54 protein-coding genes, 2 tRNA genes and 2 pseudogenes (1 of these 58 running past the window's edge) are annotated in these 54,857 nt (G+C 68.4%); 30 read left to right on the forward strand and 28 right to left on the reverse strand.

Annotated elements, in window-relative coordinates:
* Positions 1 to 98: pseudogene (locus tag B9G49_RS16095) on the forward strand (IS5/IS1182 family transposase); the annotation flags it as partial.
* A gap of 12 nt (positions 99 to 110) precedes the next feature.
* Positions 111 to 1,103: a restriction endonuclease gene (locus B9G49_RS01710; RefSeq protein ID WP_086215210.1), complete on the forward strand. Its 993-nt coding sequence runs from the start codon at positions 111 to 113 to the stop codon at positions 1,101 to 1,103.
* A gap of 15 nt (positions 1,104 to 1,118) precedes the next feature.
* Here B9G49_RS01710 and B9G49_RS01715 read toward each other — a convergent pair whose 3' ends face one another.
* A complete protein-coding gene (locus B9G49_RS01715; protein ID WP_086215211.1) occupies positions 1,119 to 1,988 on the reverse strand; it encodes a DNA adenine methylase in 870 nt (289 codons plus the stop codon).
* A gap of 362 nt (positions 1,989 to 2,350) precedes the next feature.
* Here B9G49_RS01715 and B9G49_RS01720 point away from each other — a divergent pair, with 362 nt between their 5' ends.
* Positions 2,351 to 3,319, forward strand: coding sequence for a DUF4268 domain-containing protein (locus tag B9G49_RS01720; protein WP_086215212.1), 969 nt, complete (start codon positions 2,351 to 2,353; stop codon positions 3,317 to 3,319).
* Positions 3,320 to 3,449: 130 nt separating this feature from the next.
* On the opposite strand, the gene B9G49_RS16615 is transcribed toward B9G49_RS01720, so the two are convergent.
* On the reverse strand, positions 3,450 to 3,590 hold the full coding sequence (locus B9G49_RS16615) for a hypothetical protein (protein ID WP_167373083.1): 141 nt from the start codon (positions 3,588 to 3,590) through the stop codon (positions 3,450 to 3,452).
* Between the two features lie 25 nt (positions 3,591 to 3,615).
* Entirely contained in the window at positions 3,616 to 4,104 is a 489-nt protein-coding gene (locus tag B9G49_RS01725) for a type II toxin-antitoxin system death-on-curing family toxin (protein ID WP_086215213.1), read from the reverse strand.
* Positions 4,105 to 4,460: 356 nt separating this feature from the next.
* On the opposite strand from B9G49_RS01725, the gene B9G49_RS01730 reads away from it, so the two are divergent.
* Positions 4,461 to 4,670, forward strand: a complete 210-nt coding sequence (locus B9G49_RS01730; RefSeq protein WP_086215214.1) for a hypothetical protein — start codon at positions 4,461 to 4,463, stop codon at positions 4,668 to 4,670.
* A 239-nt stretch (positions 4,671 to 4,909) separates the two neighbouring features.
* Complete coding sequence (locus tag B9G49_RS01735) at positions 4,910 to 5,167, forward strand: hypothetical protein (RefSeq protein ID WP_086215215.1); 258 nt, start codon at positions 4,910 to 4,912, stop codon at positions 5,165 to 5,167.
* 12 nt (positions 5,168 to 5,179) lie between these two features.
* Here B9G49_RS01735 and B9G49_RS01740 read toward each other — a convergent pair whose 3' ends face one another.
* Positions 5,180 to 5,629, reverse strand: coding sequence for a type IV pilin (locus B9G49_RS01740; RefSeq protein WP_086215216.1), 450 nt, complete (start codon positions 5,627 to 5,629; stop codon positions 5,180 to 5,182).
* Between the two features lie 201 nt (positions 5,630 to 5,830).
* On the opposite strand from B9G49_RS01740, the gene B9G49_RS01745 reads away from it, so the two are divergent.
* The gene (locus tag B9G49_RS01745) at positions 5,831 to 6,607 is read left to right on the forward strand and encodes a hypothetical protein (RefSeq protein WP_086215217.1); all 777 of its coding nucleotides are present in this window, start codon (positions 5,831 to 5,833) and stop codon (positions 6,605 to 6,607) included.
* Between the two features lie 13 nt (positions 6,608 to 6,620).
* Here B9G49_RS01745 and B9G49_RS01750 read toward each other — a convergent pair whose 3' ends face one another.
* Positions 6,621 to 6,887, reverse strand: a complete 267-nt coding sequence (locus B9G49_RS01750) for a winged helix-turn-helix domain-containing protein (RefSeq protein ID WP_086215218.1) — start codon at positions 6,885 to 6,887, stop codon at positions 6,621 to 6,623.
* A 381-nt stretch (positions 6,888 to 7,268) separates the two neighbouring features.
* On the opposite strand from B9G49_RS01750, the gene B9G49_RS01755 reads away from it, so the two are divergent.
* Positions 7,269 to 7,526, forward strand: coding sequence for a hypothetical protein (locus B9G49_RS01755; protein WP_086215219.1), 258 nt, complete (start codon positions 7,269 to 7,271; stop codon positions 7,524 to 7,526).
* A complete protein-coding gene (locus B9G49_RS01760) occupies positions 7,523 to 7,804 on the forward strand; it encodes a hypothetical protein (RefSeq protein ID WP_086215220.1) in 282 nt (93 codons plus the stop codon). The genes B9G49_RS01755 and B9G49_RS01760 overlap by 4 nt, the downstream gene beginning before the upstream one ends.
* Positions 7,805 to 8,032: 228 nt before the next feature.
* Here the strand turns inward: B9G49_RS01760 and B9G49_RS16460 are convergent, their stop codons facing one another.
* From B9G49_RS16460 to B9G49_RS01770, 3 genes are all read right to left on the reverse strand, one after another.
* The gene (locus B9G49_RS16460; protein ID WP_155120046.1) at positions 8,033 to 8,188 is read right to left on the reverse strand and encodes a hypothetical protein; all 156 of its coding nucleotides are present in this window, start codon (positions 8,186 to 8,188) and stop codon (positions 8,033 to 8,035) included.
* 118 nt (positions 8,189 to 8,306) lie between these two features.
* Positions 8,307 to 10,070, reverse strand: a complete 1,764-nt coding sequence (gene pheT / locus B9G49_RS01765; RefSeq protein ID WP_086215221.1) for a phenylalanine--tRNA ligase subunit beta — start codon at positions 10,068 to 10,070, stop codon at positions 8,307 to 8,309.
* Positions 10,070 to 11,602 carry a phenylalanine--tRNA ligase subunit alpha gene (locus B9G49_RS01770; protein ID WP_086215222.1) on the reverse strand — a complete coding sequence of 511 codons (1,533 nt, stop codon included), beginning with the start codon at positions 11,600 to 11,602 and terminating at the stop codon, positions 10,070 to 10,072. Before B9G49_RS01770 ends, pheT begins: the two co-directional genes overlap by 1 nt.
* A gap of 151 nt (positions 11,603 to 11,753) precedes the next feature.
* Here B9G49_RS01770 and B9G49_RS01775 point away from each other — a divergent pair, with 151 nt between their 5' ends.
* Positions 11,754 to 12,053, forward strand: coding sequence for a HalOD1 output domain-containing protein (locus tag B9G49_RS01775; protein ID WP_049932767.1), 300 nt, complete (start codon positions 11,754 to 11,756; stop codon positions 12,051 to 12,053).
* 27 nt (positions 12,054 to 12,080) lie between these two features.
* Here B9G49_RS01775 and B9G49_RS01780 read toward each other — a convergent pair whose 3' ends face one another.
* From B9G49_RS01780 to B9G49_RS01815, 8 genes are all read right to left on the reverse strand, one after another.
* Positions 12,081 to 12,764, reverse strand: a complete 684-nt coding sequence (locus B9G49_RS01780) for a peptidase (protein WP_086215223.1) — start codon at positions 12,762 to 12,764, stop codon at positions 12,081 to 12,083.
* 82 nt (positions 12,765 to 12,846) lie between these two features.
* A complete protein-coding gene (locus tag B9G49_RS01785; protein WP_086215224.1) occupies positions 12,847 to 13,497 on the reverse strand; it encodes a chromosome partitioning protein ParA in 651 nt (216 codons plus the stop codon).
* Positions 13,494 to 14,339: a hypothetical protein gene (locus B9G49_RS01790; RefSeq protein ID WP_086215225.1), complete on the reverse strand. Its 846-nt coding sequence runs from the start codon at positions 14,337 to 14,339 to the stop codon at positions 13,494 to 13,496. Before B9G49_RS01790 ends, B9G49_RS01785 begins: the two co-directional genes overlap by 4 nt.
* A 56-nt stretch (positions 14,340 to 14,395) precedes the next feature.
* Complete coding sequence (locus tag B9G49_RS01795; protein ID WP_086215226.1) at positions 14,396 to 15,199, reverse strand: hypothetical protein; 804 nt, start codon at positions 15,197 to 15,199, stop codon at positions 14,396 to 14,398.
* Positions 15,196 to 15,534 (reverse strand): hypothetical protein, encoded by a 339-nt coding sequence (locus tag B9G49_RS01800; protein WP_086215227.1) that lies wholly within the window; start codon positions 15,532 to 15,534, stop codon positions 15,196 to 15,198. The genes B9G49_RS01795 and B9G49_RS01800 overlap by 4 nt, the downstream gene beginning before the upstream one ends.
* Before the next feature lie 106 nt (positions 15,535 to 15,640).
* Complete coding sequence (locus B9G49_RS01805) at positions 15,641 to 15,934, reverse strand: hypothetical protein (RefSeq protein WP_086215228.1); 294 nt, start codon at positions 15,932 to 15,934, stop codon at positions 15,641 to 15,643.
* Entirely contained in the window at positions 15,935 to 20,500 is a 4,566-nt protein-coding gene (locus tag B9G49_RS01810) for an LAGLIDADG family homing endonuclease (protein ID WP_086215229.1), read from the reverse strand.
* A 126-nt stretch (positions 20,501 to 20,626) separates the two neighbouring features.
* Positions 20,627 to 20,989, reverse strand: a complete 363-nt coding sequence (locus B9G49_RS01815) for a TRAM domain-containing protein (protein ID WP_049932746.1) — start codon at positions 20,987 to 20,989, stop codon at positions 20,627 to 20,629.
* 203 nt (positions 20,990 to 21,192) lie between these two features.
* On the opposite strand from B9G49_RS01815, the gene B9G49_RS01820 reads away from it, so the two are divergent.
* On the forward strand, positions 21,193 to 23,535 hold the full coding sequence (locus tag B9G49_RS01820) for a DEAD/DEAH box helicase (protein WP_086215230.1): 2,343 nt from the start codon (positions 21,193 to 21,195) through the stop codon (positions 23,533 to 23,535).
* A gap of 179 nt (positions 23,536 to 23,714) precedes the next feature.
* A complete protein-coding gene (locus tag B9G49_RS01825; protein ID WP_179235164.1) occupies positions 23,715 to 24,497 on the forward strand; it encodes a topoisomerase DNA-binding C4 zinc finger domain-containing protein in 783 nt (260 codons plus the stop codon).
* Between the two features lie 24 nt (positions 24,498 to 24,521).
* On the opposite strand, the gene B9G49_RS01830 is transcribed toward B9G49_RS01825, so the two are convergent.
* From B9G49_RS01830 to B9G49_RS01840, 3 genes are all read right to left on the reverse strand, one after another.
* Complete coding sequence (locus tag B9G49_RS01830; RefSeq protein ID WP_086215231.1) at positions 24,522 to 25,508, reverse strand: tyrosine--tRNA ligase; 987 nt, start codon at positions 25,506 to 25,508, stop codon at positions 24,522 to 24,524.
* A 120-nt stretch (positions 25,509 to 25,628) separates the two neighbouring features.
* Positions 25,629 to 27,677 carry a DUF460 domain-containing protein gene (locus B9G49_RS01835; protein WP_086215232.1) on the reverse strand — a complete coding sequence of 683 codons (2,049 nt, stop codon included), beginning with the start codon at positions 27,675 to 27,677 and terminating at the stop codon, positions 25,629 to 25,631.
* Between the two features lie 75 nt (positions 27,678 to 27,752).
* The gene (locus B9G49_RS01840) at positions 27,753 to 28,937 is read right to left on the reverse strand and encodes a CBS domain-containing protein (protein ID WP_049932738.1); all 1,185 of its coding nucleotides are present in this window, start codon (positions 28,935 to 28,937) and stop codon (positions 27,753 to 27,755) included.
* A gap of 109 nt (positions 28,938 to 29,046) precedes the next feature.
* Here B9G49_RS01840 and B9G49_RS01845 point away from each other — a divergent pair, with 109 nt between their 5' ends.
* Positions 29,047 to 29,427 (forward strand): cupin domain-containing protein, encoded by a 381-nt coding sequence (locus tag B9G49_RS01845; protein WP_049932736.1) that lies wholly within the window; start codon positions 29,047 to 29,049, stop codon positions 29,425 to 29,427.
* A 41-nt stretch (positions 29,428 to 29,468) separates the two neighbouring features.
* On the opposite strand, the gene B9G49_RS01850 is transcribed toward B9G49_RS01845, so the two are convergent.
* Together B9G49_RS01850 and B9G49_RS01855 are read right to left on the reverse strand one after the other, a co-directional pair.
* Positions 29,469 to 30,272 (reverse strand): succinylglutamate desuccinylase/aspartoacylase family protein, encoded by an 804-nt coding sequence (locus B9G49_RS01850; protein ID WP_086215233.1) that lies wholly within the window; start codon positions 30,270 to 30,272, stop codon positions 29,469 to 29,471.
* An 84-nt stretch (positions 30,273 to 30,356) separates the two neighbouring features.
* Positions 30,357 to 30,926, reverse strand: coding sequence for a DUF309 domain-containing protein (locus B9G49_RS01855; RefSeq protein ID WP_086215234.1), 570 nt, complete (start codon positions 30,924 to 30,926; stop codon positions 30,357 to 30,359).
* A 111-nt stretch (positions 30,927 to 31,037) separates the two neighbouring features.
* Between B9G49_RS01855 and B9G49_RS01860 the strand changes: the two genes are divergently transcribed.
* The 7 genes and pseudogenes from B9G49_RS01860 to B9G49_RS01890 all read left to right on the forward strand — a co-directional run bounded on the left by B9G49_RS01860 (position 31,038) and on the right by B9G49_RS01890 (position 36,626).
* Positions 31,038 to 31,919, forward strand: a complete 882-nt coding sequence (locus B9G49_RS01860) for an EamA family transporter (protein WP_049932727.1) — start codon at positions 31,038 to 31,040, stop codon at positions 31,917 to 31,919.
* Positions 31,920 to 31,991: 72 nt separating this feature from the next.
* Positions 31,992 to 32,760, forward strand: a pseudogene (locus B9G49_RS01865) (ATP-binding protein).
* Positions 32,761 to 32,790: 30 nt separating this feature from the next.
* Positions 32,791 to 32,874 (forward strand) — tRNA-Leu (locus B9G49_RS01870).
* Positions 32,875 to 33,379: 505 nt separating this feature from the next.
* On the forward strand, positions 33,380 to 35,035 hold the full coding sequence (locus tag B9G49_RS01875) for a CTP synthase (protein ID WP_049932723.1): 1,656 nt from the start codon (positions 33,380 to 33,382) through the stop codon (positions 35,033 to 35,035).
* Positions 35,036 to 35,953, forward strand: a complete 918-nt coding sequence (guaA, locus tag B9G49_RS01880; protein ID WP_086215235.1) for a glutamine-hydrolyzing GMP synthase — start codon at positions 35,036 to 35,038, stop codon at positions 35,951 to 35,953.
* Positions 35,953 to 36,339: a CTP synthetase gene (locus B9G49_RS01885; protein ID WP_049932720.1), complete on the forward strand. Its 387-nt coding sequence runs from the start codon at positions 35,953 to 35,955 to the stop codon at positions 36,337 to 36,339. Before guaA ends, B9G49_RS01885 begins: the two co-directional genes overlap by 1 nt.
* Positions 36,336 to 36,626 (forward strand): glutaredoxin family protein, encoded by a 291-nt coding sequence (locus B9G49_RS01890; protein WP_049932718.1) that lies wholly within the window; start codon positions 36,336 to 36,338, stop codon positions 36,624 to 36,626. The genes B9G49_RS01885 and B9G49_RS01890 overlap by 4 nt, the downstream gene beginning before the upstream one ends.
* 45 nt (positions 36,627 to 36,671) lie before the next feature.
* Here B9G49_RS01890 and B9G49_RS01895 read toward each other — a convergent pair whose 3' ends face one another.
* Entirely contained in the window at positions 36,672 to 38,354 is a 1,683-nt protein-coding gene (locus B9G49_RS01895; protein ID WP_086215236.1) for an HVO_2922 family protein, read from the reverse strand.
* 117 nt (positions 38,355 to 38,471) lie between these two features.
* Here B9G49_RS01895 and B9G49_RS01900 point away from each other — a divergent pair, with 117 nt between their 5' ends.
* The 4 genes from B9G49_RS01900 (at position 38,472) to B9G49_RS01915 (ending at position 43,798) form a co-directional block, all read left to right on the forward strand.
* Complete coding sequence (locus tag B9G49_RS01900; RefSeq protein ID WP_198943796.1) at positions 38,472 to 39,656, forward strand: amidohydrolase family protein; 1,185 nt, start codon at positions 38,472 to 38,474, stop codon at positions 39,654 to 39,656.
* 75 nt (positions 39,657 to 39,731) lie between these two features.
* The gene (gene ligA / locus B9G49_RS01905) at positions 39,732 to 41,897 is read left to right on the forward strand and encodes an NAD-dependent DNA ligase LigA (RefSeq protein WP_086215237.1); all 2,166 of its coding nucleotides are present in this window, start codon (positions 39,732 to 39,734) and stop codon (positions 41,895 to 41,897) included.
* A gap of 81 nt (positions 41,898 to 41,978) precedes the next feature.
* A complete protein-coding gene (locus B9G49_RS01910; protein ID WP_086215238.1) occupies positions 41,979 to 42,986 on the forward strand; it encodes an ABC transporter ATP-binding protein in 1,008 nt (335 codons plus the stop codon).
* Positions 42,983 to 43,798: an ABC transporter permease subunit gene (locus tag B9G49_RS01915; protein WP_086215239.1), complete on the forward strand. Its 816-nt coding sequence runs from the start codon at positions 42,983 to 42,985 to the stop codon at positions 43,796 to 43,798. Before B9G49_RS01910 ends, B9G49_RS01915 begins: the two co-directional genes overlap by 4 nt.
* A 501-nt stretch (positions 43,799 to 44,299) precedes the next feature.
* On the opposite strand, the gene B9G49_RS01920 is transcribed toward B9G49_RS01915, so the two are convergent.
* Positions 44,300 to 44,373, reverse strand: a tRNA-Val gene (locus tag B9G49_RS01920).
* Positions 44,374 to 44,434: 61 nt separating this feature from the next.
* On the opposite strand from B9G49_RS01920, the gene B9G49_RS01925 reads away from it, so the two are divergent.
* A complete protein-coding gene (locus B9G49_RS01925) occupies positions 44,435 to 44,911 on the forward strand; it encodes a DUF192 domain-containing protein (protein WP_086215240.1) in 477 nt (158 codons plus the stop codon).
* Positions 44,912 to 44,977: 66 nt separating this feature from the next.
* On the forward strand, positions 44,978 to 45,391 hold the full coding sequence (locus tag B9G49_RS01930) for an SHOCT domain-containing protein (RefSeq protein ID WP_086215241.1): 414 nt from the start codon (positions 44,978 to 44,980) through the stop codon (positions 45,389 to 45,391).
* Between the two features lie 35 nt (positions 45,392 to 45,426).
* Here B9G49_RS01930 and B9G49_RS01935 read toward each other — a convergent pair whose 3' ends face one another.
* The 4 genes from B9G49_RS01935 to B9G49_RS01950 all read right to left on the reverse strand — a co-directional run bounded on the left by B9G49_RS01935 (position 45,427) and on the right by B9G49_RS01950 (position 49,972).
* Complete coding sequence (locus B9G49_RS01935; protein WP_086215242.1) at positions 45,427 to 46,545, reverse strand: ABC transporter ATP-binding protein; 1,119 nt, start codon at positions 46,543 to 46,545, stop codon at positions 45,427 to 45,429.
* 102 nt (positions 46,546 to 46,647) lie between these two features.
* The gene (locus B9G49_RS01940) at positions 46,648 to 47,592 is read right to left on the reverse strand and encodes a carbohydrate ABC transporter permease (RefSeq protein ID WP_086215243.1); all 945 of its coding nucleotides are present in this window, start codon (positions 47,590 to 47,592) and stop codon (positions 46,648 to 46,650) included.
* The gene (locus B9G49_RS01945; protein WP_049932706.1) at positions 47,589 to 48,575 is read right to left on the reverse strand and encodes a carbohydrate ABC transporter permease; all 987 of its coding nucleotides are present in this window, start codon (positions 48,573 to 48,575) and stop codon (positions 47,589 to 47,591) included. The genes B9G49_RS01940 and B9G49_RS01945 overlap by 4 nt, the downstream gene beginning before the upstream one ends.
* A gap of 53 nt (positions 48,576 to 48,628) precedes the next feature.
* Complete coding sequence (locus B9G49_RS01950) at positions 48,629 to 49,972, reverse strand: ABC transporter substrate-binding protein (RefSeq protein WP_086215244.1); 1,344 nt, start codon at positions 49,970 to 49,972, stop codon at positions 48,629 to 48,631.
* A gap of 147 nt (positions 49,973 to 50,119) precedes the next feature.
* Between B9G49_RS01950 and B9G49_RS01955 the strand changes: the two genes are divergently transcribed.
* The 5 genes from B9G49_RS01955 to B9G49_RS01975 all read left to right on the forward strand — a co-directional run bounded on the left by B9G49_RS01955 (position 50,120) and on the right by B9G49_RS01975 (position 54,644).
* Positions 50,120 to 50,776 carry a DUF4013 domain-containing protein gene (locus B9G49_RS01955; RefSeq protein ID WP_049932702.1) on the forward strand — a complete coding sequence of 219 codons (657 nt, stop codon included), beginning with the start codon at positions 50,120 to 50,122 and terminating at the stop codon, positions 50,774 to 50,776.
* Positions 50,777 to 50,860: 84 nt separating this feature from the next.
* Positions 50,861 to 51,910, forward strand: coding sequence for an AAA family ATPase (locus tag B9G49_RS01960; RefSeq protein WP_086215245.1), 1,050 nt, complete (start codon positions 50,861 to 50,863; stop codon positions 51,908 to 51,910).
* A complete protein-coding gene (locus B9G49_RS01965; RefSeq protein WP_049932700.1) occupies positions 51,907 to 52,548 on the forward strand; it encodes a protein sorting system archaetidylserine decarboxylase in 642 nt (213 codons plus the stop codon). Before B9G49_RS01960 ends, B9G49_RS01965 begins: the two co-directional genes overlap by 4 nt.
* Positions 52,549 to 52,696: 148 nt before the next feature.
* A complete protein-coding gene (locus B9G49_RS01970; RefSeq protein ID WP_086215246.1) occupies positions 52,697 to 53,365 on the forward strand; it encodes an HVO_2922 family protein in 669 nt (222 codons plus the stop codon).
* A 103-nt stretch (positions 53,366 to 53,468) separates the two neighbouring features.
* Positions 53,469 to 54,644 carry a DNA primase gene (locus B9G49_RS01975; RefSeq protein WP_086215247.1) on the forward strand — a complete coding sequence of 392 codons (1,176 nt, stop codon included), beginning with the start codon at positions 53,469 to 53,471 and terminating at the stop codon, positions 54,642 to 54,644.
* Positions 54,645 to 54,690: 46 nt separating this feature from the next.
* Here the strand turns inward: B9G49_RS01975 and B9G49_RS01980 are convergent, their stop codons facing one another.
* On the reverse strand, positions 54,691 to 54,857 hold the 3' portion of the coding sequence (locus tag B9G49_RS01980) for a hypothetical protein (protein ID WP_086215248.1). 49 nt of this gene lie beyond the right edge of the window; 167 of the gene's 216 nt are visible here — the last part of the coding sequence; its start codon lies off the right edge, out of view — the gene reads right to left on this strand; the stop codon is at positions 54,691 to 54,693.

Consider the following 54,857-nt stretch of genomic DNA (forward strand, 5'->3'; position numbering starts at 1 on the left):
GCGATGCCGTGCGAGCGCTTGGCTGGTATCGGCAGTTCCGTGAAATCGTCTTGATGTTCGCCATTACCAACATAGAACCACTATGTGAGCCGCTGTAACCGTGACTCAGCATCTATTCAACACAGCAGTTTGAACAGCTCTGTAAGATGGTGATCGAGCGTGCGGAGCCAACTCGTAAACTTGAGCTAACGCCCTTCCGTGGCGATGGCGGGATCGATATTCACGCTGTCATCGATCGAGAACTGTTCCACGCTCGGCTCGGCGTACAAGCGAAACAATATGCTACCGGGAACAGCGTCGGCGCCCGCACCCTCCGCGGATTTAAAGGCGCTCTTTCGGAGCAACAGTATCACATCGGAACGGTGATCACGACCTCCTCGTTCACCTCTGGAGCCGAGACAAGCGCAGACCAAGATTTCATCCGATTGATCGACGGTGACCGTCTCACAGACATCATGGTTGAGAGCGGTATTGGTGTTGTTACAGACGACGAATCCTACGAACTTGACCCCACGTTCTGGAGTGCGTTCGAGAAACCGGAGCGCACCGATACCATCCCATCTCTAGAGGTACCACAGGCGGACAACTTTGAGGTGATTCGCACTGTCATCCAAGCGGTCGGAATGGGTTCTGATACTAAACCCGATATCGCAGAATACGTTCGAAGACAGACGGATTCAGACAGCTTCGATCCGCGGCAAGCGGATTACTACGGTATCGCCGCGTGGCTTCTCCAGTTCCTCCACAAAGAACAGGAAGTCGAGATCGACAACCACACCATCCGTCGCTGGGGACTCACCCGCCTCGGCGAGGAATATCTCACGTATCTCGATCGCGGCAATCGAGAATCTGCGGACGCCCTCCTTACACAGCAGATCCGTGGTGTCGAGATCATCTCCCGTGTATACGCTCAACTCGAAGAAGACGGTACTCTCTCTCGACGCGACATTACGGAGATCCTCGCAGACGAGACCACTCTCTCGGATTCAACCACGCGTCGACGCGCCCGAACCGTTGGCGAGTGGCTCGTTTGTCTCCCTGAAATCACGACGAGCGGCCGGGGATCTGAGCAACAATACGTGCTGGACTCAACGCCACGTTGAGCGGTCTTCGACAGCTCATTCAGTAAAGTCGGAGAGAGTCTTTCTCCGCTGCGCCTCTGCTGGAACGTTTGTAATGAGAACTTCTGAGACCTCCCCGCGACTACTGGCATCGCTGTTTATCGCACGAGTAGCATCTACATATCTGATCGAGAACACGCCGTGGTCCTCGTATAACTCCGTGACTGGCGGGGAGTTAGAGAGGATCACGGAAACATCCATCTCCGTGAGTTCCACCACGACATCGCGAAGTCGGCGTTGATCCTCTGGGTCGAATCCCTCTGCTTGGTACGAATTGAAATCCGCGGTTTTCGACACCGGTTCGTACGGCGGATCAAAATACACAAGATCGCCGCTGGAAGCCTCATCGACGACGTAGCTGAAATCCGTATTGAATACGGCCGTGCCTTGGAGGACGCGCGATGCCTTTCGGATCCGCTGTTCTTGTACCCAGTCTGGGTTTGAATACCGGCCGAAAGAGACGTTAAATTCGCCGTCACTGTTCTCTCGGTACAATCCGTTGAAACAGGTCCGATTCAAATATAAAAGCAAACTTGCCTCTCGGACTCGCTCGTCCCGCGTTATATTCGACCGTGAGAAGAGAGCATTAAACTCCGAGCGAGCGTTGTAGTAGTATTCTTCCGTGTGCTCGTGCGTCTTGTTTTCGTGTATAAGTGCGTCTGGTTGATCTCGAACGATCTCATAAAAGGTAGTTAACCGCGTGTTCAGATCGTTGATCGTTCCATCGTCAGGATCTTGATCAAAAAAGACAGCGCCACCTCCCACGAACGGTTCGTGATACGCCTCATATGTGGTTGGAAACAGCGCCGTGATTTCTGAGAGAAGCTGGCGCTTTCCACCTGCCCATTTTAAGATCGGCTCTACCATTCAGTGTAGATCTCCTCGGTATTCGCAAAAAACTGTCCCGTTGGGGTAGTATGGACACTTGAGATGTGGTTTAGAGACCCGTCAGCCGCAGCACGACTGTATCGTACTCTATCGGGCTTTGAGTGGAAGAGACGGACGGAGGGGGGGTACGTCCAGCAAACTACAGCGGTACTCGACTGCGATTCCAGTGTCGTAACACGAGACACGATCCCAGAGTCGCCTCTGTATCGAATTCGACACTCGTATTCATCTCTTCAGGGTCATCTTCGCCGGGAGGGGGGTGCGTCCGGCAACGAATCGCAGCGCACGACGCTCCGGGACGGCCCACAAGCATTTATCAAAACACCCGGCGACGCCTGTCTATGGACCACAACGTCTCGCGAATCTACGAGCACGACCTCCGCTCGGTGTGGGAGAACGAAGAGCGGGATTTCACGAGATGGTTGACAGAGAACATCGACCTGCTCGCGTCCGAGTTGGGGATAGAAATCGAGGACGCACGAGCCGAGGAAGCCGTCGGCGACTTCTCGGCCGACATCGTCGCACGGGAGATGAACACGGGTGAGACCGTCGTCATCGAGAACCAATACAATCGAACAGACCACAATCACTTGGGGAAACTCCTGACGTACTCGTCGGAAAAGAACGCCGGGTTCACGATGTGGCTCGCCGAGGAGTTCCGGCCGGAGCACCGGAGCGTCCTCGAATGGTTGAACGAAACCGGGCCGAAAGGTGCGAAGTTCTTCGCGATCAGACCCCGCGTCGTGAGTATCGAGGGATCCGAGGAGCGTGGGTTCGAGTTCGAAGTCGTCGTTGAGCCGAATGAATGGGAACGCGAGGTGAGTACTGAGTCTCTTTCCGACTCCGAGCATAGCTACCGTCAGTTCTTCGCTGAGACGGTTGAGGCGTACTCGCAGCGACGTCCAAACTGGTACAAACTCAAACCTGGGCCTCGGAACTACCTAATCTTCAGTGCCGGCATCTCTGGCGTCCGATTCGGCTGGGTGTTCCACCAAGGGCCGAATTTCTCCGTCGAGCTCTACATCTCCACGTCGGATAAGGAACGCAACGAGGAGATATTCGAGGCGCTGAAACGCGACCGAACGGATATTGAGAGCAATTTAGGTGTTGAGTTAGCGTGTGAACGGTTGCCTGAGAAACAAGCCTCCCGGATCAAGTTGCCTGAAGATATTGATAGGACGATCACCGATCTAACCGCAGACCAGCAAAATCACTTGGTCGAATGGGGTGTGGATGCGATGGACGAATTCCAAGAGGAGTTCGAACCGCGCGTTGACCTCTTGAACTCATTCCGACAGCAAGGTCAGTAGCCAAGCTCTTCAAGAAACAGTGAACAGTCGAAATCATCCGAGTATAGAGTCCACGTCATCTTGAACTTCCCACAAGCAAGGGCCCGCATGTAGGTCATTCTCAGTCGTATAACAGTACCGTACAGTTCGGTTATTCGTCTTCGAGGGCGTCGTAGACGTCCCGATTCGAATCTCGGTCGTCCGCCGCGACCCGTCGAACCAGCTCCCGCCGGATGTCCGCCATCACGTCGTCGAGCGGTGACGTCGCTTCTGCTCCCTCTTCGGTGGCCATACCTACAGGAACGGGTCGAACGCCGTTAATCGTTCGGGTCCGACGAATCGCCTGTCAACTCCGATAGCCCGTACCGGACGAGTTCGTCTCGCCACTCTTCGATCTCACCGGCCAGATCGAGTGCTTCGGTGTGAGATCGGAGATAGTCGGTGGTTCTCTCCTCATCGACGGCCGCTTCGTCGGTGCCGAACGCTTTCAGAATCGCCCTCACTTCGCTGTCGTACTCGAACCGATACCCGTTGAGGAAGTAAAAGACGACCGTCACGTTGAGCGCGGTACGTTTGTTCGCATCGACGAAGGGGTGATTGGCAACGAGAAGTCGGAGGAGGTGATAGGCCTTCTCGTGGACGGTTTCCGGCGCTGAGCCGAAGCTCCCCTCTTCGATGTAGTTCAGTGCGAACTCGATGTCACCGCGGTTCCGAACACCGGCGGGAGTGTCGGGGTACTCCGCGACGACATCGTCGTGGATGGTGACGACGTCTTCGACGGACGGGTACCACAACGAGTCGGCCATTCGCTCTGGCGTCGGTGCTACACCGGTGTAGATTTTGTCATCGCCGGCTGAACGATGCCAGAGATCACCGTTTCAACGACGTCGAATTCGGCCGTCTCACGTCCCAAAGGTCGAGTCGTTCGACAGTCGAAGTAGCGCCTGTCGCGCCCGTGTCGCTACATTACGTTTCTGAAACACAAGACGGCGTGGACTTTTTTATAAAGAACCCTACCACCCCATGGATCAAGTCCGTAATGTAACACCACGGGGGTCGCTCCTGTCTGGTGATTTCGGGTGAACTACCGGATGGTAGCTAAATAATCTATTGGTGTCATCTTGAGCTATCCTTAATTGAACCACCGTGCCCGCGAGGGTCAATGGGATTCAGAAGTCTCGTCGACCGCGACGGTAGCGGAACCGTGACGATCGACAAACAGCACCTCGAACTGGACGGATTAGTCGCCGAGGACGGCTCGATCAAGGAAGCCGACGCTCACACGCAGCGGGTCGGCGAGCGCGCGTACCTGGTGCGCTTCCCCGAGAACGGTGAAGTGCCGACGCTGTTGGAACTCGTGGGGCGAGCGTGAAACCTCGTGGAAGAGGGTTCTCGGTGCGACTTCGTGGGGTCCGACGCAGATGTATTCATGATCCGCGATCTATGTACTCCGCTCGGCGCGATCAGCGCGTGAGGTACATAGAAATCGGTCAGGTTGCGAGTGGTGGTCGTCAGGATTGTGGTCGATTCGTGGGTACCACTTCAACACGGACCAGTTCAGTCACTCCAGAATGACGGGATCGCGACCCCTGTACATACGATGCGGTATAAATGACCCGTCGAACCAGCCTCAAGATCACCGACGAACGCGAACGACAGGTCGAAAAGGCGAGCGAGATTGTTGCGAACAGCTCTGACGACGACCCGCCGATGAGCGTGGTGATCGACGCGGCGCTCGCACACCTGATTCAGTCAGAAGAGAATATTTGTGACGCTTGCAGCGACCTCGACCCGGCGACGATTCAGCCGTTTAATACAGATGTACTCGGGTTACGTTACCGGACCGAAATAGAAAGCCGATGGAGGTAAATTCAGCGAGAGTTACTCGGCTGTGAGCGTCGTCGAGTAAATTGCGTTTCCGGACGGGTCGTGAATCAACCTGACCGTTACACGGTCACCAGAGGAGTACGAAGCGCTACCCTCGTCAGTGAAGCGCACTGACTGGCCAGTCTGCCACGTATTTGACCCCAGCCCAGACTCAACGCTAGTGTTTGTCCGTGATCCGTCAACACTCAAGACTAAGTCTCTTGCATCTAGATCCTGTCCACCGGTTTTGGCGAGTGTGAGACTAACGCCATTAGTTGCGTCAGCAGTAGCATCATCAACATCGAAACTCGCCTGCGGCGCAGTATCGCCTATCTGGTCACCCAGACCAAGGACGAACGTCCCGATGACGGCCGCCAGGATGACGGTAATCGCGACCATGAGGATGACGCCGATGACGGGACTTACTGCCCTGTCTTCCGCGTTGGATTGGTTGCTTGGTTTCATAGTTTGAACCCAGCGGCCACCGATGAACGAGATCCGGAGACACAAGCGCCGTCGTCGGCGCATACTCGGTCTCGTACCCGTTCAGATCGGTTGCTGGTTACTGAAGAAAAGACGGACCTAGCTTATGTACTTACTGGCACGAATATCAGCGGAGAAAATTAGATGAGCAGAGTCAAATCAGTTGACTTGGACGCACTACTCATGGAACCCACGGCCACATCTATCTCCCGGACTTACAGCGATCGCGTGTATCCGGACCCGTGGGAGAAGGTGCTCGATTACCGTCGCGTCCGAGAGTACGCCGCCGAGAATCCGAACGCCGGCCGGGTCCGCGTCGGCCGTGCGCTTGACCTCCCTGACGAGCGCGTCCGCGGCTGGCTCAAGCATGTCGTTCCCGACCCGGTTCGGGGGATCAACACCGCGATCGACCGCGGTTGGCTCGATCCAGACCCCGATAGTGAGACGGCGGCCGCGCTCGTCGGCCTGCTCGCGCACGTCCTCGCCGGGGGGAGCATCCCGGCGGGGAACTACGTCCCGGCGGTGACGCCAGGGAGCCGGGTGGGCGCAAAGGAGATCCGCGACGCTTTCGAGCGCCTCGGCGTCGAGACACGCACCCGCAACGCCGATGAGCCGGGCCGCGCGAGCGAGATCGTCCCAACCTGTGACGGCACGGTTCTCGGTCGGTGCCTCGTCGCGATGGGCGCGCCGACCGGCGGGAAAACGTCCCTTGACCACCTGCCGGCGGTTGTGTGGGACGTGCCTCGATCGGTCCGACGATCATTCGCACGGACGTACGTTCGACACCGCGGATTGAATTACGCCGACAAGTCGACGACGCGCGTCCAAGTGGAACGCCCGAGCTCGTTCATCACGGAACTCCGCGAGGTTCTGGACGATGTCCTCGACGAATCTGTGACTACGGCAGACGCCGGGCTCACAATTTCGGCGGACGCAGCTCGGGAGCTCGGCGTCGAGTAACTGACCGGTCGGCTCACTTCTCTTCGAGATCGTCGGCGTCGAGACCGCCGGAGAGGTACGCACAACCGCGTTCGGTGATCCGATAGTACCCTCGCTTCTCGGAGACCCTCTCGACGAGTCCATGCTCGTCGAGAATCGGAAGCCTCCGTTTCACCGTCGGATGAGACACTCCAGCGACGTTGTGAGAAATAACCGCGGGTGGCAGATCTAGGTCGGACTCGTGTAGCAACTCCAAGATCGCCGGGTCCGACTTGGTCATCCACGACACCAGCGGCCGCATACACCTACGAATCGGTTCCGGTGTGATAACATCACCTACGATGCGTCTGGTTGCTTCTAATCAGTTTGTATGTAATGCTATATAGTATCAAAATACAATTACCCGCTACGTTAGATCCGAATCAACGGAAGCACTCTCGCGGACCCGTCGCTCTCCGATGGGTCCCGGCTCGAAGCAAAGCGGACCCCACTGCTGGAGACAGCCGGCCCGCGCGGGCTTCCGTGATAGGGCACGAAAGCCACGTTTGACCACTACGCGCCGGGGTTTGAAATCCCCGATCGACCGAGGAACCGCAACACAATCGCCGGACATGACTTCTTTCAGTTTCACCGTGCGCGTCAGGATATTTTCTTTTTAACACCGGTACTTCGTTCGGAACTGATGCCTCCGAAAGAAGTGGTGTGGATCGAAGGCCGGCAGGACAGGTGGCGGTACGTCTGTCCCCGCGGCCACCGCTTGTGGGAACCGACGAATCACCACTTCTGGTGTCAGAAATGCGTCGCGAGCGACGAGACTGACGGTGTGTTTCAGCATCTGCGTGACCGCAAGACCGGTGCTAAATTTGACCGCGAGTTCGTTCAACTGGTGACGCCGATCGGCCCCTACGACCGAGATCTCGACGGTGGGGCGGGCGAATGAGCGACGACTCGGGACACGCCAGCCGGATCGCCGGACAGCTCGCGATGTACGACGACGGAGAAAACGAGGAAGCGATCCGACGGTGTAACTCCGAGAGCTTCTCCGGGCACGACTTCGAGGTGTTCGGCTACACGGTCGATGACAATGTAACAGTCGAATTCTTTGGGGATTTCGAGGAGGATGTCCCGCCGAGAGAGCTTGCGAAGCACTGTGAGGAGAACGGCATTACGTGCTACAGGTACGGGTATTCAGAGCTAGATTTCGCAACACAGAATTGATCCCGTCATCGACCGCGTCGAGGGATCATTCCCCCGCGTCGGCGTGCTCCCTGCCGAGAAGCGGTGGGAGGGGGGGGCGCCCCGATCACCGCCTTCCGTTTCGATCCTACTGACCACTCTGCGCGCGTCGCTCTCGCGGGCACGCATCTTGTCGGGGGCACTGCGCGTCGCTCTCGCTGGCGAGCGTCCCCCCGGCGTCACCGCGCGCCGCCGACCCGGTGCTCGGGCCTACTGCGCGGCCGAGCGACTCTCGTCCGAAGCCTCGGGCGATCGCGTCCGAACCGCGTCCCACCCGCCGATACAGGCCTCACACAGGTAGTACGCGAACCCGTCGACGTCCCGGTGCGTGAGCGTGGCGTCGACGCCGCATCTCTCGCAGTCCATGCTCGAGAACTGCGCTAAGGGGAATATATGTCTTCTGCTCCAGCCACTCTCCGTGATAATCCGTGATAGAACCGACCGAACGGAAAGTCCGGCGTCGGTACGTGATCCGGTCGAGAGTCTACCGCAGCGCGTCGAGGTCGAACTCGAAGGCGGCGACCGGCACCTCCAAATCGTGCTCGACGAGTACCGCGGGATGGATCTCACCGATCACGCCGACGCGTTCACCGTCGATCACGACCGCGGCGGCGCGGCCATCGATGAACGTCGGATGCTCGACTCGGGGTGTCGCTAGGTCGGCGTCGAAGTCGTCGCACAGCGCCTGAAGCCGGCCTTTCGCGGCCTCATAGGAGGCGTCGCGCCGGGCGACCGCGCCGGCGACGTGCCGCGACTCGGCGACGTTCGTGTCCGCGTCGTCGTCGCGCTCGGCGACGAAGCCGACCTCGGCGACGTCCTGCGGGTAGGCGTTGTGGGTGTTCCGCTCCAACAGCATGACGAGCGACGGGAGGGCCCACGTTCGGAGCTGGGTGTACTCCTCGCTGTACGGCTCGGTGATCTCGACGGGGGAGCCGCCGCCGAATACCCCGTCGCCGTCTCCGACCGCGGCGCCGCCCGTGCCCGGTTCGATCCGCATCCGGTCGTAGTTCTCGGTCCCGCTCGTCATGTGGAAGTTCAGCAGATCCTCGAAGCCCAGCCCGACAAGACTCGTACGGACCGCGTCCTCCAGCCGGGAGCGCTCGTGGCGCCCGCCGACGGTGCCCACGTCGGGGTAGCGCGGCGTCAGGTTGTCGAAGCCGTACGCGCGCCCCACGTCGTCGACGAGGTCGAGGGGGTGGAGCACGTCGACGCGGTACGGCGGGATCTCCACCTCGTAGCGGACGTCCTCGCCGAGCGTGTACGAGGCGTCCAGTCCGGCGCGCTCGAAGCAGTCGACGACCTCCTCGGGCTCGAAGTCGACGCCGAGCAGCGTCTCGATCCGCTCGTGCGACACCGTCTTCTCATCGACGTCGAGGTTCGGCCGGACGAGCTCCGCGCCGTACTCGCTCGGGTGCGTCGCGCCGTCGGCGTAGTTCACCTCGACCTCCTCGATCGTCGCGCCGCGGGCCGACAGGGCGTAACAGATGATGTTACACATCCGGTCGATAGTCCACTGGTCGGTGCCCGTGAGCTCGACGAGCAGCTCGCGGGACCCCGTCGTCACCTCGGTGCGCTTCCCGTTGATCACCGGCGGGAACGAGAACAGGCCGAGCTCGTCGTAGATCGCCGGGTAGCGATCGAGGTCCGTGACGAGTTCGGCGTACGTCTCGCCCGTGGCGTGCTCCTCCAGCACCGCGGCCGGGCTCAGCTCGTCGTTCGCGTCGAGGGGGACGAACGTGTCGCCCTCGGGGTCGACGCCGCGGTAGGTGATCGACGGTTCTGCGCCCTCCTGGAGCGGCGCGCCCTTCACCATCGCGAGGTCGTGGATGCCGATGGCGCCCTTCGCGCGCCCCCGTCCCATCGTCGCGTGGAGCTTCTCTTGGAGCTGGATCAGCGACTCCAGCGCCGCCTCGTCGAGGTCGAGGCCGCGGACCACCGCGCCGGTGACGTACGGGCGCTCGTCGGGCACCGACTCGTCGACCTCGATCCTCCACTCGGGGTCGTTCGTGTTCGGCACGTAGACGCCTCGCGCGTCGCCGTAGTGGTAGCGCAGCGAGCGGGCGACCCCCTCGACGGAGAGGCGGTCGAGCCGGTCGGGCGCGAACTCGAACTGGTACATGCCGTCGTCGGTCTCGCCTTCGAACTCCAGGCCGAGCCCGAACAGGTCCGCCTTCAGCTCCTCGTCATCTTTCTCCTCGTGACCGGTGAGCTCGCGGAGCTCGTCCGGGTCGACGTCGACGACGGGCATCAGTAGCTCACCTCCGCGTCCCGCAGGAACTCGATGTCCGCGAGCGTCCCGTGGAGGTCGCGGATGTCCTCCGCGCCGGTGGTGAGCATCGCGAGCCGCTCTAAGGCGAGCCCCCACGCCATCACGTCGCAGTCGACGCCGAGGGGGCCGGTGACCTCTTCCCGGAACACGCCGGAGTTGCCGATCTCGATCTCCTCGCCCGTCTCCGGGTGTTCCCCGAACAGCTCGAAGGAGGGTTCGGTGTACGGGTTGTAGTGCGGCTTGAACCGGATGTCCGTGATCCCGAACTGCCGGTAGAACTCCTCGAAGGTGCCCATCAGGTCGCGCACCGAGAGGTCCTCGGCCATCACCCACCCCTCGATCTGGAAGAACTCCAGGAGGTGCGTCGGGTCGAGGGTGTCGTTGCGGTACACCTTCTCGACCGAGAAGTAGCGCTGCGGCGGCTCCAGCTCCGCGCCGGCAACCCCGGAGAGGTATCGCATCGACAGCGACGTGGTGTGTCCGCGGAGGGCGACCTCGCGGGCGAACTCCTCCGACCACGGCGAGTGGTAGCCGTCGCCGTCGTTGCCCCACCCGTCGCGGTGGGCCGACTCGACGCGGGCCATCAGTTCGTCCGAAATCGACTCCATGCGGTCCACGTCGAGCGCGAACCGGTCCCAGTGGGTCCGGGCAGGGTGGTCCTGCGGCATGAACAGGCAGTCGTTGATCCAGAAGTCGGCGTCGGCGTGCGGGCCCTCCATCTCTTGGAACCCCATGCCGACGAGGACGTCCTTCACGCGGTCGGCGGTCCGACGGAGGACGTGCTTGCGACCGCCGCGGGCCGTCTCCGCCTCCGCCTCGACGTTGTACGCGGCGAACTCGGCGTCCCGCCACTCGCCGCTGGCGAGGAGCTCAGGCGTGAGCGCCCCGACCGTCTCGGTCGCCTCCACGCCGGTCATCAGCGCGTCGACGCCCTCGTCTGTGAGCCGGACCGTCCGCGTGACGGACTCGCCGACCGCGATCAGCCCGCGCGAGTCGAGCCGATCGATCACGGCCTCGTCAACGTCGAGGGCGTCCCCGTCGAGACTCCCCCCGTCGGCGTCGGCCTCCGCGAGCGCCGCGAGCGCCGTCGCCTCGGCGTCGTCGGGATCGGCGTCGGGGTCGACCGAGAGTTCGCCGCCGTCGACGCTCCCGTACCCCTTCCGCGCGAAGTTCGCGAGCGCGATGTCGACCTCCGGACCGTCCAACGCCGCCTCACCGATGACTGCGCCCATCGAGACCGAGTCGGCGTCGGCCCCCGCGTCGCGGCCGGCGCGGTAGAGCCGCGTCTCGGGTAGCCCCTCGTCGACGTAGCGCCGCCCCTCGTCGGTGAGCGCGAGCGTCCGGTCGGTCACCGAACCGACCTCAACGAGCCCCTCGTCGGCGAGGTCGAAGGCCGCGCCGGCCACCGTCTCCGGCTTCAGGTCGGTCTCCGCGGCTATCTCTGCCACCGTTCGTTCGTCCGTCGCGCTCGCGGCCTCGAGGACCGCGAGCTGTCGTTCCGGGAGTCGCATTCGAGTTGTCTCTACACGCGTGCGGCTGGTTGGTAACGGTTCCGGGACCGAGACGCGCCCGGCTCCCGGTTCAGAGACTCTGTCGCGGGCAAGGCATCATATATGATAAATTGAACGACTGATTTATGTGTGATATCCGCCTCTAAGGGGTATGAGCAGCGTAACGGCCGAATCGAGCGGTTCCGGTTCGGTTCCGGAGCGGGCCCGCGTCCGTCACGGGGGCAGCGGTCCCAGTCCCAGTCTCGCCGTCGTCGAAGCGATAGCTGATCTCGCCGGCGTCGATCCGGCGGACCTCCCCGAGGAGGGCGTGGTACTGTACGAACACGTCGACCCCGACGCGCTGAACTCGCTCGTCGCCGGGCGGTCCGACGCCGACGTCTCCCTCACCGTCGCGGGTTACGACGTCCGCGTCGGCCCCGACTCCGCCGTCGCTCAGCGCTCGGGGAACTGACCCCGGCCGCCTCGGTCCCTTCACTCGTTACTCCGCGTCGGCAGCCCGCTCGCGGAGCCGCGCGACCCGATCCCCGAGCGGGGGCTGTACCTCGAACCACGTCGACCAGTCGCCGGTCTCCGGCTCGACGCCGCGGCGCTCCGCGACGCGCTCGAACGCGTCGGCGACGCGGTCGGCGCCGACCGCGTCCGCGGCGCGGGCGTCCGCCGCGTACTGGACCCGCCGACCGGCCCAGAAAGAAACGAGCCCCACGGCGACGAGCGCGGCGAACCCGGACTCGAAGGGGACGAGGGTCGTGACGACCGCGGCCAGCGCCCCGAGCACGGCGCCGACGGCGACGGCGCGGAACTCGGCGTAGTACGTCGTCACGCGGCCGGCCTCCGCCGCGAACAGCCCGACCGCGGCGTCCTCGTCGAGGTCGGTCAACACGTCTTCGGTGAGGAACAGCACCCGTCTACGGGGCGGTCCCCGGACCGACACCTCGGCGGGACCGTCGGCTGCGGCGCCGTCCCCGCCCGCGCCGTCGACGGCTTCGATCGCGACGCGCTCGACGGCGAGTCCGCCCGGTTCCGCCAGCGCCACGATCTGCGCTCGCTCCGCGTCCGTCGGTTCCCGCAGGTCGCGGAACCGGTCGGCCGCGTACAGCGGCCCCACGGCGACCGCGAGCGCGGCGACGACCGCGACGCCGACGACGAACGCGACTTCGAGCATCGTCCTCGCTGAGGGCACGCCCGAGGTAAAAAGGCCCGATGTCGCGCCGCGCCCGTCGCGACGGCGGCGCCCCCTCCGGCGTTCACTCCGGAACGCGTCGCGCGAGCGCCCGGACCGCCGCGGCGGCCTCGCTCTCGGGCGCGGCGGTCGTGACCGGCCGCTCCGTCGCCACCGAGCGGCCGACGCGGGGGTCGGCCGGGACGACCTCCGCGGGCGCCCCGAGCGCGTCACCGATCGGGTCGACCGGCGGCGGCTCGGTCACGCGGTTGACCGCGCAGCCGACCAACCCGGCGTCGAGTTCTCGGGCCAGCTCTCGCGTCCGGATCGCGTCGGCGAGCGCGAACGCGCGCGGCGAGACGACGAGGAGGCAGGCGTCCGCGACCGCGAGCGGCCCGCCGGCGTCGGCGCGGCGTCCGGCGGGACAGTCGACGACGACCGTCCCGAACTCGCGCTCGACCGCGGCGACCGCCTCCGCCAACCGCGTCAGGTCGGCCGCCCGAGCGCCCGCCAGCGTCCGCCCGCACGGGACGATGTCGACCGGGCCGGGACGGAGCGCCTCCGTCGGGGCCGCCGCGCCGGCGAGCACGTCGTGGAGGTCGGGGCCGCGGCCGTCGGGCAGGTCCGCCATCCCGAGGTCCGCGTCGACGACGACGGCGTCGAGCGCGGCGGCGACGTTGTACGCGAGCGTCGTCTTCCCCACGCCGCCTTTCCCGCCCGCAACCGCGAGGATCACGCCAGCGCCTCCAGCGCCTCGACCGGGATCTCGCTCTCCTCGGCGCGGTCCGCCAGCGCCGCGGCACGGTCGCGGACCGCCCGCAGCCGCTCGGCGTCGGCCGCGACGCGCTCGTCGAGCGCTCCGACCCCGTCGAGGCCGTCGACCTCCTCGACGACCGTCGTCGCCGCCGCGAGGTCGGCGTCGGTCAGGCGCTCCGCCCGCTCGATCCGCGCCTCGACGGCCGCGAACCACGCGTCGACGCCGCCACCGGCCGCACTTCCCCGCGGTGACTCGGGCGTAGCCGACTGGTCCGGGTCGCGCTCGACTCGCGCCGCGACTCTCTCCGCGTCGCCGTCGACCTCGGCTCTCTCCGCGTCGCCGTCACCCTCGGCATCCTCCCGGCCCGGCAAGTGCCCGTCCGAACCGGAGGCCCCCGCGTCGCCGCCCGCGTCCGGGGTCCCGTGGCGCCCTTCCGCTCCGTCCACGGCGGCGCGCGGCGGCCGATACGATTCGAGGTCCCGGACCGCCGCCCGTGCGAGGTCGGTCCCGCCTGCGGCCGTCTCGTGCGCCTCGTCGGCGTCCGACGACACGGGCTCGACGTTCGCGATCTCGACCGGCGGGTCGACGGGGTCGGCGAGCGCGGCGAACCCGAACGCCGCGCGCTCGCCCGGGTCGAGTACCGCGGTCACACCCGCTGCGTCCCACCCGGCTTCGGGGACGCCGCCGCGCCGCGGCGGGAGCAGCGGACCGTTCAGCCGGCTCTCCATCCGAACACGCCGCGGGACCGCCCCGTCGTTGCGCACCCGAAAACCGACGAGCGACGTGTCCCCCTCGCGGTCGACGGACCAGTCGAGTTCCATGCGCCGGGTCCCGCGGAATCGTATTTAACGCTCAGGCGAACCCGACCCCGTCGGGTTCAGCGCCCGTCGCGCGCGCCTCGAAAGCGAACATCGGCCGTCCGAAGGAGCGACCGCGGGCTCCGCTCCGACTCCTCGATCCGCCGCGCCGCGCTGCCGCGCAGCTCGACCGGTCCGTCGAGCGCCGCGGTCCTGACGGCCGCGAGCGACGCCGCGACCGGGTCTCCGTCGTACGCGCCCGGTCCCGTCCCGGCCGCGCTCGGATCGCCGCTCGGAACGACCGCGAGCGCGCGTCGGAACTCGGGATACATCGCCTCGGCGAGTTCGCGGCGCGCGACGCCGCGCCGGTTTCGGAGCCGGTCGCGGAGCCGCAGTCGACGCCGACGCTCGTCCCGGGCGCGGGCGGCTTCGGCTCTCGCGCGTTCGAGCGCCTGCTCGGCGGCGATCGCCTCCGTCTGCGCGGCCGACAGCTCCGCGGCCGCCGCCTCCAAGTCGTCGAGCGTCTCGTCCGTCTCGGCGTCGACCGCGCGGCGCGCTCGCGCGTCGCCCCGCAGCGCCGCGACCCGCTCTTTCAGCCGCTCGATCTCTCCGGTCGCCTCGGCGACCCGCCGCCGCGCCGCCGTCAGGTCGACCGGTTCGACCTCGATCCCCGCGAGCTCCGCCTCGATGTCCGCGATCTCTCCCGCGACGGACGCGGTCCGCCCCCGCGAGCGCGCGGCCGCCGCGAGCTGTCGCCGGAGCCCGGCGTCGGTGGGGAGTCGTCCGAGAACCTCGCCCGGAGCGGGACACCCCCTGACGGCGTTCGACCCGTCCTCGCTGTCCTCTCGGTTCGACCCCGACTGCGTCGACCTCGCCCCGGTCACAGCTCTCTGCCGCGCATCGCGTCCGGGTCCGGGTGGTCCGTCCCCGCCGCGAAGGCGGCGTACGGCGTCGACTTCGCGGACCGGTCGGCGTAGGCCGCGGCCGCCTCTCGGACCGCGTCGTCGACGGCGACGAACTCGTTGAACGGCTCGGTGCGCTCTATCTGTACGTCCCCGCCGTGCGACTCCCGCAGCCGCAGCGCGAGGAACGCCGCGTACTCCGTCTCGTCGAGCAGCGCGGCGCGACCGAACCGCCGCGCGACGACCGACTCGTGGCGACGACAGAGGTTTCGGAGGCCGGTCCTGGCGGCCGCCGAGTACGTCACGACCAGCAGCACGCCCGCCGGTGGTCGATTTTGAAATATATCCGTTCCGGACCGGAACGTTTCAGTCGGCGTCAGTGACGCCGGATCGATTCAGCGTCCGCGGGGCCGGGGTCAGTAACTAGAACCGCTCGACGTCGAACGCGGGCTCCTCCCCGCCGTCCGGTGCGTCGTCGACCCCGCTGGCCGCGAGGACGCGCTCGCGCGCGGCCGGTTCAGAGGGCGCGACGACCACGGTGCCGTCGACCGGGTCGTCCCCGACCGCGCGGAACACGTCGCCCTCGCCGTCGAACTCGGTCGCGTACGTCCGGAGCACGGCCGCGACGCGACGCTCGGTGGCCGCGAGGTCGGCGTCGCCGTCCTCGAACTCGCGGAGCGCGTCCTCGACGTTCCGTATCGCGGAGATCCGGTCCATCTACGTCGTCCGGAGGTGGCCCTGCTTGGGCTCGTACACTTCGCCCTTCGTGCGGAGCTTCTCGATCTCTCCCTCCGCCTTTCCTTGGTCCATCCCGATCTCGCCCGCGCGGTCGAGCACCTCCTCGACGGGCGCGCCCTCCTGATACTCCTCTTCGATGTCGGCGATGAGCCCCTTGATGTTCTTGATGCGGTCGCGCTGGCTCTTCGACGTGCCCGTCTCGACCACGTCGGCGTCGAACTGGCCCGTCTCCGGGTCGACGCCGATGTCCTTGAGACAGGACTCGACGATGTCCGTCGCGCGGTCCGCGTCCTCGCGCTCGACGGTGTCTGAGAGCCGTACCCGCGCGCTCGCCTCGGAGAGCCGCACCATCGCCTCCAGCTTCCGGGCGGTGACCGGCACGGGCGCGTCCTCGTCGGCGCCCTTCGAGCGCAGGTCGACGTAGAACTCCTCGATCAGCTCCTTCGCCTCCTCCGTCATCGTCGGGAAGCAGGACCGCTTCGCGTGGGCGATGTACTTGCGGAGGAGTTCGGAGTCGATCTCCGGCGCGACCTCCTCGGTCACCTCCGCCACCTGTTCGGAGGTGAACTCCGAGCTCGCCAGCTCCTCGCGCTGGGTGTTGAGCTCGCCGGCGTAGTTCGTCTTGATGATGTGTTTCGCCAGCCGGGAGTCGTGCTCCGGGTCCGGGCTGTCCGTCACGGTGAAGATGAGGTCGAACCGCGAGATCAGCGCCGGCTCCAAGTCGATCTGCTCGCCGATCGGCTCGTACTGGTCGAACCGGCCGTACTTGGGGTTCGCGGCGCCGAGCAGGGAACACCGCGCCTTCAGCGTCGCGTTGATCCCCGCCTTCGAGACGGAGATCTTCTGCTGTTCGAGCCCCTCGTGCATCGCGGAGCGGTCCGAGGAGTTGTGGACGACGAGCCCGTTCGCGACGAAGTTGTGCGTCTCCTCGACGGTCAGGTCGTACACCCGGGGTCGCTCGCCGTCCTCGATCCGCGCCAGTATCGACCGCAGTTCCGCCTTCACGGCGTTTACCTCCTCCACGACCGCCTCACGCACGTCGTCGAGCCGGTCGGTCTCGACGGCGCCGGACAGCCAGCGGGAGACGGTCGCCTGCGTCACGTCGAGCCTCGACGCCACGTCCGACTGACCGACGCCGTACGCGTCCAGCGCCGCCGACAGCTCCGATCGCGTCTCGCCGACCGGACCGCGGTCGAGCAGGTCGCGAGCGCGCTCTTCGGCCGTCTCGACCGGTCCCTCGATGACGTCTGCGAGCCGCTGTCGGAGCACCTCGCCGCGGTGTTCGGTCGACTCCGGCGGGACGGTTTCGACCGACTCGACCCGACGCCACTTCACGTCGCCGCGGACGAACTCGCGGAGGTCGTCGAGGTCGGTCTCCCCGACTCCGGTGAGAATCTCTCGGAGCCGCTCGGTCACCGTCCGGCGGACCTCGTCGCGTTCGCCCCATTCGCGGGAAATCTGCTGTTGGGACAGCGCCGTCCCTTCGGCAAGCTCGGACTGCGAGACGTGGTATCGGTGCCGAAGCTCCGAGAGCGTCTCCCACGCCGCCGTCGCGTCGAGCGCGTCCACGTCTTCGGTCGCGCGTTCACGCCGATCCTCGAACGCCGAGAGTATCCGGTCGGCGCGGTGGAGCGAGACGTTCGCAGTCCCGCTCTCGAAGTCGTGGTATGTGACCGCGTCGAGCCCGCACTCGCGCTGGTGAAGCCGGAGCGACTCGCGAGACCGCGCGAGCGCGTCGCCGACGTCCGGGACCACGTCGAGGATCGTTCGGCCGCCGTCGGCCGAATCGACGACGCGGTCGAGGGCTTCGGCCTTCCGGGTGGCCGTGAATCCGACGAAGCGCCGGAACGCCGCGAGCGAATCCGCGTCGGTCACCGTGAGGTAGTACACGTCGCGACCGCCGTCTCGCTCGCGGTACTGGAGCTGGCTCGACACGCCGAACCCTAAGAGGAGGTTCCGCGTGCCGCGGAGCAGGTCCCGACTCGCCGACGCTATCCGAACGTTTCCGGCCGACTCGTCGACGTGGCCTTCGCTGTCGGCGAGCGCCCGGACGAACGCGGCCTTCGCCGCGCGGCCTCCGGTCGAAACGGGAGTCGGGAAGCACTTCTCGTCGTACCGGCCGAGGTTCATCCCCGCGTTGAGGACGGCGTCGGCGTGTTCCTTCCCGGTGACGCGGACCGTCTCGACGCCGCCGTCGCGCCGTTCGCTCGGCGGGCGGACCGGCTCCGCGTCGAACGCCTCGCGCGCCGCGCGTTCAAAGTCGTCTAAGAGGTCGTCGTCCGTGTTGGTGAACCGAATGCCGTAGACGCCCTCGTCGCGGTCGTAGTAGACGTTCCCGTCGCCGGAGAGGTATCCGAGGACGCTCGCCATCGCGGCGTCGACGCTCTCCCCGTCGCCGGGCTCGGCCGCTGGCCCATTTCCACCGCTCGCAGCCACCGCTCCGCCGTCCGCCGCCTTCGTCGGAATCTCGCGAGGGACGTACACCCAGTCGCCCCCGTCGAGGGCGGCCGCCTCGCGCTCGACACGCTCCCCGTCGTCGAGGACGAAGAACGGGTGGTCGGCGGTCGCAGTCAGCGACTCGCCGGTCTCCGTCGTCACTCGGGTCAGCTCCGACGGCGCGTCGTACTCGTGGACCGCGGAGACGGACCGTTCGACGAGGTTCCCGTCCTCGTCCATCGACCAGACGTCGAGGTCGACGTCGCGGATATGGCGTCCGTTCGAGAGTTCCTCGACATCTCCGTCTTCGGCGGCCTCCCGCGCCAGTTCGTCGATGCGCTCGACGCGGCCGTCCGCGAGCGAGACCAGCGCGTCGCCCGTGACGCAGTCCATTTTGTCGAGCTCGTCAACTGCCGCAATTCCCTTGTCCGCGAGGACGAGAGCGCCGGCTTCGAGCGACCACTGCTGGCCGTCGCCGAAGTCGTCTCTCACGGCTGCAGCTGTAAGGCCGGCCGCCGACGATCCCTTCCCAGAGGTGTAGACGGACCGCGGTGCGATGTTCTCGACGTACGAAATCATCTGGGAGTTGTGAGAGACGACCCCGTTCGAGACGTAGTTGTGCGTTCTCTCCACTTCGAGATCGTAGACCCAGTCTTCATCGGATTCGACCCGTTCGATGGACTCGATCGAGTCCCATCGGACTTCCTCTACGACCGAGGTGTTCTGACTACCAGACACGGCGATACCGCCATCTGTGGCAGCGCGCGATGCGACGGCCACACGGTCACCGACGTCGAGTTCATCCGCACGCCGCGGAACGTGTCCGGCACCAGTCTGAACGAACAGCGGATGCGACGGCGTCACCTCCAGTTCCATGCCGGAGGCAGTCTCGACACGATACATCGTCTCGGGAGCCTCCCGCTTCCAGACTTTCGTCGCTCGCGCGGATCCGATCGTTCCGTCCGACTGTAGCGAGGGTATTTCGAAATCGACCTCGTCGAAGACGCCGTCGTCGATCGGTTTCGGATCATCGAGATTGTCCTCGACGAGATCGCCTATCGGAACTTCTCGTCCATCAGCAAGTGTCACATTGGTATCAAATTTAAGACACTTACCCGTTCCGGGGTCACCGATCAGGAGCATGTGGAGGTCGCCGCGGATCCGCGACCCGTCGGGGAGGTGCTTGGTGACTCCGGAGAACAACTGGAGGATCATCGCGAGCTTCTCCTCTTCATACCCGTAGATGGCGGGCGCGATCGAACCCACCATCGCCTCGTAGATGTCGTCGCGCTCGGAGAGCTCGATGATGTCGCGTTTGTCCGCCTCGGTGATGTCCATGTCCTCGAACTCCTCGTCCTCGATGGCGATAGAGACGCCGTCCATGTACAGGTCGAAGATGGCGGACTTCTCGTTGCCCTGTTCGACCTGCTCGATGTGGAGGATACCGACGCAGGTAACGTGGTCGCCGGGGCTCACTTTCCCGGTGATGTCGTCGACGATGTCGACGTCCAGCGACTGGGGCGTCTCGCCGCCGCGGAGCCCCTCGGGCGACTCTTGGATACGGAGCTTCTGTGAGTCGACGAACTCGGACTGATCGAAGTTGACGCGGAACGGGCCCTGTCGCTCGCAGCCCTGGCACTCGTGGGGCTCTTGGAAGCCACCGTCGGACTGCGGGATGTACGTCATCGTGCCGCAGCGCTGGCACTCGAAGGCGGCCTCCGTCACCTTCGGGCGTACGTCGGTGGCCTTACGAACGATCCCTTGAATCGAGACGAGCTTCCCGATATGGTCGTCGTGGACGCGGATACCGCGGATGTCGACGCTATCGGGGAGGTCCTCGATGCGGACATGCGCGCGGCCGAGGCTGACGTCGGCGGGGAGGTCATAGAGCCGTAGCGCCTCCTCGGCGTACTCGCGCATCTGTTCCGGCTTGTTCAGGAAGTCCTCGGCGAGGTCGCGGTCGAACTGAAAGAGGTCGTCGTAGGAGACGTACAGCGAGCGCTGCTCGTTGGGGTACCGTTGGGCGAGCTGTCCGATCTCCTCCCGGTAGTAGTTGCGATAGAACTGAATGAACCGCTCCGTGAGGTCCTGGGTGCCGGCCTGAGCCATTGCGACACCTCTTCGTCACCATCACGTATCAACCTCCGGTTCGGGGCGGACGTGGTCGCCTCGGGTGCGGCGTCCGGCGTCGTCGCGCCGGCCGACTCGGCGGCGACCGCGCCCCAACCGACCGAACTACGCCCGCCCGACGAAGGTCGCGTCGGCTGAGGTGCGCCCCTCGTTGAACGAGAGGACCTTCGCGCGGATCACGTCGCCGGGTTCGAGCCCGCTCGGGATGTCCTCGGTGAAGAGGACGAATCCCTCCACCTTGCCGACGGCGACCTCGTTCCCCGAGTGGTGGTCGGTGAGTTCGGTGACGCCGAACTCGTACGTCTCGCCGATCTCGACCGGCGGTTCGCGTTCCTGGGCCGCCTCGTGAGCGCGTTTCGACTCGCGCGCCTCCGTCGACGGGCCGCGGAGCCGACGGGCGACCGCGAACAGCGCGAACAGCGCGACCGCGACGCCCGCACCGACGACGAGCGGCGACGAGGGGATCATACCCGTGCGGTCGACCGCGGTCGCCTAAACGGTGTGGGTCCGCGGCGACGCTTCGGCGCTCGGCGACCTCGACATCTCGCCGCTCGCGCGGCCCGAGTCCCGCCGCGCCCGCATGAGAAACGCCTTTGCCCTCGAAGCCCCCCTCTCGATCCGATGCGACACAGCCGCGGTTCCCGACGACTCGCGCACGGGTGTGGTGTGCCGTGAAGGTCGCGGACGCGGTGCCGGAGTTCGCGGAGGCCTTCGGGTTCGACGAGTTCAACCGGATGCAGCGGGAGGCGCTGCCGGGCATCTTGGAGACCGACCACAACGTGGTCGCGTCGGCGCCGACCGCCTCCGGGAAGACGGCGCTCGCGGAGCTCGCCATCTGTAAGACGCTCGCCGCGGGCGGGACCGCGCTCTTCGTCGCGCCGCTGCGGGCGCTCACGAACGAGAAGGAGAGCGAGTGGGAGCGCTTCGAGGATCTCGGCTACTCCGTGTACGTCGTCTCCGGCGAGCGCGAGTTGAACCCCCGCCGCGCCGAGCGCGCGGACGTGCTGGTGACGACGCCGGAGAAGGCCGACAGCGCGACGCGGAAACACGACTCGGCGCGGTACTCCTTTATCACCGACGTGGACTGCGTCGTCATCGACGAGGTCCACCTGCTCGACTCCGAGAAGCGCGGCGCGGTGCTCGAAGTCACCGTCTCGCGGCTCCGCCGGCTCCAAGACCCCCGCGTGGTCGCGCTCTCGGCGACGATGCCGAACATCGGCGACGTGGCGGAGTGGCTCGACGCGCCCGCGGAGACGACGTACGCCTTCGGCGACGAGTACCGTCCCGTCGACCTCGAGACCGGCGTGAAGACGTACTCGCACGGCTCGAACGCGTTCGCGGACAAGTACCGCCGGCTCTACCGCGCGCTCGACCTCGCCGAGCCGCACGTCCGCGAGGACGGACAGACGCTCGTGTTCGTCTCCTCGCGGCAGGACACCGTCCAAGCCGCGAAGAAGGCGCGCGACGAGATCACCGAACGCGACATCCCGATCGACTCGCGCGACGACTACGACTTCCACAACGAGGCGAAAGAGCTCACCAACGACACGCTCCGCCAGTCGGTCACCGACGGCGTCGGGTTCCACCACGCCGGCCTCGGGAAGGACGACCGCGACCGCGTCGAGGAGTGGTTCAAACAGGGGAAGATCAAGTTCCTCTTCTCGACGTCGACGCTCGCGTGGGGCGTGAACCTCCCCGCGCGCTGCGTCGTCATCCGTGACACGAAGTACCACGACCCGCTGGAGGGAGAGACGGACATCTCGCCGCTGGACGTGCTCCAGATGCTCGGGCGCGCCGGTCGGCCGGAGTACGACGACGTCGGGTACGGCTGGGTGGTCTGCGACCGCGCCGACGCGGACAAGTACCGGAAACTGCTGCGCGAGGGGAAGGCGATCGAGTCGCGGCTCGCCGCCGACCTCGAGTCGCACCTCAACGCCGAGATCGCGATGGGGACGATCCGGGGGCTCGAAGACGTGATGGCGTGGTTGGAGACGACGTTCTACTACGTCCGCGCGCAGTCGAAGCCCGACCAGTACGACTTCTCGACGCTCCGCGACCGGGTGCGGGACACCCTCGAATCGCTCGTCGACGACGGCTTCGTCGCGGCCGACGACGACCTCGCGATCGAGCCGACCGCCCTCGGTCGGCTGGCCTCGAAGTACTACCTCCGGCTCGACACCGCCCGCCGGTTCCGGCGCCTCGCCGACCGCGAGACGCTGACTGCCGACGCCGTGTTAGAGACCGTCGCGTCGGCGGGCGAGTTCGACTCCGTCTCCGCGCGCTCGGCCGAGGCCGACGCGGTCGACCGCATCCTCGACGGCCGCGACACCGATCTGGAGGACGGTCACCGCAAGGTGTTCGCCATCCTGCTGGCGGGGATGGCCGACTCGATCCCCTCCGACCTCCGCTCCGACGCGTGGGTGATCCGGCAGAACGCGCTCCGCCTGCTCGCCGCGCTCGCGGAGTTCCTCGACCGGTTCGCGGGCCCGCGCGCCGCCAACCTCGCCCGTCGCGTGGAGGCGCGCGTCGAACACGGCGTCTCCCGCGAGGCGGTCGCGCTCACGGCGATCGAGGGGGTCGGCTCCGGCCGCGCGGAGCGCCTCGCGGACGCCGGGCTCACCTCGCCGGCCGACGTCGTCGACGCCGGTCCGGCGGAACTGGCGAACGCCGGGATGAGCGACTCCGTGGCGGAGCGGATCGTCGACGCCGCCCGCGACTGCCCCCGGATCGACGTCGACTGGGGTGAGTTCCCCGACGGCATCGCGGTCGGCGAGAACGAGATGTGCGAGGTCGCCGTCACGGCCGTCTCGGGGAGCGCCCGCGCGGGGATCCGCGTCACCGTCAACGACGTGGAGATGACCGCGACGACGACGTACCTCGACGGGGAGACGACGGTCCCGGTCGGCGTGTTCGGCCCGCCGGACGCCGACGAACTGGAGTTCGTCGTCGAGGTCGTCTTCCCGGACCTCCCGCTGTTGCCCGTCACGGCGACGCGGACGGTTCGGGTGGCGTAGGCGCGCCGGCGTCCGAACCCGATCTTGCGATCCGTCGGTATCCGCTTATCAACGAGCGGCCGGGACGTTCGAGCGATCTGCCGTCTCGTCGCGTCACCCGTTCTCACCGCCACCCGGCCGGTATCTCTCTTAAACTCCCGCAACGACCGCTTAACACCCATTCCGCGGCCACCCGTCCTATGCCGGAACGACTCCGCGTGCTCGCAGGCGACTGTCAGGTGACCGACCGCGGCGACCGCACCCGAACCCATCGGGGCCGCGTCGTGGTACTGATCAAACCCGACGACACGACGCTCGTCCACGACGCTGACGGCTACCAGCCCGTCGCGTGGCTCACCCGCCCCGAGAGCGTCGTCGTCGAGGGTGACGGCGACGGGTTCACTGTCACCGCTCGCGACGGATCGCGGCGACTCCGCGTCGTCGCCGAGGAGGCGACAGCCAGCCGGGCGCTCCCCGTCACGGAGGCGGGCGTCCCGGTCGGCACCTGCCCCGACGACGGCGGCCCGCTCGTGCGGTCGCGCGGCGACGTGGCGTGTCTCGACTGCGAGGCGCGCTGGGGGCTCCCGGCGGGCGCGAGCGTCACGGACGGGACCTGCGACGACTGCGGGCTCCCGAAGATCCGCGTCGAGCGCGGCGAGCCGTTCCACCTCTGTCTCGACCCCGCGTGCGACCCGATGGAGGCGGCCGTCAGCGACCGGTTCGACGGCGCTTGGGAGTGCCCGGACTGCGAGGGGGACCTCCGGGTCCGCTCCGCGCCGGGTCGCGTCTACCTCGGCTGCGAGCGCTATCCCGACTGCGACACCACCTTCTCGTTCCCCGCGGGCGTCGCCGTCGACGAGTGCGACTGCGGGCTCCCTGTCTTCGAGACGGCGGCCGGACTGGGTTGTCTTGACGGGACCTGCGAGGTCGACGGCCGCGCGACGGGCGAAAAGCCGGAGCTCACGGGGAAAAGAGACGGCTAACAGCGCTCCGCCCGGCGGGGTGGCTTACTCGGCGAGCTGCTGGCGGCCCGGCGCGATGAGGCGGTCGAGGTACTCGGCGAGCGCGCCCTTCGCGTCCGCGGGGTGGAGTTCGCCCGACTCCAAGTCGGCTTCGAGGGCGTCGTAGGCGTCGTACTCCAGGTCTCCGCCGTACTCCTCCGGGCGCTCGACGGTGACCGCGTCGAACCGCGGGAAGACGTGGTACTCGAACACCTGGACGACGGGGTTCTCGCGCTCCGCGCCGTCGTCGGTCGGCTCCGGATCTGCCGTCGGCGGGCAGTAGGCGTCGTTCACCTTCGACTCGATGTCCTCGCGGGAGTCCTCCATCGAGATGGTGACGCCCTCGCTGGAGGACATCTTGCCGCGGCCGGTCGCGAGGTCGGCGATCAGCGGCGTGTGGAGGTTCGTTGGCGGCTCGCGGTCGATGCTCGGCAGCACGTCGCGCGCGAGCATGTGGACCTTCCGCTGCTCCATCCCGCCGACCGCGACGTCGACGCCGAGGTACGGGATGTCGAGCGCCTGCATCAGCGGGTAGACGGCCTGCGACACCTTCACCGAGTCGCCCGAGCTGATCTCGGCCATCGCCCGCTCGGCCCGCGCGAGGGTGGTCTCGAGCTCCAGGGCGTGGAGGTCGAGCGTGTAGTCGTCGTCGAGCTGGAAGTCCGAGCCGAGCACGAACTGCGTGTTCGACTCGTCGAGCCCGTAGGCGATGAACTGGTCGCGCATCCGCTCGGCGGTGTGGCGGATCTCCTCGAACGACCCCTTGTCGTTGAGGTAGGCGTGTACGTCCGCGAGGAGGACCGTGACCTCGAAGCCCGCCTCCTGGAGGTCGATGAGCTTGTTCGCGGTGAGCATGTGACCGATGTGGAGCACGCCCGAGGGCTCGTAGCCGACGTACGCCCGCTTTCCTTCGGGGTCGTCGGCCAGCGCCTCGATCTCCGACTCGGTGACCACCTCGGCCGCGTTCCGGGTGATCAGCTCGTGAGCGTCCATACCTCCGAGTGTGCGTTCCCGGACATATGACTTCTGGATGCGTGCTGACGACTCACGTGGAGCGCCGCCAGCGCGCCCGTCGGCCGCTTTGACTCGCCTTCCGGTCGTCCCCGGGTGCGCTCACTCCTCCGTCTCGGGCAGCGTCCGCCCCGCCCGGTGTTCGGAGATGATCCGGTCGATCCGCTCGGCCTTCTCGTCGCGCCGGCGCTGCTCGGCGCGCTCCTCCCAGTCCTCGACGGCGGCCGCGAGGTCCTCCTCGCTCGCGACCGCCAGCTCGTCCACCTCGCGGACCGGCACGGCGTCGGCCGGCACCACGGGGACGGCGCGCTCGAACAACACCTCGTCGGCGACGTCCGAGAGGTTCCCCTCGCCGCGGATCACGGCCCGCGGCTCCGCCTCCGCGAGCCGCTCCGCGGTCCGCCGGCCAGCGCCCGACGCGTCCCGGAGGTAGACCACGTCGCCGGCGACGAGCCCGTAGGCGTCGTCCGCGGCGTCGAGCGCGTCGAGCGTGAACTGCTCGACCACCTTCACGCTCACCAGCCCCCGCCCCTCGGCCACGTCGCCGAAGTTCGAGTGGTCGAGCCGCCACAGCTCCTTCAGCGTCTCCACCTTGCGTTCGAGGTCGGCGACGCGCTCTTGTGCCTCGTCGCGCTCGCGCTCCAGCCGGTCCGTCTCGCGTTCGAGCCGCGAGACCGCGCGCCGCGAGCGCGCCTCGATGCGCTCCTCGCGTTTCGCCTCCTCCAGCTCGCCCTCCAGCTCAGCGATCCGGTCGTCGCGCTCCTCTAAGTCCTCCTCCAGCGACTCGGCGTGCGACTCCAGCCGGTCGACGCGCTCGCGAAGCCGGCGGATCGTCTCCTCCTCCTCGGTACGGTCGGGCTCGGTGGGGTCCGCCTCGTCCGCGTCGTCCTCGTCTCCGTCCCCGCCGTCGTCCTCGCTCAGGTCCTCGATGACGGCCTCGACGGACGAGCCGCCCGCGACGACGCCGGCGATCACCGCCCCGCGGTCGAGCCGCGGGGGCGTCTTCGCCGCGATCCGCTCGAACTGGTCCTCGTGGTCGTCGTAGGCGTACAGCGCGGCCGCCAGCGCGTCGCGCTCGTGGTCGTTCGCGTAGCTCGCCTCGCGGGTGCGGTGGAGCTTCTCGTCGACCGGGAGGTCGGTCGTCGGCCGCCACCCGGCGGCGTCGAACGAGCGCCGGAACTTCTCGACCGTCTCCGGCATCGGCTCCACGTCGGCGGCGACGATGATCGGTCGCCCCTGCTCGACGATCCACTCGGTCACCTCGGCGGTGTCGCCGGTGCGGGAGGAGTACAGCGCGTGGACCGTGCCGTCGAGGCCGACGACCGCGGCCGCGGTGGTCGTCCCGGGGTCGATCCCGACGATGACGCGGTCGCGCCGCTTCACCAGCGGCTCGTACTCGATCCCGTCGCGGCGTTCCCGCTCGACCTCGACGCGCACGTCGCCCGCCCGCGAGTTCGACACCGGGATATCCTCGGGGCGGGCCTCGACGGTGAACGTCGCGTTCGCGTAGCCGCCGTACTTCTCGGTCACGTCCCGCTCGAAGTCGAGGTTCGCATCCTTCAGCTTCGACTGGACCTGGCGCGTCCGCTTGCGGACGTTACCGTGGATCCGCCGCGTGTAGCGGTCCTGACTCCACCCGCCATTTCCGGTCGAGCGCCCGCGGGACACCTTGACGGTCGTCTCGTCGGTGAACGCGGTCACCTCGTGGCCGACGTTCGCGGCGGCGAGCCGCGCCGACGCCTCCGCCTCCTTCATCGGCTTCTTGCCGTAGGGGATGCCGTGCCGGGAGGCGACCCGCGAGAGCGGCTCCGGCCGTTCCGCGCCGGTCACCTGGACGAGGCGGGTCCCGTCCGGCAGCGACCGGAGGAAGTTGACGAGCTCCCCCTTGTCCGCCGCCAGCTCGTAGGCGTTGTCGGTGGCGACGTAGAGGGGCTCGCGGTCGTCGATCAGCCGGCAGAGCTTCCGGAACGAGACCACGTCGCGGGTGATTCGGGCCATCGGACCGTCGGCGTCGGGGGCGTCCGGGTCGTCCTCGTCGACGGGGTCCAGGATGACCAGCGCGTAGGAGGGGCTGTCGCCGCGGACGTCGCCGCTGTGGACGTCGACGCCGAACACCGGCCGGTCGCGGGCGCGGATGGTCCGGGTTGTCACATCCCGAGTAGGTCGTTGCCGCGTATATACCCCACGCCGGGGGCGGTCGCGGACCGCCGCCGCGGGAGCGAGCGGTCAGAGGATTCGGGGCTCTTCGCCGGCCTGCTGTCGCCGGCCGCTGATGACGCCCGGCGTCCCGCCCGTCTGGATGATGTTGAACGCGGTCATCAGGTCCGACCGCGAGATGAGGCCGACGAGTTCGCCGTCGGCGTCGACCACGGGGAGGCGGCCGACGCCGTGTTCCTGCATGGTCTGGAGGGCGGTCAGGGCGTCGGCGTCCGGGTCGACGGCGACGAGGTCGGTCACCATCACGTCGTCGACGCGGTAGGCGTCGCGCTCGACTTCGCGGACCGACCGGGCGTCTTCGAGGGTGACCATCCCGACGAGCTCGTCGCCGTCGAGGACGGGGTAGCCAGTGTGGCGCTCCTCGAACATCCGGCTCATCAGGTCGCCGACCGAGGTGTCCTCCGTCACCGTGTGGAGCCCCTCACGGGGCGTCATCACGTCGCCGACGGTCACGTCCTCGAAGGCGGCCTTCAGGGTCGTCTGCTGGGCCTCGCCCGAGGCGGCGATGTAGACGAAGAAGGCGAGCACGATGAGCAGCAGCTGGAAGGTGAACAGGCCGAAGATCCCCATCAGGAACGCGAACACCTTCCCCACGGAGGCGGCCCGCTGGGTCGCCTGCGCGTGCGGCTGGTTCCGCGCGAGCAGCGCCCGGAGGACTCGCCCGCCGTCCATCGGGAACGCGGGCAGCATGTTGAACACGGCGAGGACGATGTTCAGGAGCGCGAGGTAGCCGAAGACGAAGAGGACGGCGTTCGAGCCGACGGGCGCGACGAGGACGACCCCGTAGCAGGCGATCCCCACCGCGACGCTGACGAGCGGGCCGGCGATCGCGATCCAGAACTCGTGTCTCCAGTCTTCGGGGAACTCGGCGAAGCTGGCGAGGCCGCCGAGCAGCCACAGCGTGATCGACTCGATCTCGTAGCCGTATCGCATGGCGACCAGCGAGTGGCCGAACTCGTGGAGCAGCACCCCGACGAACAGCCCAATCACGGCCGACAGCCCGAGTACCCACGGCGTGGTGCCGCTCGCGACCGCGGTCGCGTCGATCCCGAGACCGGCCGTCTCGTTCATCACCTCCGCGATCATCCCGACCTGCGACCCGATCAGGTACGCGAACAGCGGTAAGACGATCAGAAACGTCCAGTTGAGCCGGATCGGAATTCCGAACGCGCTCCCGATCTTGATTCCACGCATGCCATCGCGTTCGGCCGGTGTGCGGTTAAGTCACAGGGGTCGGTCGACGTTCGAGCCGCCGGGACCGGGCGGTGAGCAATTAAATACGCGCCTCCCGTCACGGTCGCGTATGAGCGACGCAGGCGACGCCGAGTCGGTCGTGAAGCGCGGCGACGACATCGCGTACGAGCCCGTCGAGGCCGCCGAGGGGCTCTCGAAGGGCGTCCTCCTCGACGAGTCGGACGGCGCGCCGACCTTCGCGATGCGCCGGTTCGAGCTCGAACCGGGCGCCGAGGTCCCCCGCCACACCAACGCGATCGAACACGAGCAGTACGTCCTCGCCGGGGAGTACGTCGTCGGGATCGGCGACGAGGAACGCACCGTGTCGGCCGGCGACACTCTCCTGATCCCGCCGGGGGTCGAACACTGGTACCGCAACGAGCGCGACGAGCCCGGCGCGTTCATCTGTGCGGTGCCGAACGGCGACGACGCGATCGAACTCGTCGAGTAGCGGGCGTCCGGGCTCGGCCTCGCGCGCCGCGAGGCGGGCACCTACTCCAGCGTGCCGACGCGGTCGGCGACGTAGCCGAACTGGTCGCGGTAGCCGTTCGGCGATAACAGTACGGGGTAGAATGGCTCGTCGGCGAGCAGCGGTTCGCCGTCGGCGGCCGCGAACCGCTCGCCGGGCTCGACGCGCTCGAAGTTGCGCGCGAACACCTCGTACGCCTCCGCCTCCGGCTTCGGGATCCGCTCGCGGAGTCGGAACACCGACACGTCCTCCCGACCGCCGGCGTCGAGCACGTCGTCGGCGCCGGGCGCGGAGATGGCGCCGGTCGCGGCGAGGAACGCGCGCGACAGCCAGTAGGCGTTGTCAGCGGCCGCCTCGGAGCCCTGGAGCCCCGCCTCCACTTCGAGCGTGTGCGGGTGCTCGATGAGTCGGCCCTCGGTGAACGCGTCCGTCTGGATCACCGCGTCCACGGGGAGGTGCGGCGCGACAGCGCGGGTCACTTCGTCCATCGAGTCGATGACCGCGAACGGCTCCGCGTACGACTGCGTCGAGTGGATCGCGAGGGTCGTACACCCTTCCAGCGCGTCGACCAGTTCGGCCGCGAGCCGGACCTCGTGGGCCTCCGCGTCGGGGTTCCCGGGGAACGCCCGGTTGAGGTCGGCGTCGAGGTAGCGCTCGCCCGCGTCGAGCGCCGCCTCGTTTGCGGTGACGAGGCGGACCGGTCGCTCGGGGTCGAGGTCGGCGTCGAGCAGACGCTCGACGGCGCGGGCGCCGCAGGGCTCGTCGCCGTGGATCGCGCCGACGACGGCGACCTCGGGCTCCCCGTCGCCCAGATCGTGGATCTCCATACCACACCCTGACGGGCGGCGAATAAGTGGCGTTCGGATCCGCGGCGAGCGGTCCGATCCCCGTGCGTCAGGCAACGCCCGGGCTCAGTGCCCCTCGTCGACGCGCTCAGTGTACTCGTAGTCGGCGGGGTACGCCGGCTGACGTGCGCCGTCGAGGGATATCTGCCACCCGTCGACCGCGGCGGGGTCGTCGAGCGCGGCCCGGAGCGTCTCTCGCACGTCGTCGACGTCGACCCCGTAGAAGTCGCTCGGGATCCCGTCGAGGTACTGGAGGGCCGTCTCGAACAGCGACCGCATCCCCGCGTCGTTCTCGAAGTCGACGCGCTTGTACGCGCCCGCGGCCACCTGGACCATCCCGTGGAGGAAGGCGCTCTCGGCCGTGCCGCTGCCGTAGTTGTACCACTCGTCCTCGAAGCAGTCGTGGCTCTCGTGGTAGGCGCCGTCGTTGAACAGCCGCACGCCGTGTTCGGTCGCGCGTCGGAGCGTCGCGTGTTCCCAGTACCCGCCGACCGCCTGCGCGTCTGGCAGCCCGTCCGCGTCGCCGGACGACGCTTCCGCCTCTCCGGACGCCGCGCGCGACTCGTCGCCCGCGTGCCACCCGGTCGGGTTCCCGAGCGGCGGGGCGACGCCGGGGTCCCGAGTGTGGTCGTCCATGTGCGTGCCGTTCACGCGGCAGCGACCTAACCGTTTCGCGGCGCCGGCGGCGAAGCCGACCGGCCCGCGAACCGAACCTTTCTTTCCCCCGCTCGCGCTCGGGTCGACCGCATGGACGCCGGACTCCTCGCCGCGGTCGCCGCCGCCGTCGTCTGGGGCGCGTACCTCTTCGTCCTGAAGCGCGCCTTCGCCGGATACCCGCCCGCCGCGCTGACGGTGGCGATCAACGTCGCGGCGGTCTCGTGGTTCCTCGCCGGGACCGGGCTGACGGTCGGGTTCGGCGACGCCGCGGCGGGGGTGTCCGGGCTCGTCGCGCCGCGTCGGGCCGCGGTCGTCGCCGTCACGACCCTCGGGACGGCCGCCGCCTTCGTCCTCTTCTTGCGCGCCATCGACCAGGGGGCGGTGTCGTACGTCGCGCCGATCAACAAGATCGTCCCGATGTTCGTCCTCCCGCTGGAGGTCGGACTGCTCGGGCAGGTCCTCGCGCCGGTCCAGGTCGCCGGCGTCGTCGTCACCACCCTCGCGGTGTACGTCGCGAACTACGAGCCGGGGGGTTTCTTCGCGCCGTTCGCGCGGGCCGCGCGCTCCCGGCCGGCGCAGCTGGCGCTCGCGAGCGCGGCCTGCTACGCGGTCGCCGACGTGGGCAAGCGGGTCGCGCTCCAGGAGTTCTCGATCCCCGGCACGCTGTGGGTGCCGCTCCTGCTCGCCGGCGTCGCGGTCGTCCTCTTTCCGGCGGCGCTCCGGAGCCCGTTCGCGGTCACCCGGCGGGACCTCCCGAAGTTCCTCGCGGCCGGCGGGCTCGTCGCGCTCGGCGAGCACCTGACGACGGTCGCGTTCGCGGCGCTGCCCGCGAGCGTCGCCTCCCCCGTGATCAACACGCAGGCGATCGTCGCGGTGGTCCTCGGGGGCGTGCTGCTCGGCGAGCGGCACTTCCGGCTCCGGCTCGCCGCGGCGGTCCTCGCGGTCGCCGGCGTCGCGATGATCGCCGGCTGACGCGGTCGGCCGCTCGCCGCCACGCCCGTCGCTACCCGAGTAACACTCGTCTCTGGGGCCCGTACGGACCGTATGGAAACCCCGCCGGAGTCGGTCCCGATCGATCACGCCGAGTCGATCGTGAACGCCCTCGGCGACGGCGCGTACGTCCTCGACGCCGACCGGAACCGCGTGTTCGTCAACGACCGCCTCCGCGAGGTGACCGGCTTCGACGAGGCGGTCCTCCACGCGAAACACCCCGAGCGACTCGTCGCGGAGGGGCGCTGGAGCGAGGAGGCGGGCGAGCGCTACCGCACCGCGGTCGAGCGCGTCCTCGGGGCCGAAGCCGACGACGAGCGCGTTCGGTCGGATCGAGTCGATGATCGACGAGGCGCTCGTAATGGCCCGCGATCCGGACGCGATCGAGACGGAGGACGCCGCGGTCGACCTCGCCGACCTCGCGGCCGACTGCCTGGGGTCGGGCGACTTCGGCGAGATCCCCGCCGGCGCCGACCTCGCCGTCGCGGACGCCGGCGCCGTCACCGGCGACCCGGCCCTGCTCCGGCGCGCCGTCGGGAACCTCATCGGCAACGCCTTCGAGTACGGCGGGGACGCCCCCACGGTTCGAGTCGGCGTCGACGACCGCGGGCTGTACGTGGCCGACGACGGTCCCGGGCTCCCGGACGACGAGCGCGACCGCGCGGAACTGACCGACTTCGGCGTCTCTCCCGGGGGCGGGACCGGGATCGGGTTCGCCATCGTCGAGCGCGTGGCGGCCGCGCACGGCTGGACGCTCGAAGTCGACGAGTCCCCAGAGGGGGGCTTCCGGGCGACGCTGGTCGGTGCGGAACCGACGGGATAAAGAGGAGGCCGATCCAACGCCAGTCCGCGTGCGAGGGTAGCCAAGCCCGGAAACGGCGGCGGATTCAAGCTCCGCTCCTGTAGAGGTCCGTGGGTTCAAATCCCTCCCCTCGCATCGCCGGGGTCCACCCCCCGTGATGCGGGAAGACGCTCTCGGAGCGCTCTTCCCTCGCAAAATCCACTCGAACGCCGCGAGCGACTGCTCTGTCAAATCGGCTGCCAGAGAGACCTTCGGTCCCTCGCTGGAGTCAGTCGTCCGAAGCGAAGCGAGGACGACTGACGAGGCTGGGGAGGCGCGAGGTGCGGTTGCTGTGTGGGGCGGGACTCAAACGGGCGGTCGCGACGGCGAAGCACGACGAACAAACACCGCAGGGAGCGAGCGGAGTGAGCGACTGAGGACCACAGCGAGTCGCGCGAGTCCTCGCGACCGGGGCTTTGGCGGTGTTCGCCGATGATCCACGGTCACCGACTTCCGAACAAGCGGTCGACCTGACGGCCTCGATCACCTCGCCGCCACCACACAGTTCTCCACGGTGATCCGACACGTCCCGAAACGACACGAACGTCCAGCGAACCGCGGGGTCCGAAACGGTTTTGCCCCGGCCTGCCGGACGGTCGATATGCCAGCAGATCCCGACACGGGGTACGACCCCTCGCTGGGTCGGAAGTTCGTGTTCGTCACGGGCGGAGTGATGTCCGGGCTGGGCAAGGGCATCACCGCCGCCAGCACCGGGCGCCTTCTCGCCAACGCGGGCTTCGACGTCACCGCCGTCAAGGTGGACCCGTACCTCAACGTCGACGCCGGGACGATGAACCCGTACGAGCACGGTGAGGTGTACGTCCTCAAGGACGGCGGCGAGGTCGACCTCGACCTCGGCAACTACGAGCGCTTCCTCGGCACCGACATGACGTTCGACCACAACGTTACCACGGGGAAGACGTACCAGCACGTCATCGAGCGCGAGCGCGCCGGCGACTACCTCGGCAAGACCGTCCAGATCATCCCGCACGTCACCGACGACATCAAGCGTCGCATCCGGGAGGCCGCCGAGGGGAGCGACGTCTGTCTCGTCGAGATCGGCGGGACGGTCGGAGATATCGAGTCGATGCCGTTCCTCGAAGCCCTCCGCCAGTTCGCCCACGAGGAGGACGACGATGACATCCTCTTCACGCACGTCACCCTCGTCCCGTACTCGAAGAACGGCGAGCAGAAGACGAAGCCCACCCAGCACTCCGTGAAAGAGCTGCGCTCGATCGGCCTCCAGCCCGACATCCTCGTCGGCCGCTCGGAGGACCGGCTCGACCCGGAGACGAAAGAGAAGATCGCGCTCTTCTGTGACGTGCCCACGGACGCCGTCTTCTCGAACCCCGATGTCGAGGACATCTACCACGTTCCGCTGATGGTCGAAGACGAGGGATTAGACGAGTACGTGATGGAGCGGCTCGGCCTCGCCGACGAGGCGCTTCCGAAGGAAGAGCGGTCGACGGAGTGGCGCGAGCTGGTCACCCGCGACCGCGACGAGGAGATCGACGTGGCGCTCGTGGGCAAGTACGCGCTCGAAGACGCGTACATGTCGATCCACGAGGCGCTGAAACACGCCGGCATCCAGACCGGCACCGAGGTGAACGTGCTGTGGGTCGATGCCGACGAGACGCAGGCCGAACACGAGAAGCGGCTCGCCGAGGCCGACGCGGTCGTCGTCCCCGGCGGCTTCGGCTCCCGCGGGACCGACGGGAAGATCGAGGCGATCCGCTACGCCCGCGAGAACGGCGTGCCGTTCCTCGGGCTCTGCTTGGGCTTCCAGATGGCCGTCGTCGAACACGCGCGCAACATCCTCGGGCTCGACGGCGCCCACTCCGCGGAGATCGACCCCGACACGCCGCACCCCGTCATCGACCTGCTCCCCGAGCAGTACGAGACGGAGGACATGGGCGGGACGATGCGGCTCGGCGCCCACGAGACCGATATCGAGCCCGACACGCTCGCCGCCCGGGTGTACGACGCCGACGCCTGTACCGAGCGCCACCGCCACCGCTACGAGGTGAACCCCGAGTACATCGACGATCTGGAGGCCGACGGACTCGTCTTCTCGGGGCGCGCCGACAACCGGATGGAGATACTCGAACGCCCGGACCACCCGTTCTTCTTCGGGACGCAGGCGCACCCCGAGTTCCGGTCGCGGCCCGACCGCGCGAGCCCGCCGTTCGTCTCCCTCGTCGAGGCGGCGCTGGGATCGACGGACACAACCGAGCGGAACGCGGACGTGAGGCTATAGATGGTCGAGACGGAGGAATTCATCGCGGAGGCGAAAGCGGAGATACGGGAGGCGATCGGCGACGCGAACGCCGTGATCGCCTTATCCGGCGGGGTCGACTCCTCGGTCGCGGCGACGCTCGCCTACGAGGCGGTCGGCGACCAGCTCACCCCCGTCTACGTCGACACGGGACTGATGCGGAAGGGGGAGACCGCGGAGATACGCGACACGTTCGACTTCATGGAGTCGCTGCGCGTCATCGAGGCGCAGGACCGGTTCTTCGACCGGCTCGAAGGCGTCACTGACCCCGAGGAGAAGCGCCACGTCATCGGCGAGGGGTTCATCGACGAGTTCGAGACGGTCGCGCGCGACGTGGACGCCGACTACCTCGTTCAGGGGACGATCTACCCCGACCGCATCGAGTCGGAGGGGAACATCAAGTCGCACCACAACGTCGGCGGGCTCCCCGAGGTCGTCGACTTCGAGGGGATCGTCGAGCCCGTCCGCGACCTCTACAAGGACGAGGTGCGCGAGGTCGCCCGGGAGCTCGGCCTCGAGGAGATCATCTCCGAGCGCATGCCGTTCCCCGGGCCCGGGCTCGCCGTCCGGATCGTCGGCGAGGTGACCCCCGAGAAGGCCGCGGTCGCCCGCGAGGCGACCCACGTCGTCGAGGAGGAGTTAGCGGCGTACGACCCGTGGCAGGCGTTCGCCGCGGTCCTCGGCAAGGCGACCGGCGTCAAGGGCGACAACCGCGTCCACGGCTGGGTAGTCGCCGTGCGCTCCGTCGAGAGCCGTGACGGGATGACCGCCCGCGCGCAGGAGCTCGACTGGAGTACGCTCCAGCGGATCCAGAGCCGGATCACCGGCGAGAACGAGAACGTGGCGCGGGTCGTCTACGACGTGACCCACAAGCCGCCCGCGACGATCGAGTACGAGTGATGACGGACCAACCACTCGCCGTCGTCGCCGGCCCCGACGAGCACGGGCTCGGCGAGGAGCTCGCCGCGTGCGGCGTCGCGATCAACCGTATCGAGGGGCTCGTCACCGCCGACGCGCTCGCCGAGGCCGGCATCGCCGACGCCGCGTACTTCGTCCTCACCGACGTGGAGGAAGCGACCGGTATCCCAGTCGCGAAAGAAAAGAATCCGGAGGTCCAGATCGTGACGTACGCGAGCCGGTCGCTGCCGGAGTTCGTCGCGACGGTCGCCGACCTCGCGGTCGGCCCCGAACTGCTGGACGCCGCGACGGTCGCCGAGGAGCTGACCGGCGACGCGGACGACCCCGCCGAACCGGCCGACGACGCGGACGGCTCCTCCGAGCCGTGACCGGGGACGAAGCCTCGGCCGACGACGGCCCGACGACCGTCCCGGTCACCCTCTACACCCGCGAGAACTGCTCGTTGTGCGTCGTCGCCCGCGAGACGATCGAGTCGGTCGCCGCCGACCTCGACCCCGTGACGGTCGATATCGACGAGATAGACGTCGATACCGACCCGGAACTGGCCGACGAGTACGGCGAGCGCGTCCCCTACGTGCTGGTCGACGGCCACCCGGCGTTCAAGTACGAGGTCGACGAGCGCGACCTGCGGCTGAAGCTCCTCGCGGCGACCTGATCTGGGTGAAAACGCGCGACGGACCGCCCGGCTCTACCGCCCGGTCTACTGCTCGACCGTCTTCGCCCCGAGCGCGTTGGCCTTCACGCCCGTCACGGCCTCGACGGCGTTCGACCGGGAGGCGTACCCCTCGCCTGAGTCCGCGAGGACGTTGCCGTTGCGGTGACGGAGCCGCCAGCGCCACTCGTCGGCGGCGTCCTCGTATATCTCGAACGCCGCCCCGCCGGCCGCCAGCGCGCTCGCGTCGGTGGCGTACTCGCCGACGCGCTCGACCGCGTCCGTCGCGTTCGACTCGGAGGCGTACCCCTGGCCGGAGTCGGCGATGATGTTCCCGTTGTCGTGGACGAGCCGCCAGCGCCACTTGCCGCCCCTGTCCTCGTAGGCTTCGAACGTCGCCTTGCTCTCGCCGTCGCCCGCCCGGCCCTCCGCCTCCTCGTCGTCCGGGAACTCGAGCCCCGCGCCGCCCGCGTTGGACCTGACGCTGTCGAGCCCCTGCTGTGCCTTCGACCGGGAGGCGTACCCCTGGCCGGAGTCGGCGATGACGTTCCCGTTCTGGTGGACGAGCCGCCAGCGGTACTCGCTGGCCGCGTCCTCGAACACCTCGAACGCGGCGGGGTCGATCCGGAGGTAGTCCGCGGCCGCGACGTGGTCGCGCAGCTTCGAGAGCGCGCGCTTCGCGTTCGACTTGGAGGCGTACCCCTCGCCGGAGTCGCCGACGATCTCGCCGTTGTCGTGGCGGAGCCGGAAGCGCCACTCGTCGGCGGCGTCGGCGTACAGCTCGAACGTCGCGTCGCTCTCCGGGCCCTCCGTCTCGTCCGGGATGGCCACGTCCGGGTCCGTCGCGTCGGTCGGCTCCGGGCCGTCGTCGTCGGCCACGGCCGCCGCCTCCTCGACCGGCGTCTCGATCCGGAGGAGGCCGGCGCCGAGCGCGTTCCGGCGCACGCTGTGGAGGCCCTGCTGGGCTTTCCCGCGGCTGCTGTACCCCTGTCCGGCGGTCGCGATGACGTTGCCGTTGCGGTGGCGGAGCCGCCAGCGCGGCTTCCCGCTCGCGTCCTCGAACAGCTCGAACCGGGCCTTGCTCTCGCGCAGCGACGCGACGACGGCCTCCGCGGCCGTCAGCTCGTCACGGGTCGCTTCGAGCTCGGCCTCTGTCTCCGAGAGATCTTCACGGGCCGCCTCCAGCTCGGACTCCGTCGCCGCCAGCTCGCCGCGGGTCGCCGCCAGCTCCTCACCCGCCTCCTCGGCCGTCGCGGTCGCCGCGGCGGCCTCGTCGCGCATGCGCTCGTAGTCCTCGTAGACGGGGTCCGAGAGCAGGGGGACGACCGTCCCCGCGACCCCGATCAGGAGGAGCCCGACCCCGTAGACGGTGATCACGGCCGGGTCGCCCGACGCGGTGAGCCACCCGTCCGGGAAGACGTTCACGAACCACACGACGCCGAGGACGCTCACCGCCGTGCCGAGGTAGCCGAGGTACGTCCCGGTCCGCCGGAGCGGGAACCGGATCACGGCCCCGAGCATCACGAACGGCGGGGCCAGCGCGGCCAGCGCGTACCCGACGCCGCGGGCGACGGTCGCCGACTCGGTGAGGAGAAACACCGCGACGCCGGCGAGGCCGAGCAGCACGCCGAAGCCGAACAGCCAGTAGCCGTTCACCTCGTCGGTCGTCGTCGGCGTGCCGATTCGCCGCCGGTACAGTCCGCCGCCGTCTTGTTTGTCATTTGTTGCCATATAACGGCTGACTCCGGCCAGCCGGTTATATGTAGTGGCGATTGACACGAGCGCGCGCTCGCCTCCCCGACTACCGCGACCCGAGCGTTTACGACCCTGACGCTCCCTCGTGGTGGCATGTACGTACTGCGAGGCGGTCGCGTGGCGGACGCCGAGGGGACCCGCGAGGCCGACGTGGCGGTCGCGGACGGCGATATCGTCGCGGTCGGCGAGCCGGCGGCGGTCGACGACGCGGTCGCGGAGCGCGACGCGGGGGAGATCACGGAGGTCGACGCCGACGGGCGGGTCGTCTCGCCCGGACTGATCGACGCGCACGTCCACGCGATGATGGACGGGCGACCGGACGTCTCGACGGCGGTCTCCGACAGCGACTACGCGGCGAGCTACCGGGCCGCGAGCAACCTCGAGGCCGCGGTCGAAGCGGGCGTCACGACCGTCCGCGACCTCGGCAGCCGCGGGACGCTCGCGCTCGACGCCGGCGAGGCGATCGCGGCCGGCGACATCGACGGGCCGCGTGTGCTCGCCTGCGGCCGCAACGTGATCATGACCGGCGGCCACGGCAACTGGTTCGGTCGGGAGGCTGACGGCCCCGCGGAGGTGCGGAAGGCGGCCCGCGAGCAGCTGAAGGCGGGCGCGGACGTGCTCAAGTGTATGGCCACCGGCGGTGTGCTCACCGAGGGCGCGGTGACGGGTGCGCCCGAACTGACACCCGAGGAGCTCGCCGCGTTCACCGACGCCGCGGCGCCCACGGACACGCCGACCGCGGCCCACGCTCACGGCGAGGTCGGGATCAAGAACGCGGTGGAGGCCGGCATCTCCAGTATCGAACACGGGACGTTCATGGACCGCGAGGCCGCCGAAATGATGGCCGAGCGCGGCACCTACTGGGTGCCGACCGCGAGCGCCCTCCGCGGCATCGTCGACAACGGGATCGAGGCCGGGATCCCCGAAGACGCCGTCGCGAAGGCCGAGGACGCCGCCGAGCGCTTCGGCGACGCGTGGGACCACGCGCTCGACGCGGGCGTCCCGATCGCGATGGGGACCGACGCGGGCACGCCGTTCAACTTCTTCGAGGAGATCCCGCAGGAGATGGGGTACATGGTCGATTACGGGCTCTCGCCGGAGCGCGCGCTGGAGGCCGCCACCGTCAACGCCGCCGACCTGCTCGGACTCGACGACGTGGGGCTCGTCGCCGAGGGGTATCGGGCCGACCTCGTCGTCCTCGACGCCGACCCGACCGAGGACGTCGAGGCGTGGCGGGGCCCGGACGCGGTGTTCGCCCGCGGCGAGCGCGTCGCCTGACGGCCGACCCGGACACCGTCCGACGGCCGCTCGCGAACCGGCCTTTTTACCGGGTCGCGCCCCGACGATCGACCGATGACGACCTCGTCGACCCGGCACGCGGACCCGGACGAGAACCCTTACGTCGAAGACCTGCCGACCGGCTTCGACCCGGTCGCCGACCTCTCCGAGGACGAGGCCGCCGAACAGGCCGCCCTGCTCCGGGCGGCCGTCCGCGAACACGACCACCGGTACTACGTCGAGGCTGCCCCCCTCGTCACCGACGAGGAGTACGACCGGCTGTTCGCCCGACTGGCGGACCTCGAAGCGGCGTTCGACCTCCCGACCGAGGACTCGCCGACGCGCCGAGTCGGCGGCGAACCGCTCGACGAGCTGGAGAGCGTCGAGCACGTCGCGCCGATGCGCTCGATCGACAACGACACCGACGCCGACGCCGTCCGCGAGTTCGACGAGCGCGTCCGCGAGGGATTGGCGGACGCGGCCGACGCCGGCGACCTCCCCGGGTTCGACCCCGGCGACCTCGCGTACGTCTGCGAGCCGAAGTTCGACGGGCTCTCCGTCGAGGTGGTGTACGAAGGCGGCGCGTACGTCCGCGCGGCCACGCGCGGTGACGGGCGCGAGGGCGACGACGTGACCGAGCAGGTCCGGACGATCGGATCGGTCCCCGCGCGGCTCCGGGGCGACGACCACCCCGAGCGCCTCGCGGTCCGCGGGGAGGTGTACATGCCCCGCGACGCATTCGAGGCGTACAACGAGGCGCTCATGGAGCGCGGCGAGGAGCCCTTCGCGAACCCTCGGAACGCAGCGGCCGGGACGCTCCGCCAGCTCGACCCCGCGGTCGTCGCCGAGCGCCCCCTCGACGTCTTCTTTTTCGACGTGCTGGCGTGGGAGACGGGCGACGACGGCCCCGAGCGCCCCGCGCGCCACCGCGACGCGCTCGACGCGTTCGCGTCGCTCGGCCTCCGGCGGAACGACCGCGTGAAAGTTGTCGACGATGTCGAGGCCGCGATCGACTATCGCGACGAGATCCTCGCCGCCCGCGACGAGCTGAACTACGCGGTCGACGGCGTCGTGATCAAGGTCGACGCGCAAGCGCACCGCGAGGCGCTCGGGAGCACGTCGCGCGCGCCGCGGTGGGCGTTCGCGCACAAGTTCCCGCCGCGGACCGCGACGACAACGGTCGAGGGCGTCACGGTCCAGGTGGGCCGCACCGGACGGCTCACGCCCGTCGCCGAGCTCGACCCCGTCGCGGTCGGCGGGGTCACCGTCTCGCGCGCGACGCTCCACAACCCCGCGGAGATCGAGGCGCTCGGCGTGAACGTCGGCGACCGGGTCCGGATCTACCGCGCGGGCGACGTGATCCCCTACGTCCCGGAGGTCGTCGAGAAGCGGTCGGAGGGGACCTACGAGTTCCCCGACGCCTGCCCGGTCTGCGGCGCCGCGGTCGAGCGCGACGGCCCGCTCGCGTTCTGTACCGGCGGGCTCGGCTGCCCCGCGCAGCTGGAGCGGGCGGTCGAACACTGGGCGCGCCGCGACGCGCTCGACGTGGAGGGGCTCGGCCCGGAGCGCGTCGAACAGCTCCGCGAGGCCGGCCTCGTCGAGTCGCTGCCGGACCTGTACGACCTGACCGCCGCCGATCTCGCCGCACTGGAAGGGTGGGGCGAGACGAGCGCCGAGAACCTGATCGCCGAGCTCGACGCCACCCGCGACCCGCCGCTCGACGACTTCCTCGCCGGACTCGGGATCCCGGACGTCGGCGCGACGACGGCGCGGGCGCTCGCCGCGCACTTCGGGACGCTCGACGCCCTCCTCGACGCCGACGAGGCGGCCCTCCGCGAGGTCGACGACGTCGGCCCCGAAGTGGCCGGGTCGATCCGCTCGTTCTTCGACCGCGAGGAGAACCGCGCCGCGATCGCGGGGCTCCGCGAGCGCGGCGTCGACCCCGAGCCGTTCGAGAGCGACGCGGGCGACGGTCCGGCCGACGCGCTCGACGGCCTCACCTTCGTGTTCACCGGGTCGCTCTCCGTCCCGCGGAGCGAGGCCCAGGCGCACGTCGAGGCGCACGGCGCGTCGGCGACGTCGAGCGTCTCCGGGAACACGGATTACCTCGTCGCCGGCGAGAACCCGGGCCGGTCGAAGCGCGACGACGCGGCCGCCGAGGACGTGCCGGTCGTCGACGAGGACGGGTTCGGCGACCTGCTCGCGGACTGCGGCGTCGACTGGCCGCCGACCGACGACTGAGGCGAGGAGGGTGTGCTCGCCATCGGCCGCGCTCCGCGGCGACCCGCAACCATTTATCAACTTACGACGGAACCGAATGATATGACCGCGATCGAACTGCGGGGCGTGACCAAGGAGTTCGGCGACGTCACGGCCGTCCGCGACCTCGATCTCACCGTCGAAGACGGCGAGGTGTACGGGTTCCTCGGCCCGAACGGCGCGGGCAAGTCGACGACGATCGACATGCTCTTGGACCTCGTCCGCCCGACGGCGGGGACGGTCCGCGTCCTCGGTGCCGACGTGGCGACCGACGGGGTCGATGTCCGGCGTCGGACCGGCGTGCTCCCTGACGGATTCTCTGTGTACGACCGCCTCTCCGGGCGGAAACACGTCGAGTTCGCCGTGGAGTCGAAAGAGGCCGCGGACGACCCAGACGCGCTGTTGGCGCGCGTCGGGCTCGCCGACGCCGCCGACCGGGCCGCCGGGGAGTACTCGAAGGGGATGCGCCAGCGGCTCGCCCTCGCGATGGCGCTCGTCGACGACCCCGACCTGCTGGTCCTCGACGAGCCCTCCTCCGGCCTCGACCCGGCCGGCGCGAAGGAGATGCGCGAGATCGTCCGCGCGGAGGCCGAGCGCGGTGCGACCGTCTTCTTCTCCTCGCACATCCTCGAACAGGTCGACGCCGTCTGCGACCGCGTGGGCATCCTCCGCGACGGCGAACTGGTGGCCGAAGACTCCGTCGAGGGGCTCCGCGAGGCCGTCGGCGGTGAGGAGACGCTTGACGTGGCGGCCGCCGGCGCCGACGACGAGGCGGTGGCGGCGGTCCGCGCGCTCGACGGCGTCTCGGGCGTCACCCGCGACGGCGACGAACTGGTGGTGAACTGCGACAGCGACACGAAGACCGAGGTCATCGCCGCCTTGGAGGACGCCGGCGTCGCGGTCGCCGACTTCCACACCCGCGAGGCGTCGCTAGAGGACCTCTTCCTCGCATACACGGAGGGTGACGCGGCGACGCGCGACGCCGGCGCCGCCCCCTCCGCGCCGACCGAGGGCGAACCGACCGACGACGCGACGGACGACGATTCGGCGCCCGAGGAGGTGGACCGATGAGCCTCATCGCCATCGCCCGGAAGGACTTCCAAGAGACGGTCCGGTCACGGGGCATGATCGCTTTGGTGGTGCTGTTCTCGCTGCTCGTCGCGGCGTTCGCGTTCGCCGTGCGCCCCACAGCCGAGAGCGAGCAGTTCGCCACGGAGGTGCTGTTGAGCGTCTTCATTGGTCCGTTCCTCGTCACGACGCTCGTCCCGCTCGTCGGCGTCGTCGTCGGCTACAACGCGGTGAGCGGCGAGCGCGAGTCCGGTTCGCTGAAACTGCTCCTGTCGCTGCCGCACTCGCGGGCGGACGTGGTCTTCGGCAAGGTCGTCGGCCGCGGCGCGGCGCTCGCGCTCGCGGTGTTCGCCGGCTTCCTGCTCCCCGCGCTCGTGTTGATCGCCGCGCCCGTCGTGTTCAACGGCGGCGCGTTCCTCGGGTACACGGTGTTCGCGGCCGCGCTCGGCGTCGTGTTCGTCTCGATCGCGGTGGGCTTCTCCGCCGCGTCGTCGACCCAGCGCCGGGCGCTCATCGGCGGCGTCGCGATCTACGTCCTCTTCGTCCTGCTCTGGGGCGCAGTCACCGGGCGGCTCGTCGGGGCGGCCGGCCCCCTCGTCGACGCGCTCCCGGTGTCGGCGACGCAGCTCCGGGTGTTCCTCCGCGTCTCGAACCCCACGACCGCGGTGGAGGCGCTGTCGAACGCGTTCCTCGGCGAACAGCTGTTCAGCGGCGAGACGGCGAACCAGCAGCTCTCCGCGGCCGCGATGTTAGTCTTCTGGACACTCGCGCCGCCGCTCGCCGGCCTGCTGAAGTTCGACACCGACGACCTGTAAGCGGGAGCCGCGCCTGCGGCTCGCGGAGTCGCTCGCCGCAGGAAGTTGGATCGGGGGGATTCGAACCGCGCCCTCAGACACGCACGTCGCTGTCGCTCACGGTGTGTTCGCGACAGCGACAGTGGGCTCGGGCGGGTTCGAACCGAAATCGGACGTGCTCGCTCGCTCCGCTCGCTGCGCGCGATCGATAGGGTTCGACAGCCCTCGCACACATTTCTGTGATTCACTCAGCTTTGAACATTGTCGTGTTGACACTATTGGGCCCGAAATCGGAGGGAAAGACGCTCTACGAGGAGTTTACGGTATCGGTCGAACAGGAGAGTGATTCACAGAGGATGATGAAGGCAGCGTTCACGGCGTTTGAACCTTTAGTGGAGAGCGGAGCGTCTGCGGCTGAACCCTCTTTTCCATGCTCACACCGTCTCAGCCGCCATTTTGGTCGATTAAGTGTTAGATACTCAATATTCAAAACTGAGTGATTCACTTCGTTCGTCCCAGAAATGGGCTCGGGCGGGTTCGAACCGCCGATCTCAGCCTTGTAAAGGCCGCGTCATAACCAGCTAGACCACGAGCCCTCACCCGTTTGAACCCACCGGGAGCGGAAAACGGTTTCTTTCTCCGGCGCGACGATCGATCGTGAACCGCCGTCTTGCCGGGGTCGCGGCCGCGCTCGCGCTCGTCCCCCTCGCCGTCGCCGCCGTCGCCGCGACCAACCCCGCGTTCCTGATCACCGGCTACGACACGACCACGGTCGAGGCCGTCGACGACACCGGGGAGTCGCTCGCGACGGTCGAGGCCCGCGTCGCCGACGGCTTCCTGAAGCAGTACGTCGGACTCTCCGCGACCGACGACCTCGACGCGGGCGAGGGGATGCTGTTCGTTCACGGCGACGCCGCCGAGCGCGCCTACGTGATGCGCGACATGGCGTTCCCAATCGATATCGTCTTCGTCGATACCGACGGGACCGTCACGACGATCCACGAGGCCGCGCCGGAGTCAGGCTCGCTCACGCGCTACGAGGGCACCGGGAAGTACGTCCTCGAAGTCCCCTGCGGGTGGAGCGAGCGCCACGGCGTCGACCCCGGCGACCGACTGGTGATCGACCGCGAGTGACGCCGCGGCGCCGCGGTCGCGCCCGGCGACGAAACCGCTTTCAGCCTCGCCGGCGTCGCCACGACCATGACCGGACTCCCCGCCCGGATCGCGTGGAACGTCCGCCACCGCTGGCGGCGGATGTTCGCGCTCTGCGTCGTCGGCGCCGGCGTCGCCGCGCCCCTCCTCACCGGCGTCTGGTGGTGGCTCCCGCTCGTGTGGTTCTTCGGCCTCTTCATCGCTCTCCCGATCCTCCACACGCTGGTGAAGCCGGTCCCGGACGACGGCTCCGACGAGGACGCGCACGCGACCGGCGACCCCGCGCTCGACGCCCTCCGCGAGCGCTACGCGAACGGCGACATCGACGAACGCGAGTTCGAACGCAAGCTGGACCGCCTCCTCGAAACCGAGGACGCCGAGACGGTCGACGCCCCCGGCGAGGACGTCGCGAACAGGGTCCGCGAGGGCGTCCGGCGCGAGGTAGAGCGGCTGCGGGAGTGAAAACGAGGCCACCCCCCGAAAGCGATTCCGGCGCGTTACTCGTCGATCTCGCGGTTGTGGACCGCTTCGCCGGAGGTCCCGTCGAAGAGGTGGATCGTCTCTTCGGGGATCTCGACGGTGATCTCGTCGCCGGCCGAGACCTGCTGGAGGCCGCCGACGGTGGCGATGAACGTCTCGCCCTCCGGGGCGTCCGCGAACCGGAGGTACACGGTGTTCTCGTCGCCCATCGGCTCGACGACCTCGACGACCGTCGAGAAGGTGTGGTCGCCGGCCGAGTCGCCGGCCAGCGAGATGTCCTCCGGACGGACCCCGAGGGTGAGGTCGGTCACGTCGCCCACGTCGTCGAGCGTCGACCCCGAGAGCGGGTAGTCGAACATGTCGCCGATGAGGGTCTCGCCGTCCCGCTCGACGGGGAAGAAGTTCATCGACGGGTCGCCGATGAACCCGGCGACGAACCGGTTCGCCGGCTCGTGGTAACACTCCAGCGGCGTCGCGACCTGCTGGAGCTCGCCGGCGTTGAGGATCGCGATCCGGTCGCCCATCGTCATCGCCTCGGTCTGGTCGTGCGTGACGTACATCGTCGTCACGTCGAGCTCGTCTTGGAGGCGCTGAAGCTCCGTCCGCATCTCCGACCGGAGCTTGGCGTCGAGGTTGCTGAGCGGCTCGTCCATGAGAAACACCTCCGGGTCGCGGACGATCGCCCGCCCGAGCGCCACCCGCTGCCGCTGGCCGCCGGAGAGGTCGGCTGGCTTCCGGTCCAGCAGCTCGGCGATGCCCATCGTCTCCGCGGCGTCGGCGACGCGCGTCTCGATCTCCCCGTCGGAGAGATCCGTCGACTCCTCTAACCCGAACGCCATGTTCTCCTCCACGGTCATGTGGGGGTACAGGGCGTACGACTGGAACACCATCGCGATGTCCCGGTGCTGCGGTTTCACCTCGTTGACCCGCTGGCCCGCGAGGCGGATCTCCCCGCTGGAGATCGTTTCAAGGCCAGCGACCATCCGGAGCGTCGTTGACTTGCCACAGCCCGAGGGACCGACGACGACGAGGAACTCGCCGTCGCGCATCTCGATGTCGACGTCGTCGACGGCGACAATCTCGCCGTCGCCGTCGGGGAACACCTTCGTCACGCCGTCGAGTTCGAGCGTTCCCATCCTATCGCCCCCGCGAGTCGGCGCGGCGGTTTGAGAGCGATTCCCCCGGTCGGCTGCGTGAGTGCTGTCGAGTCATAGATTGCTGCTGGCGAGCGATGGCGGTCACGTCGCCACCCCCTCGGCGAACTCCTCGCCGAACGCGATGTACACCGCGAGCGTCGGGAGGGCGGCGATGAACGCGCCCGCCATGCGGAGCGCGAAGTCTTGGCCTTCGAGGGACGTTCCCAGTCCCGCGAGGATCAACACGATCGGCGCGGCCGCGCTGGACTCCGTTTGGACCAACACGAGGGTGAACAGGAGGTCGTTCCAGATCTGCGTGAACTGATAGATCAGGACCACCGCGAACATCGGTCCCGAGAGCGGGAGCACGATGCGGCGGTAGATCCGGCGAATCGACGCGCCGTCCAGCCGCGCCGCCTCGATCATCTCGTCGCTCATGTTCTTGTAGTACGACCTGAACAGAACAGTACAGATCGGCAGGCCGTACGCCACGTGCGTGATGATCAGTTCGATGACGCTGGCGTAGTCGTTGTTGATCCCGAGCGCCCACAGGAACCCTAACCACTCTTGGAGCGGGATCATCGACCAGAACTGCGAGAGCGGCACGAGAACGGCCTGATAGGGAATGAATACCCCGGCGACCAGCAGCGCGAGGACCGGCGCCTTGTACTTCTGCTTCCAATTCGACTGGGTGAGCCCGTAGGCGGTGAAACTCCCGAGGAGCGCCGAGATGACGGTCGCCGGGATCGCGTACAGCGCGCTGTTGATGAGTCCCCGGCCGAGCGCGTCGAACGCCGCCCGCCACTTCTCGAAAGTGAACGTACCGCCCGTGGGCGGCGCGAAGGGAAGGGACCCGCTCACGCCGCTGGCCGTCTTGAACGAGGTGACGAGCCCCGACTCGATCGGGATCAGGAAGAAGCTCAACATCCCGAGCAGCCCGAGGTACAGGAGGACCCGGTACGCGTCGAGGCCCGAGAGTAGTCCAGCGGACGCTCCGGGGTCCGCTTCCGTTACCGTACCACCGTCGGTTCGTGCGTCGTTGCTCATAGGTTCCCTCGGTTGTACTGGTAGTAGAGGTACGGACCGACGATGCCGAGCGTCATCACGAACAGGGTGATGGCGACCGCGGACGCGTACGCCCAGTTCAGGTTCGCGTACGCCTCGCGGACCATCTTTGTCGCGAGGATGTCGGCCCCGTTCGGTGGTCGGTACCCGCCGACGAGCGAGTAGAGGAAGTCGAACGCCTTCAGCGCGAACACCATCAGGACGACCGAGGCGCTGATCGTCGACCCCTTCAGCTGGGGGATGATCACGCGCCAGTACATCCTGACCGTGGAGGCCCCGTCGACCTTCGCCGCCTCGTAGTGTTCGTTCGGAATCGCCCGCAGGCCCGCGAGGAACACGACCATCGCGTACCCAGCGAACTGCCACATCAGCGCGAACATGACCGCCCAGAGGACGATGTCCGGGTTCCCGATCCAGTCGACTCGGCCGAGTCCGAGCGACGTGATCACGATGTTGATCACCCCGTTGTTGAAGTTGAACATCCACGCCCAGAACTGGGCGGTGACGACGAACGAGAGGCTCATCGGCAGCAGGTAGATCGTCCGGAAGGTGTTCTCGAACCGGATGTTCCGGTCGATGAGGATCGCCAGCCCGAGCCCGAGCGCAAGCGTCACGAGGGTGAACCCGACGAGCAGAATGAAGGTGTTGATCGCGGCGTCGACGAACCCGCTGTCCGCCAACGCGCGGCTGTACATCTGGAGGTCGAGGTCGCTGTAGTCCGGGGTCCCGAATCCGGTGAAGTCCGTCAGCGATATCAGGAGGTTCCAGATGATCGCTCCGTAGACGAACAGTCCCACCAACAGGAACGGCGGGAGCCAGAACTGCGACGACTCCACGAAGTCGCTGCCGAAGCGCTCGTTCAGCGCGGCGACCGGACTGAACCCGGAGCGCTGCCCGTCCTCGGCGACGCCGCCGTCCGTGACCGCGTCGCCACTGTCGTCGCCGGTGTCAGTATTTCGTGTCATATTGTTCTTCGTGCGCCGAAACCGCCGAAATCCGGTCGCATCGTGGACCGGAGTCAGTTAGAGACCGCGTCGACGAATCCTTGCGTGGCGGCGTCGACGTCGTACGGTCCGGAGAATTCGCTGGAGATCACGTCGTTCAGCGACGTCATGGTCTCCGAGGGGACGCCGAGACCGTGCTGGAGGTTCGGCGGTCGCTGGTCCGCGCTGGCGAAGTCCTCCTGCGTCTCCTGGAGGTACGGGCCGAACTGGCTCATGTCCACGTCGGTGCGCGTGGGGATCGAGCCCTTATACTGGTTGAACGCGACCTGTGCCGCCTCGCTGCCGGCGAAGGCCATGAACTGCTCCGTGGCCTCCGGACTCGGGTTGTCCGAGGGGTAGAGGAACGAGTCGAAGTGGAGCATGTACATGCCCTCCGAGCCGGGGTACGTCTTGAAGCCCCAGTCCTCGTCGTAATTGAAGTCCTCGGCGTTCCGGTAGGCGCCGGCCGCCCAGTTCCCCTGGTGGATGAACGCCGCGTTCCCCTCGATGATGTTCTGGTTGGACTCGGTGAGCCCGATCGAGGAGGCGTCCTCGTTGATGTAGTTCCCGAGGATCTCCGCGAGCGACTCGAAGGTCGCGCGGACAGCGGCCTCGTCCGGGCTCCCGTCGAGGAAGCTCATGTACGCGTCGTACCCCTCCTGTCCGAGCATCGTCGAGGCGAACAGCTGGGTCGTGGTCCAGGTGCCGCTCGCGCCGTGGGTCATCGGAATCGCGTCAGTCTCGCTCTGGACCGTCTCCAGCGCGTCGATCAGCGCCGAGACGCTCGTCAGCGAGTCGGGGTCGACGCCCGCTTCCTCGACGACCGACGTGTTGTAGAACAGGCAGTTCAGCCGGTGCGAACCGAGCGGAACGGCCCGGTACGCGCCGTTGTACTGGTGGAGGTCGACCGCCTCGTCGACCATCACGTCCTCGAAGCCTTCGGACTCCCAGACGCCGCCGACCTCGCCCAGCACGCCCTCGTACCGCTGGAGGTTCGGGCCGGGCCAGTTGGCGAAGGAACTCGGCGGGTCGCCGTTCTGGAGCCGGTTCGCGACGACCGCGTCGAGGTTCTGATTCCCGCCGCCGCCGATCGGGTTGAACTCGTGGTCGACGTCCGGATACTCCTCCTCGAAGGCCACGACGAGTGCTTCGGCCGCGCGGGCGCCGTCGCCGCCGGTCCACGCGTGGAGCACTTCGAGCGTGTTATCGCTGCCGCCGTCGCCGTCACTTCCGTCGCCGTCGCCGCCGTCGCTACCGTCGCCGCCGTCGCTACCGTCGCCGCCGTTGCCGCCGGAACAGCCAGCGAGGCCTGCGAGCGTCGCTGCCCCCGTCGCTCCGACGAAGTGTCGCCGCGACAACCGCTTGTCTTGATTTGTCATGGTACTTCACTATGTACAATGGATCTTTGGCATATATACTTACTCATTTTTTTAGAACTATTTCTGACGGATTTCTTTACGGACGGTTTCAGTCCCGAGCGACCCGGGACCGACGGGCATACCACGGTTCGGGCGATGAGCGTACTCATGCGCCCCTCGATCGCCGCCGTCACGTACCCGATCGCCGGCGACGCTGCCGAGCGACCGCTGCTTGCTGTCTGGCTGCTGTTCGCGCTGTCGGTCGTCGTCCCCGTGCTCCCGGCGGTGCCGGTCGTCGGCTACCTCGTCCGCGTGTTGGCCGCCAGCGAGCGCGGCGAGTCGATCCCGCCGTTCCTCTCCGAGCCGCGGACGCTCGTTCGTCGGTCGATCGGGGGAGCGGTCGTCTGTTTGGCGTACCTCGGCGTTCCGCTCGCTGCCCTCCTCGTGACGCTCTACGGGGTCGTCTCGCTGGAACCCGGCGCGAACGCGCCTGTCGGTCGGATCCTCGCCGGCTCGACGGCCGTCCTCTTCCTCGGCATCCTCGGCACGTATCTCGCGCCGATCGCGTTGACCGTGTACGGGCGCGAGGGGTCGCTCCGCGGAGCGTTCTCCCCGGATGCCGTCCGCCCGGTCGCCGGACACGCGGCGTATTTCTTCGGCTGGACGCTCGGCTTCACCGCGCTCGTGGTCACCGTTGGAGTCGGCGGCGCGCTGTTCACCCTGTCGCGTCTCGGCCCCCTCGCTGGGACCCTCGTCCTCGCGTACGGCCTCCTCGTGGCCGCGTACCTCCTGGGTCGCGCCGTCGAGCGCGCGAGGCGACGGTAGGCCGCGCTGTCGGCCGCCGAACGCACGCCGCTGGGGGCGCCGCGACCGACCGATTCTTGACCGGGCGGCCCGGAGGTGACGGTAATGCAGGGACCGCTGTGGATAGACACGCACGCGCCAGATCTCGACGAGATCCGGCAAAACGAGGCCCGCGACCGCCTGCGCCGGGCCGTCGACGAGCCGATGAACCTTGTCGTTCAGGGGCCGCCGGGGGTCGGGAAGACGGCGGCCGCGCGCGCGCTCGCCGACGCGTCGCACGCCGACCCGGACGCCGACCTGATCGAGATCAACGTCGCCGACTTCTTCGGCCGGACGAAAAAAGAGATCCGCACCGACCCGCGGTTCGAGGGTTTCCTCGCGGGGCGGAGCAGCATGGCGAAACGCGACATGATAAACCGCGTGCTGAAGGAGTCCGCGTCGTACGCGCCGATGTCCGGCGAGTACAAGACGGTCCTGTTGGACAACGCGGAGGCGATCCGCGAGGACTTCCAGCAGGCGCTGCGCCGCGTGATGGAGAAGCACCATCGGACCACGCAGTTCGTGATCGCGACCCGCCAGCCCTCGAAGCTCATCGCCCCGATCCGGTCGCGCTGCTTCGCGGTCCGCGTGCGCTCCCCGACGACCGACGAGACGATCGACGTCCTCGAGACGATCTGCGACTGCGAGGGCGTCGACTACGACGGTGACGGGCTGGAGTTCGTCGCCAGCGCGGCCGGCGGCGACCTCCGAGAGGCGATCCTCTCGGCGCAGGCGACCGCCGTGGAGGGCGACGAGCTCACCATGTCGACCGCCTACGAGACGCTCGGCGAGGTCGGCGACGACGACGCGCTCCGCGAGGCGCTCGCCGCCGCCCGCGACGGCGACCTGAAGGGCGCGCGCTCGACGCTCGACGACCTCCTCGACGAGGGGTACAGCGGGCAGGAGCTGCTCCGCGAGACGCTCCGTGTCGCCCGCGCCGGTTCCGAGTTCGGCGGCGACGACCTCGCGCGGCTCCACGCGCTCGCCGGCGAGGTCGACCTCGACATGACAGACGGGCTCGACGACACGACGCACCTCGTCCACCTGCTCGCGGCGTGGGCCGCGGGGCGGACCGAGCTCTCGCCCGAACTGCGGGACGCGGAGGTGCCCCCGTGAGCCGCGCGCCGCCGCTCTCGCGGCTCCTCCCGTTCCCGGTGGTCGACGCCGCGTGGGACTTGGCGCTCGTCCCGGCGCTCGCGGGCGCCGTCGCGCTGCCTGTCCTCTCGCCGGTCGGCGTCGCGCTCGTCGCGCTCGCGGTCGGGATCCTCTGGTTCCACCGCGACCCGGAACGCGATCCGCCCGACCCGGAGGAAGCGGTCGTCTCCCCCGCCGACGGCACGGTCTCCGTCGTGCGCGAGGAGGGTTCGCGGCTCCGCGTCGGCGTGTTCATGAACGTCACCGACGTCCACGTCAACCGCGCGCCGATCGCGGGCGAGGTCACGGAGGTCCGCCACCGCCCCGGCGCGAACCGCCCCGCGTTCGACAAGGAGTCGGACCGCAATGAGCAGGTCGCGATCGACTTCGGCGACTACGAACTGCTCGTCATCGCCGGCTGGTTCGCCCGCCGGATCCACCCCTCGGTCGAGGCGGGCGACCGGGTCGAGCGCGGCGACCGCGTCGGACACGTTTCGTTCGGCTCGCGCGCGGACGTCGTGTTGCCCGCGGACGTGACGCGCGACGACCTCCTCGTCAGGGAGGGCGACGGCGTGCGCGCGGGCGAGACGATCATCGCGGAGCGGCCGGACGATCCTTAGATCCCTCGCGCGACGCGGTCGAACGGTTCCGGACCTCTCGCGCGGCGCTGTTGCGCACGGCGTCGAATCGGGCGTCGCCTCGGACCGCACGACCGACATCCGAGTTCGGGCATACGCTTTTGTTTCGCGGCAGTGACCGTTATCGCGTATGCCAGATGACACCATCCACGAGTCGAAGCGGTCGCGGACCCGACAGGGGCTGGCCACGTACCTCCGCCGGATCGCTCGGGCGCTGGGACGCGGCGAGCCGGTGCCGGTCGACGAGGCCGGCACGGTGACCGTCGACGCGGCCGCCACCGGCGACGTCGAGGTCGAACTCGAATGCGACGACGAGACGGTCCACCTCGAGGTCGAGATGGAGTGGCCCGATGAGGAGGCCGCGGTCGACTCCGACGCGGCCGCGAGCAAGGCCACGTTCGAGCTGTACGCCGACAGCGCCGACCAGTACCGCTGGCGGCTCCGACACGACAACGGGAACATCATCGCCGACGGCGGCGAGGGGTACGCCGACAAGCGCGACGCCCGCTCGGGGATCGAGAGCGTCCAGCGGAACGCCCCGGGTGCGCACGTCGTCGACGTCTCGCGCGACGAGGAGGCGCCAGACGAGGGGGGCAGCGACGCCGTCTTCGAGCTGTTCCGCGACAAGGCGGACAAGTACCGCTGGCGGCTCCGGCACGGCAACGGCAATGTCATCGCCGACGGGGGACAGGGGTACGCCTCCAAACAGAAGGCGAAACAGGGGCTGCGCAGCGTCAAGTCGAACGCGCCGGGCGCGGCCGTCGAGGAGCCCGGAGACGCCGAGGGATCCGAAGAGTAGCACCGCCCGCCCCGTCTGGGGCTTCGACCCGCCCGGTCCGATCCCGCTCGACCGACCGCGGACCGCACCGCTTATTCGCCGGCCCTCACTACCTCGGGCCGACATGGACGCGCTCGACGCCAAGTACCCGTTCTTCGCGAGCGCCCGCGAGGCGGTCGCGTCCGCCGGGGTGTCGCTGCCCGACCTCGTCGCGGCCGACGCCCCGGCCGTCGAGCGCGCCCGCGAGCGCGTCGAGCGCGCACTCCTCGAAGGAACGGTCGCCTCGGAGAGCGACGCGTTTCCCGGCGAGTCGGCGTACGACGTACAGGCCGAACTCCTCTCGTACCCCATCGCCCGGATCCTCGTGTCGCTGCTCGACTCCGACCCCGCCATCGAGAAGTACGCTGCCGCTGAGGCGGCGACTGCTATGGACCGGGTTCGTCGCGACCTCGAGACCGACGACGAGTTGCGGTCGGTGTCGACCGCGACGGTTGCGCTCGACGACCTGCTCGCCGAGTTCGACCTCGCGGACGCGGTGCGCCCCGGCCGTAGCGCCCCCGCCGGCGTCAGCGGCGGTTCGAGGGGCGGCGCGGCCGGGGGACCGACCGGGAACGCCGCGGGCCGCGACCCCGACCACTACCGGATCGACGTCGGATCCTACCTCCGGCTCACCTCGCCCGAGTGGGGGGACTCGTGGCGGCTCGTCAACCGCGCGCTCGCCGACGGCGCGGTGCGCGTCACGCGCGACGAGCTACTGGCGGCGCTGGAGGCCGCCGTCGAGGAGCGCGTCGCCGAGGGACTCCCGTTCGAGGACCTCGGGGAACCGCTCGCCGAGGCGCTGGAGTCCCGTGTGGCCGACCTCCGGGGCCTGCTCTCCGAGCGGACGTACGCCGAACCGCCGGATGTCGTCGACCGCGAACTGTTCCCGCCGTGTATGACCAACCTGATCGAGAAGGCCGCGGACGACACTAAGCTCTCGTCGGCCGAGTCGTTCGCGCTGATGGCGTTCCTCGTCGGCATCGGGATGACGCCCGACGAGGTCGTCGCCTTCTGTGCCGACACGAGCCTCGACGCCGAGGGGATCCGCTACCAGACCAAGTTCCTGACCGACGACCGGGGCACCCAGTACCCTCCGCCGACCTGCGAGACGCTCGCGAACTACGGGATCTGCCACAACGAGGACGACCACATGCAGGTCGCGATCGGCCCGCTCTCGTACTACGAGAAACGCGTGGCGGCCGCCGACGAGGTGACGGACTGGCGGGCCGAGCGACGACCGGACGAGACGACCGGGGCGTGAACGCGACGCCCCGGACGCGGAGAAAGAGTCGGCGAGGTCGGACCGGCTACGGCTCGTCTTCCGCGCGCATCAGGTACGTCCCGATGCCGGCCATCAGCAGGACGAATCCGGCCAGCAGCCCGATGAGCGCGATCGCCCCTGCCTCGGGGAGGACCGTCGACCCGCCGAAGGTGACCCCGATCCCGACTAACCCGACGGTGAACACCGCGGCCG

This window comes from Halorubrum sp. SD683, assembly GCF_002135045.1.
Lineage (GTDB): Archaea > Halobacteriota > Halobacteria > Halobacteriales > Haloferacaceae > Halorubrum > Halorubrum ezzemoulense.

What these genes read in the sequence shown, in the direction of transcription:
- B9G49_RS16615 (WP_167373083.1), bottom strand. Translation starts at nt 3,590, where the DNA reads ATGGCCACCGAAGAGGGAGCAGAAGCGACGTCACCGCTCGACGACGTG.
- B9G49_RS01805 (WP_086215228.1), bottom strand. Translation starts at nt 15,934, where the DNA reads ATGGACCGGATCTCCGCGATACGGAACGTCGAGGACGCGCTCCGCGAG.
- B9G49_RS01845 (WP_049932736.1), top strand. Translation starts at nt 29,047, where the DNA reads ATGAGCGACGCAGGCGACGCCGAGTCGGTCGTGAAGCGCGGCGACGAC.
- B9G49_RS01860 (WP_049932727.1), top strand. Translation starts at nt 31,038, where the DNA reads ATGGACGCCGGACTCCTCGCCGCGGTCGCCGCCGCCGTCGTCTGGGGC.
- B9G49_RS01745 (WP_086215217.1), top strand. Translation starts at nt 5,831, where the DNA reads ATGGAACCCACGGCCACATCTATCTCCCGGACTTACAGCGATCGCGTG.
- B9G49_RS01945 (WP_049932706.1), bottom strand. Translation starts at nt 48,575, where the DNA reads ATGACACGAAATACTGACACCGGCGACGACAGTGGCGACGCGGTCACG.
- B9G49_RS01720 (WP_086215212.1), top strand. Translation starts at nt 2,351, where the DNA reads ATGGACCACAACGTCTCGCGAATCTACGAGCACGACCTCCGCTCGGTG.
- B9G49_RS01950 (WP_086215244.1), bottom strand. Translation starts at nt 49,972, where the DNA reads ATGACAAATCAAGACAAGCGGTTGTCGCGGCGACACTTCGTCGGAGCG.
- B9G49_RS01875 (WP_049932723.1), top strand. Translation starts at nt 33,380, where the DNA reads ATGCCAGCAGATCCCGACACGGGGTACGACCCCTCGCTGGGTCGGAAG.
- B9G49_RS01810 (WP_086215229.1), bottom strand. Translation starts at nt 20,500, where the DNA reads ATGGCTCAGGCCGGCACCCAGGACCTCACGGAGCGGTTCATTCAGTTC.
- B9G49_RS01725 (WP_086215213.1), bottom strand. Translation starts at nt 4,104, where the DNA reads ATGGCCGACTCGTTGTGGTACCCGTCCGTCGAAGACGTCGTCACCATC.
- B9G49_RS01840 (WP_049932738.1), bottom strand. Translation starts at nt 28,937, where the DNA reads ATGCGTGGAATCAAGATCGGGAGCGCGTTCGGAATTCCGATCCGGCTC.
- B9G49_RS01755 (WP_086215219.1), top strand. Translation starts at nt 7,269, where the DNA reads ATGCCTCCGAAAGAAGTGGTGTGGATCGAAGGCCGGCAGGACAGGTGG.
- B9G49_RS01885 (WP_049932720.1), top strand. Translation starts at nt 35,953, where the DNA reads ATGACGGACCAACCACTCGCCGTCGTCGCCGGCCCCGACGAGCACGGG.
- guaA (WP_086215235.1), top strand. Translation starts at nt 35,036, where the DNA reads ATGGTCGAGACGGAGGAATTCATCGCGGAGGCGAAAGCGGAGATACGG.
- B9G49_RS01825 (WP_179235164.1), top strand. Translation starts at nt 23,715, where the DNA reads ATGCCGGAACGACTCCGCGTGCTCGCAGGCGACTGTCAGGTGACCGAC.
- B9G49_RS01735 (WP_086215215.1), top strand. Translation starts at nt 4,910, where the DNA reads ATGACCCGTCGAACCAGCCTCAAGATCACCGACGAACGCGAACGACAG.
- B9G49_RS01730 (WP_086215214.1), top strand. Translation starts at nt 4,461, where the DNA reads ATGGGATTCAGAAGTCTCGTCGACCGCGACGGTAGCGGAACCGTGACG.
- B9G49_RS01790 (WP_086215225.1), bottom strand. Translation starts at nt 14,339, where the DNA reads ATGGAACTCGACTGGTCCGTCGACCGCGAGGGGGACACGTCGCTCGTC.
- B9G49_RS01975 (WP_086215247.1), top strand. Translation starts at nt 53,469, where the DNA reads ATGGACGCGCTCGACGCCAAGTACCCGTTCTTCGCGAGCGCCCGCGAG.
- B9G49_RS01715 (WP_086215211.1), bottom strand. Translation starts at nt 1,988, where the DNA reads ATGGTAGAGCCGATCTTAAAATGGGCAGGTGGAAAGCGCCAGCTTCTC.
- B9G49_RS01940 (WP_086215243.1), bottom strand. Translation starts at nt 47,592, where the DNA reads ATGAGCAACGACGCACGAACCGACGGTGGTACGGTAACGGAAGCGGAC.
- ligA (WP_086215237.1), top strand. Translation starts at nt 39,732, where the DNA reads ATGACGACCTCGTCGACCCGGCACGCGGACCCGGACGAGAACCCTTAC.
- B9G49_RS16460 (WP_155120046.1), bottom strand. Translation starts at nt 8,188, where the DNA reads ATGGACTGCGAGAGATGCGGCGTCGACGCCACGCTCACGCACCGGGAC.
- B9G49_RS01970 (WP_086215246.1), top strand. Translation starts at nt 52,697, where the DNA reads ATGCCAGATGACACCATCCACGAGTCGAAGCGGTCGCGGACCCGACAG.
- B9G49_RS01935 (WP_086215242.1), bottom strand. Translation starts at nt 46,545, where the DNA reads ATGGGAACGCTCGAACTCGACGGCGTGACGAAGGTGTTCCCCGACGGC.
- B9G49_RS01955 (WP_049932702.1), top strand. Translation starts at nt 50,120, where the DNA reads ATGCGCCCCTCGATCGCCGCCGTCACGTACCCGATCGCCGGCGACGCT.
- B9G49_RS01830 (WP_086215231.1), bottom strand. Translation starts at nt 25,508, where the DNA reads ATGGACGCTCACGAGCTGATCACCCGGAACGCGGCCGAGGTGGTCACC.
- pheT (WP_086215221.1), bottom strand. Translation starts at nt 10,070, where the DNA reads ATGCCCGTCGTCGACGTCGACCCGGACGAGCTCCGCGAGCTCACCGGT.
- B9G49_RS01780 (WP_086215223.1), bottom strand. Translation starts at nt 12,764, where the DNA reads ATGCTCGAAGTCGCGTTCGTCGTCGGCGTCGCGGTCGTCGCCGCGCTC.
- B9G49_RS01760 (WP_086215220.1), top strand. Translation starts at nt 7,523, where the DNA reads ATGAGCGACGACTCGGGACACGCCAGCCGGATCGCCGGACAGCTCGCG.
- B9G49_RS01930 (WP_086215241.1), top strand. Translation starts at nt 44,978, where the DNA reads ATGACCGGACTCCCCGCCCGGATCGCGTGGAACGTCCGCCACCGCTGG.
- B9G49_RS01850 (WP_086215233.1), bottom strand. Translation starts at nt 30,272, where the DNA reads ATGGAGATCCACGATCTGGGCGACGGGGAGCCCGAGGTCGCCGTCGTC.
- B9G49_RS01775 (WP_049932767.1), top strand. Translation starts at nt 11,754, where the DNA reads ATGAGCAGCGTAACGGCCGAATCGAGCGGTTCCGGTTCGGTTCCGGAG.
- B9G49_RS01750 (WP_086215218.1), bottom strand. Translation starts at nt 6,887, where the DNA reads ATGCGGCCGCTGGTGTCGTGGATGACCAAGTCGGACCCGGCGATCTTG.
- B9G49_RS01770 (WP_086215222.1), bottom strand. Translation starts at nt 11,602, where the DNA reads ATGCGACTCCCGGAACGACAGCTCGCGGTCCTCGAGGCCGCGAGCGCG.
- B9G49_RS01895 (WP_086215236.1), bottom strand. Translation starts at nt 38,354, where the DNA reads ATGGCAACAAATGACAAACAAGACGGCGGCGGACTGTACCGGCGGCGA.
- B9G49_RS01960 (WP_086215245.1), top strand. Translation starts at nt 50,861, where the DNA reads ATGCAGGGACCGCTGTGGATAGACACGCACGCGCCAGATCTCGACGAG.
- B9G49_RS01855 (WP_086215234.1), bottom strand. Translation starts at nt 30,926, where the DNA reads ATGGACGACCACACTCGGGACCCCGGCGTCGCCCCGCCGCTCGGGAAC.
- B9G49_RS01740 (WP_086215216.1), bottom strand. Translation starts at nt 5,629, where the DNA reads ATGAAACCAAGCAACCAATCCAACGCGGAAGACAGGGCAGTAAGTCCC.
- B9G49_RS01910 (WP_086215238.1), top strand. Translation starts at nt 41,979, where the DNA reads ATGACCGCGATCGAACTGCGGGGCGTGACCAAGGAGTTCGGCGACGTC.
- B9G49_RS01815 (WP_049932746.1), bottom strand. Translation starts at nt 20,989, where the DNA reads ATGATCCCCTCGTCGCCGCTCGTCGTCGGTGCGGGCGTCGCGGTCGCG.
- B9G49_RS01900 (WP_198943796.1), top strand. Translation starts at nt 38,472, where the DNA reads ATGTACGTACTGCGAGGCGGTCGCGTGGCGGACGCCGAGGGGACCCGC.
- B9G49_RS01915 (WP_086215239.1), top strand. Translation starts at nt 42,983, where the DNA reads ATGAGCCTCATCGCCATCGCCCGGAAGGACTTCCAAGAGACGGTCCGG.